The sequence below is a fragment of the Nonomuraea sp. NPDC049684 genome (assembly GCF_044465345.1).
Lineage (GTDB): Bacteria > Actinomycetota > Actinomycetes > Streptosporangiales > Streptosporangiaceae > Nonomuraea.
This window is the reverse complement of record NZ_JBITLO010000011.1, coordinates 112,250-168,698: the sequence shown is the minus strand read 5'-3', so window position 1 is coordinate 168,698 and position 56,449 is coordinate 112,250. Positions and strand designations below refer to the sequence as shown.

Here is a 56,449-nt window from a genome sequence, read left to right as displayed (position 1 = left end):
GTCGACGACTACTCGGCCGGCTACGCCCTGGAGAACCAGACCAAGCCCCTCTACGGCGGCTTCGACCCCGACGAGGGCATCATCGCCCACGAGCTGGCCCACCAGTGGTTCGGCGACAGCCTGACCATCAAGCGGTGGAAGGACCTGTGGCTCAACGAGGGCTTCGCGACGTACGCGGAGTGGCTGTGGTCGGAGCACCGGGGCAAGAAGACCGCCGACACCATCTTCAAGGACTTCTACAACCGCGGCGCCAAAGACCCGATGTGGTCCTACCCGCCGGGCCGGGCCAAGCCCGGCGACCTGTTCAACGAGTCGGTCTACACCCGCGGCGGCATGGCGCTGCACGCCCTGCGCAAGGCGGTCGGCGACCCGACGTTCTTCAAGCTGCTCAAGACCTGGACCGCCGATCACCGCTACGGCAACGTCACCACGCGGCAGTTCGTCGACCTGTCCGAACGGCTGTCCGGCAAGGACCTCGACCCGCTCTTCGACGCGTGGCTCTTCCAGCCGCGCCGCCCCACCCTCGCCTGACCTGCGCAGAAACGCTTTCCTTCGGCCGGGCCAAGTACAGGTGTAAGGGCGAACGACGAAGGGAGCGAGGCCAGTGCGCCTCAACGAGGACCCGGCGGCCTTCGAGGCCTTCTACCGCCGCCATGTCGACGTCGTCATGCGGTTCGTGGTCCGGCGGGTGAGCGATCCTCACCTGGCCGCCGACCTGACCGCCGACGTCTTCCTGGCGGCCCTCGACTCGGCCCACACCTACGTGCCGGGCCGGGGCAGCCAGACCGCGTGGTTGTACGGCGTGGCCCGCAACGTGGTGTCGGCCCAGCTCCGCAGGTCGGCCCGGGAAGCGCGGGCGGCCGGCCGGATCGCGGGGCGGCGGCTGATGGACGACGACGACCTCGTCCGGATGGAGGAGCGGATCGACGCCGAGCGCGGCATGCGCGGCGCCCTGGAGGCCATGGCGGGCCTGCCGGAGGGCGAACGCGCGGTGCTGGAGCTCGTGGCGATCGACCAGCTCACCGTCTCCGAGGCGGCCGCCGCCCTCGGCATCAGGCAGGTGACCGCGCGGGTCCGCCTGCATCGGGCCAGACGCGCCCTGGAGAACGTCGCTTCGCCGTCGGCCATGTACGTGGAGGGACAGGCATGAACACTTTCGAGGAGCGGTTGCTGGGCGCGCTCAAGGCGGAGATGGCGGCCGGGACGCAGCCCGTCCCGGCTCCGGTCGTCCGGCGGCCCCGGCGCAGGGTCGTGGGGCTCGCCGCGGCGGCCGCCAGCGTCGCCGTGGTCGCCACCGTGACGGCCACCGGCCTGTTCGGCGGTGGGCCCGCTTACGCGGTGACCGGGACGGCCGACGGCGGGGTGGCGGTGGAGATCAACGCCTTCCGGGACCCCGGCGGGCTGGCGGACGAGCTGGCGGCGGCGGGGGTCAAGGCGGTGGTGGACTATCTGCCGTACGGCCAGACCTGCAAGCAGCCGCGAGGGCGGAACGGGGGCGGCGAGGGGCGCTTCGAGGCGAGCATCGGCAGGAGCGGCGGCGGGATCTCCTTCCGGATCGCCAAGGGCCAGGTCCCGGCGGGGCAGACCCTGGTGCTGGCGGTCACCCTGGACAGGAGCGGGCCCGAGGCTCCGCCGGTGTCCACCTCGCTGCAGGTCGTCCAAGGGGAGGTGGGCCGGTGCGAACCGGTCGCGATGCCCGTCCCGCCGGCGGGCGACCACAACGACGACCGTTCCGGCCCCCGTACGGACACGGGCGACGACGCGGGCTCGGGCGTGCACACCCAGGAGGGCTGACCTCCTAGAGCCCGGCCAGGAACACCGGGCGGGCCGCGGGCCTGCGCACCCTCATCCCGCACCCGCCCGGCACCCCTCCCACAGGAGCCACGTCGCGAACGTCACCCGTGGGGCTCAGGGGCGGGTGGGGGGCCAGTAGGCGTCGCCGGCCAGGAGGAGTGCGGCGGCGCCTACCAGGCCGGCCTCCTGTCCCAGAGCGGCGGGGACGACCTTGAGGCGGCGGGCGAAGCCCATGCGGGCGTGGTCTCGCAGCGCCTCCTCCAAGGGGCCGAACAGGGGCTCGCCGGCCTGCGACAGGCCGCCGCCGATCGTCACCAGGTCCAGGTCGCACAGGTGGGTGGCGGAGGCGATCGCGATCCCGAGCGCCCGTCCGGCTCGCCGCATCGCCAGCAGGGCCACGGGGTCGCCGGCGAGCGCGTCGGCCGCCAGCGCCCGCCCGGTGACCGCCCGATCCTCCTGGTACGCCTCGGGTCCCATCCCCGCCGCCCCACCGGCGCCCATCGCCCCTTCACGCCCCTGCCCCGCAAGCGGCCCCTGCTCACGGCCCTGTCCGGCGCCCTCCGCACCTCCGCGGCCCTGTCCCGGAAATGGCGCGCCATCGCGGGGGTCAAGGGGGGAGGAGGGGCCGGGGGCGTTGAGCTGCTTGGCGCTGTGGATGGCAGAGGCGGTGGGGCTGGCGGAGGCGGAGGAGCTGGGGGTGGCGCTGCGGGCCAAGGGAACGCCGGGGCTGAAGGTGGCGCCAGGCCCCGCGGTGGTGGAGGGGTTGTCGGGGGCGGAGGGGCTGAGGGGGGTGGTGGGGTGGCTGTTCGGGGTGGGGGTCCAGCCTTGGGATTGGGCCCAGGTGGTCAAGGCGGGGCCGCGGGCGACTGCTTCCAGGCAGCCGTGGCCGCCGCAGCCGCAGCGGGGGCCGCCGTCCGGTTCGACGACGACGTGCCCGATGTGGCCGGCGTTGCCCGTGCCGCCGTTGACCAGGCGTCCGCCCAGGATCAGGCCGCCGCCGACGCCGGTGGAGACCACCATGCCCAGCATGTCGGCGCTTCCCCGGCCGGCGCCCTGCCAGTGTTCGGCGATGGCCAGGCAGATGGCGTCGTTGTGGAGGCGTACCGGTAAACCGGGGAACCGGCCGGCCAGCCGGGCGCGCAGCGGGAAGCCGCGCCAGCCGGGGATGTTGAGCGGCGAGACCTCGCCGTCGGGCCAGGTCATCGGCCCGCCGCAGCCCACGCCCACCCCTTCGGCGCGGTCCGACAGGGGGTCGATGAGGGTGGTGAGGGTGTGCCACAGCGTCTCGGCGTCGGCGTTCTGGGGGGTGGCGGCGCGCCGGGAGGTGATCACGGTGCCATCAGGGGCCACCAGCCCGGCGGCCATCTTGGTGCCGCCGACGTCGATCGCCAGGATCACGACAGCTCCGGCTCCGCGGCGCTGGAGAAGACCAGCACGGACGCCGTGAGCCCGTGCACGTGGTTGTGGCCGCCGACCGGCCCGACCTCGCCCGCGGCGAAGAAGCCCGCGACGCCGATCGGTCCCAGCGTGTCGCGCAGGGCGACCGGGTCGTGGTCGGCGGTGCCGAACATCGCCGAGCCGCGGCCGTTGCACGAGAACAGCAGCGCGCCGTCCACCTTGCCGAGCTCCTCGCGGTGGGCGTCGAGCAGGTCGTACAGGTCCTCGTCGGCGGTGGCCGCGTCCCTGACCTGGAAGCGCACGGTACGGCCGATCTCCACGATGTCGCCGATGGCCACGGCCTCGCGTTCGGGGTCGATGCCGATGACGCCTCTGATGAGGAAGTCGCCGCGTTCGTGACGTTCGGCGTACTCGTCCATGGCCACGCCGATCTGCAGGCCGGCGGCTACCAGTTCGCGGTCGTCCTCGTCCAGCTCGCTGACGATGTCCTCCAGCCTCGCCAGCGCGGGCTGACCGGCCAGTTCGAGCAGCAGGTTCTCCTCCGAGGCCGTGACCACCATGCTGGGCCCGATCGGGCGGCAGCCCTGGCTGACCACCGTACTGATCTTGATCGGCCCGCTGAGCAGGACGCCGATCGCGCCCTCGGTGTAGATCTTGCCGTCCGCGAACAGCCGTACGGATCCCCTGCCCTGCAGCCCGTTGGCCAGGCCGCCGATCAGCGGCAGGTCGCCGAGCACGTCGACCGAGCGCTCCACGAACGCGTCGGTCGGAAAGGTGTACGGGTCGGCCAGCAGGATCGCCACGTGGTCGTCGCCGGTGCGCTCGGGCAGCCCGACGACCACGAACCGGTCCTCGGCCGCCAGCGTCTCCAGGGCGAACGTGGTGAGCCTGGCCCCCTCCAGGGTGGCCGCCCACGCGCTCACCGCGGGCGTCAGCTCGACCCCCTGCCCGTCGCCGATCACACCGGTGGCGCTGCATCCGATCACGTGCGCCTCGGGCGCCAGCTTCATCGCGGCCTGGCCGGCTCTGGCGACGTCCTCGGGGTCCTCGCCACAGATGAAGAAGCAGACCAGGTCGGCTTGGCCGCTGAGCCTCGACAGTGCCTGACCGACGGCGCTCTCCGCGGCCTCCACCAGGTCGGAACCCACGGCGAGGCCGTCGGCGAAGCGGCTTGTCATCAAGGCCACGCGTCTCGCCTCCCTCGACATGTGCATGTTCCCTAGGGCCGATTCTCCCCACTAAAGGGACAAGCACGCGTACGAACCGTCACGCAATAGGTCAAGATCCGAAATCTCCGCCAGATGCGAAACTCTCTGCCGCATTTCTCGCGGGGGACGTAGTCTCGATCCCGTGCATCAGCCACGTATTCTCCGCGAGTTGCGGGAGAGCGGCCACGTTCATCGCAGCGTCAAGGCCGAGGTCCGGGAAAACCTGCTGGCCAGGCTGCGGGCCGGCGAGCCCCGGTTCCCCGGCATAGTGGGCTTCGACGACTCCGTCCTGCCACACCTGGAGCGGGCGCTGCTCGCCGGGCACGACCTGGTCCTGCTCGGTGAGCGAGGGCAGGGCAAGACGCGGCTCATCCGCACGATCACCGGCCTGCTCGACGAGTGGACCCCGGTGGTCGAGGGCTGCGAGATCAACGACCATCCGTACGCCCCCGCCTGCACGCGCTGCAAGACCATGGCGCGCGAGCTGGGCGACGAGCTGCCGGTGGCGTGGAAGCACCGCGACGAGCGTTACGGCGAGAAGCTCGCCACTCCCGACACCTCCGTCGGCGACCTCATCGGCGACGTCGACCCCATCAAGATCGCAGAGGGGCGCACCCTCGGCGACCCCGAGACCGTCCACTACGGCCTGGTCCCCCGCACCAACCGCGGCGTGTTCTCCGTCAACGAGCTGCCCGACCTGGCCGAGCGCATCCAGGTCTCGCTGCTCAACGTGCTGGAGGAGCGCGACATCCAGGTGCGCGGCTACAACCTGCGCCTGCCCCTCGACATCCTGCTCATCGCCAGCGCCAACCCCGAGGACTACACCAACAGGGGCCGCATCATCACGCCGCTGAAGGACCGCTTCGGCGCCGAGATCCGCACCCACTACCCGCTCACGGTCGAGGACGAGCTCACCCTCATCCGCCAGGAGTCGGTGCCCGACATCGGGGCCGACGTGCCGGAGCACCTGATCGAGGTGATCGCCAGGTTCACCCGGCTGGTCCGCGAGTCCACGGCCGTCGACGCCCGTTCCGGCGTGTCGGCGCGCTTCTCGATCGCCGCCGCCGAGACCGCCGCGGCCTCCGCCGTGCGCAGGTCGGCGATCAAGGGCGAGGACCAGGCCGTCACGCGCGTCTGCGACCTGGCCTGCGTCGTCCACAGCCTGCGCGGCAAGGTGGAGTTCGAGGTCAGCGAGGAGGGCAGGGAGACCGAGATCCTGGCCCACCTGCTGCGCCGGGCCACGGCCGAGACGTTCAGGAGCAGGCTGGGCGGCATGGACCTGTCCCCGGTGACCGACAAGTTCGCCGAGGGCAACCAGGTGGAGTCCGGCGACATGGTGGCCGCGGCCGAGCTGCTGCACCGGATCGGGCCGGTCAGCGGCCTGGCCAAGATCATGTCCAGGCTCGGCATGGGCGCCGGCGAGGAGTCCCCCGGGCACGCCGCGGCGGCCCTGGAGTTCGCGCTGGAAGGTCTCTACCTCATGCGGCGGCTGTCAAGGGAAGACCTCGACGGGGTCACCATCTACAGGACGTGAACAAACGGGCGGTTTCCCGCGTCGTAGTGTTTGGTTGATCACGACTCCGGGGGGAACCGCCCATGCGCCTGCTCATCCATGCCACCGCCGTCGGCCTCGTCCTGGGCGGCCTCGCGCTTCCCGCGCAGGCGGCCCCCGCCACGGCGGCCGCCAAGACCGCCTACGGCTACGCCTGGGCCGACGGCAAGGGCAGCCTGCGGATCGTGCCCATGAAGCCCGCCAAGGTGCGGCGCGGCGGCAACGTGCTCTACAAGCTGACCCCGGTCCCGGGGGCCACAGAGCTCAAGCTCGACTACACCCGCGCCGCCTACAGCCGGGTGACGACGGCCTGCGACCTGAAGGAGACCGAGGGCCGGGTGGCGCTGGACCGCGACGGCCTGGGCCGTACGCCGTGCAAGCCCGCCCAGCTCACCGTCGGGCTCCGGGACGGCGCGGTCCCGCTGCGGGTCGAGTACGAGGGCGGCAAGGCAGTGAAGGCCCAGGAGTTCCTGCTGAACGCCTGGCCGGAGCCGGTCACCGCGCGCGGCTCGATCAAGCGCATCGACGACGCGACGGTCCTGTTCAGCACCGGCGGCAAGCAGCTCAAGCTGGGCTACACGTACCTGACGTCCTTCTACCGGGCCACCGCCCGCTGCGGCGACCGCTGGGTGTCCGGGAAGCCGGCCGGCGTCGACAAGCGCGGGCTCGGCACGCTGCCCTGCGAGTCGGCCGATCTGGCCAAGGCGCTCAAGGGGGCCGGGCGCGCGGTCCAGGTGCAGGTGAGTTATACGCCCGACGCGAACAGCGCGGTCGAGGTGTGGGAAGTGGCCAGGCGTCCGTAGACGGGCGGGGGCGGGTTGGGGTTAGCGTGGAAGCGTGATGGCCTTCCGCTACGGCGAATACCACGACGGCCCCGACCCCCTGGCCCCTCCTTACGACGTACGCGCGGCCCTCGACGAGATGGGCGACGCGATCTTGTCCGGTTCGACGCCGGTCCACGCGCTGCGCGACCTGCTCAAGCGCGGGCTGCCCGGCAGCCAGGACCGGCGGGGGCTCGACGACATGCTCAAGGAGGTCCGCAGGCGGCGCAGGGACCTGCGCGAGCGCGGGCGGCTCGACGGCACCCTCGAACGCGCGCGGGCGTTGCTGGACAAGGCGATCGGGCAGGAGCGGGCCGAGCTGTTCCCCGACCCGTCCGACGACGCGCGGCTGCGCGAGGCCGGGCTCGACGGGCTGCCCGAGGACACCGCGAGCGCCATCCAGGAGCTGAGCACGTACGAGTGGCGCTCGGCGGCGGCCCGCCAGACCTTCGAGGAGCTGCGCGACCTGCTGCGGCGCGAGGTGCTCGACAGCCAGTTCAGAGGGCTGCGCGACGCGCTGGCCAACCCCGACCCCGAGGCCATGGCCCGCGTCCGGCAGATGATGTCCGACCTGAACGACATGCTCGACAGGGACAGCCGGGGCGAGCACCTCCAAGAAGACTTTGACGCCTTTATGGCGAAATATGGCGATTTGTTCCCAGAAACGCCCCGGAACCTTGAGGAGCTCGTCGACATCCTGGCCCGGCGGGCCGCCGCCACCCAGCGCATGCTGGCCTCGATGACCCCCCGCCAGCGCGAGGAGCTGTCCAGCCTCATCAACCAGACGCTCGACCAGGCCGGCCTGTCCGACCAGATGCGCCGCCTCGGCGAGGCCCTGCACGCCCGCCGTCCCGACCTGGCCTGGAACGCCCCCGAGCGCCTGACCGGCGAGGAGCCCCTGGCCATGGGCGACGCCGTCACCGCCCTGGAGGAGCTGGCCGACCTCACCCAGCTGGAGACCGCCCTGCGCCAGGACTACCCGGGCGCGCGCCTCGACGACATCGACGAGGCGGCCGTGCGCCGTGCCCTGGGCCGGGCGGCGGTCGACGACCTGGAGGCGCTCAAGCGCATCGAACGCGAGCTGGAGGAGCAGGGCTACCTGCTGCGCCGCCGCGGCAAGCTGGAGCTGACCCCGAAGGCGGTCCGGCGGCTCGGCGAGACCGCGCTGCGGCGCGTCTTCTCCTCCCTCGACGCGGGCCGGCGCGGCGACCACGACCAGCACGACGCGGGCTCGGCCGGCGAGCTGACCGGCTCCACCCGGCCGTGGCGCTTCGGCGACGAGCAGCCGATCGACGTCGTCCGCACGCTGGTCAACGGCGTGCGCAGCGGCGGCGTGGCGACCGCTCCTCGGGACGGGCGGGCCCGGGTGCGCCTGTCCGTCGACGACTTCGAGGTCTCCGAGACCGAACGCCGCAGCGCGGCGGCGGTGTGCCTGCTGGTCGACCTGTCGTACTCGATGGCCCTGCGCGGCACGTGGGCCGCGGCCAAGCAGACGGCGCTGGCCCTCCAGGCGCTGGTGGCCTCCAAGTTCCCGCAGGACGCCGTGCAGATCATCGGCTTCTCCAACTACGCCCGGGTGCTGCAGCCCGACGAGCTGGCCGGCCTCGACTGGGACATGGTCCAGGGCACCAACCTCCACCACGCCCTCCTGATCGCCGGCCGCCACCTCGACCGCCACCCCGACTTCGAGCCGGTGGTGCTGGTTGTCACCGACGGCGAGCCGACCGCCCACCTCATGCGCAACGGCAGGTCGGCCTTCGAGTGGCCGCCGTCGCACGAGACGCTGGAGCTGACGCTGGCCGAGGTGGACAAGATGACGCGGCGACGGGCGACGATCAACGTCTTCATGCTGGCGGCCGACGACCGGCTGAAGGAGTTCGTGGACGAGGTGGCCCGCAGGAACGGCGGCCGGGTGTTCTCACCGAGCGCCGACCGGCTCGGCGAATACGTCGTCAGCGACTTCCTCCGCCTCCGCCGCTCCCGCTGACCGAAGGCAGCGACATCGCTCGGCGGCGTTCCTCCGGCGTCCGGCGCCACCGGCCGGCGCCGGACGCTCACCCCGCCGTACGGCTGAACGCCCGGTGAGGACGGGCGGCCGTCGTCTCGATGCCGTCTCCTCGGCCAGGTGCTCGGCCAGTTCGTCCAGCGTCGCGCCGCAGCGGACGTCGGACAGCACGCTCCCACGGGGTACCGGGCCCTGCGAACGGCCACCCAGCCTCCGGTCACGTCATCGATGTGCCAGCCGGGAGGGGCCGCCCTCACCGACTGCGCGCTCACGGTCCCCGGTGGCCCGGGGTTCGGTGCGTCGTCATGTCGTGGCACGTGACCGAAGCTACGGACGTCGCCGGCGGGAAAGTCACACGCTGTCTGCGACTTCTCCAGTGCTGTGACCGCATAGGTTCACCGGGTTGCTGTTGCTGTGAAGTGCTCGATGACGCGGATGTGTCGGTGTGTCTCAGCGGTAGCAGGCCAGGCCGTCCGCGAGTTCTTCTTCGTCGCCGTCGCGGATTGCGTAGAGGGCTTGCTGCAGGGCGAATGTGCCGCGGATCGCGGCGATGCGGGTAAGGAGTCGGTGATTTGACCACCTGCCCAGGGCGAGCACTCGCTCCAGGAGCTCAGGACCGTAGCTGGCGCCGATGGCTGCGAGGTCCTCGGCCGGGTCGCTGAGTGTGACATCGTCCCAGTCGATCACTCCGGAGAGGTGCGGCAGGCCATGCGCCCACTCCCAGAGGACGTTTTCGGCACCGAGGTCGCCATGCACCACTGCTCGGGTGAGGTGGGGAAGGCTGTCGAGTGCTGTGAGTTCCCGTTCGGCCCGCAGGCGTCCGCTGTCGGACATGAGCGGGAACAGCTCCGCGCGCACGTTCTCCGCGAGCCGCCGCCACTGGCCTTCTGGGGCCTGAGGGAGAATTGATCGTACGGTCTCGTCGGTGCCGGCACGGGCCAGGCCGGACAGCAGCGTGGCGTACTGCGCCGCCACGGTGTCGACCACGTGGGCATCGTTGAGGGCGTCGGTCTCCAGCGGTTCTCCAGGAATGCGGCTGAGTACCAGGAACGGTGGCTCGTCGGTGCCGTGGGAGCCGCCCTGGAGCAGCGGCTCAGGTGTGCGGAAGCCGAGATCGAGGCTGGCGAGTGCGTGGAGTGCGGCCGCCCGCTGGGGCAGCCGGGCGGCCGCTGCCCGGGTGCGGGGCAGGCACACGACGCGCTCTGTGCCGATGACCACGATGTGGAATTGCCCCTGACGTACTGCAAGGTCGTCCGGTTTGTCGTCGGGCAGCAGACGGCTCAGCAGAGCGCGATGCGTCGTACGGATGCTCATGGGTGTGACCTGTGGATTCTTCGATGGGTCGGAGGCGATGTGCACGACTCGACCTGGGAGATCAGGCTCTTGGAGCAGGGCACGAGCAGGGCCAGGCCGTCACCGGCGGAGCCCATGGGAGTCCCCTTCCCGAGGCCGGCTGCTGCCTTCTCGGCTCAGGGTAAGAGGTGGCCGTTCGGGAGAGGGCCGGTTCGGCAGGACGATGTCCAGGAAGCGGGAGAAGGCCGCACTGTGCGGAGTCGCGACATCTCGTACCCGACGGGGCCCCGGGGCGGCAGCCCCCGGCGACGGGGAGCTCTGCTCCCCCGGGAAAACAGAGGCGGAGGCCCTTCGGGCGGAAGCCCCTTGCTTGAGGGCTTGTCAGGCTTCGATCAGGCGGGCGTAGAAGTCGAGGGCCACGTCGAACCCGTCGCGGCAGTTGCGGTGCGACCGGTAACACGGCCGCCAGGCCGAGCTGGCCCCCACTCCAGCCCGCGCGTCCACCAGCGCCGACGGCACGCGCTCCGGCCGGGGCAGCAGCCCGTGGCCCAGGTAGCGGACGCCGGTCAGCTCGGTGTGCGCGCCCGGCCCGCCGGAGACGAAGCGGCCGAGCCGCCAGCCGCTCTCCTCGTCCCACACCAGCGCGTGGCCGTCGGTCAGCTTGACGGTGGCGTGCCGCGGATCGCAGGGACCCTCCCACCAGTCGGCCACCTCGGCTCCGAGCAGGTCGACGACGCGCTCCACATAGCCCGCCGGCTGCTGCAGCCACTCGTCGGTGTACGGCTCGACATGCCTGATGGCCACGGACGGCACCCCCTTGTGCCCTGAAGGTAAGAAAAAAGCGACGGTGACCAACCATACCCGTGGCGAACTTATTCCGTTGCACGTCCGTCTAGTCATTACGGACGATATTTACGTCGGACACGGGGAAGGAGGAGAGCCCATGATTGCCACGATCCTGCTGATCACCCTGATGGCCGTAGCGGTGGCGGCCACGGAGCTCATCATGCGTTGCTCCTCGCAGGTTAAAGAGAGTGTCGAGCCGCCGACCGAGATCGTCGGGGACTAGTCTCAGGCGCATGTCCCTGCTTCTCTGGCTGCACATCGGCTTCGCCATCTTCACGATCGGCCCGCTGACCGCCGCGACGATGGCGGCTCCGCGGGCCATCCGCAACAACAACGTGCCCGTCCTGCGGAACATCCAGCGCACCACGAGGATCTACAGCCTGGCCAGCCTTGGTGTGCTGGTGTTCGGCGTGGCCCTGGGCGTCGTCGTCGGGAACGGCGTGCTCGGCCTGTGGTACATGACGGCGTCGATGACGCTGTTCATCGTGGCGATCGTGTTGCTGGTCATCATCGACCGCGACCTGCGCACCGCCCTCCGCGCGCTCGAGAGCGAGAACGCGGAGGACGACGCGAAGGTGCAGACCGGCCGGGTCGCCGCGATCAGCGGCCTGCTGGCCGTGATCTGGCTGGTGATCCTCTTCCTGATGGTCGTCCCGACGCCTTAGCCGAGGGCCTGGGTGAGGTCGGCGAGCAGGTCGTCGACCGTCTCGATGCCGACCGACAGGCGCACCAGGTCGCTCGGCACCTCCAGGGGCGAGCCCGCCGCGGAGGCGTGCGTCATCCGGCCCGGGTGCTCGATGAGCGACTCGACACCGCCCAGCGACTCGCCGAGCGTGAACAGCTTGGCCCGGTTGCACACCTCCACGGCCTCGGCCTCGCCGCCCGCGACGCGGAAGGACACCATGCCGCCGAAGCGCCGCATCTGCTTGGCCGCGATCTCGTGGCCGGAGTGCTCGGCCAGGCCCGGGTAGAGCACCTGGGTCACGCGCGGGTGCGCGAGCAGCAGGTCGACGACGCGTTCGGCGTTGTCGCAGTGGCGGTCCATGCGCACGCCGAGGGTCTTGAGCCCGCGCAGCGTCAGCCAGGCGTCGAACGGGCCGGCCACCGCGCCCATCGCGTTCTGGTGGTAGGTCAGCTCGTCGCCGAGGCCCTTGTCCCGGGCGATCAGCGCGCCGCCGACCACGTCGGAGTGGCCGCCGACGTACTTGGTGGTGGAGTGGACGACCACGTCGGCCCCGAGCGCCAGGGGCTGCTGCAGGTACGGCGAGGCGAAGGTGTTGTCCACGACCAGCAGCGCGCCGTTCTCGTGGGCCAGCTGCGCCAGGGCGGCGATGTCGGCGATGCCGAGCAGCGGGTTGGTGGGCGTCTCGACCCACACGATCTTCGTCTTCTGCGTCATGGCCGACGCCACCGCGTCGAGGTCGTGCAGCGGGACGGGGTCGTAGTGCAGGCCCCAGCGCTCGTTCACCTTGGCGAACAGCCGGTACGTGCCCCCGTACGCGTCGTTGGGGATGATCACGTGATCCTGCGGCCGGCACACCGTGCGCAGCAGGGTGTCCTCGGCGGCCAGGCCCGAGGCGAACGCCAGCCCGCGCGCGCCGCCCTCCACGGCGGCCAGCGCCTCTTCCAGCGCCGTCCGCGTGGGGTTGGCCGAGCGGCTGTACTCATATCCCGAACGCAGGCCGCCCACGCCGTCCTGCTTGTAGGTGGACGTGGCGTAGATCGGCGGCACGACCGCGCCGGTCAGCGGGTCGGGCTCCTGACCTGCGTGGATCGCCAGGGTCTCAAAACCGTTGGTCATAGGCCCCACGTTAACGGAAAGCGGCCCGCGATCCGTTCCCCAGCGGATCGCGGGCCGGTGGCGGGGCCCGTCCCCCGACGGCTCCCGCCCGGACCCGCGCGGCCATGCCCGCGCGGGCCACGTTCTCGAAGGCTCAGGCCGCCCGGGGCTCGCGGGCCGCCGCGGCCGGGGCGGCCGGGGCGCTGAGCCGTACGACCTCCACGTCGATGTGGCGGCCGCTGGCGCCCTCCGCGTCCTCACCGTTGATGCGCGAGAGCAGCGCGGGGTCGGCCAGCGCGAGCAGTGCCGTGACGACCAGTCCCAACCCCAGCAGAACGAACCCGATGACAACCATGTCCTGTCCCCCTTCCGACGTGTTCCAGCATCGCCGAGGGGCCGTCGCCGCCGCCTCCGCTGAAGGGCTGGTCCGGCGGCGACCGGGTCGGCCGATCGGTTGATACGAGTTGTCCGACTTCCGGCCTACTCTCGTGGCGTGGGGGATTCGAAAGGCATCGTGTACTGGGTCCGGCGGCTGAGCGAGATCGCGATGCTCGGCTGGCTCGGCATGATGCTGCTGCTCGACCTGGCCATCGCCGTCAGCACCGGGGGGCTGCAGTGGTTCGTGCCGTTCTGCGGCGCGGCTGGGATCGCGGCGGTCCTCCTGCGCCGCCGCCACCGGCCTGAGGGCTTCTGCGCGCTGCTGGGGCTGTCCTTCGCCGTGTCGGTGGTCATCGGGTCGGTCGACTCGCTGGGCGCGCCCGGCATGGCCGAGACGGGGTCGCTGCTGATCCTCCTCATCGGCGTGCTGCGGCACGTGGAGCCGGTACGTCGGGCGGCGCTGCTGTCGCTGGTGGGGCTGGCCGTGCTGATGGCCGAGTCGGCCAGGCGCGACTACCCCACGGCGGGGCTGGCGTTCGCGTTCCTGCTGTTCGCCGGGTGGTCGATGGCCGCGGGCATCGGCGGCTACCTGCGCTTCCAACAGGAGCGCCGGACCGAGGCGGTGCACTCCGTACGCCGGGCCGAGCGTCTCGAACTGGCCAGGGAGCTGCACGACCTGGTCGCCCACCACATCACCGGCATCGTCGTCCAGGCCCAGGCCGCGCGTACGGTCGCCGAGAACAAGCCCGAGGCCGTGCTGCCCGCGCTCGACGCCATCGCCTCGGCCGGGTCGGAGGCGCTGACCTCGATGCGGCGCATGGTCACCGTCCTGCGCACCGAGGACGAGGCCGACCGCAGGCCCGGCACGACGCTGGCCGACCTGCGGCTGCTGACCGAGCGGTTCTCGGTCGAGGGGCCGAAGGTGGTCTTCGAGATCGGGTCGGGCATCGACGACCGGACGCTGCCGCCCGAGGTGATGACGACGCTGCACCGGGTCCTGCTGGAATCGCTCACCAACGTGCGCAAGCACGCCACCCGGGCCGCGTGGGTGGAGGCCGATCTGCGGCGGTACGAGCGGGTGGTCGTGCTGCGGGTGCGGAACTTCGGCTCGGTCGCCTCAGACCCGCGGGTGTCCCGGCTGGGCGGCGGGTTCGGGCTGGTCGGCATGGCCGAGCGGGTGGAGGCGCTGGGCGGCAGGCTCTACGCGGGCCCGTCCCCCGAGGGCCCCTGGGAAGTGATCGCCGAGTTCCCGCTGCCCTGAGGCGAAGGACCGGGCGAACTCCGGCTCGCCAAGGGCGGCGCGCAGGCGGGCGGTGATCCGGTCCACGTCATGGCGTTCGCCCGCGGGAAGGGGCGCGCCGACTTCCCGCCGGAGCGCCGCGGCCCGTCCCAGCTCGCGCGCCGCCTCCGCCAGGTGCTCGCCGCCCGCGATCGACAGCGCGCCCGCCAGCCCCTCCAGGGCCAGCGCGACGGCCCGCGGGTCGCCCGTCGCGCGGGCGTTCGCGTAGCCCTCGCGCTGGCGCGCCAGCGCCGTCCCCGCGTCGCCGCGCTGCTCGGCCAGGAACCCCCACTCGGCCATGACGAACGCCGTGCCGGGCGTCCCCCGCACCTGCCGCAGCCAGTCGAGCGCGGACAGCAGGTACGACTCCGCCTCCTCGTACCGCCCCTGCCTGCGGGCGCTCATGGCCAGGCCGAGCAGCGCGTTCTCCTCCGCCGACCGGTACGACTGCGCCACCGCCAGCCGCCTGGCCCGCCCGTGGTAGTCGTCGGACCGCTCGTAGTCGCCCGTGAGCAGCGCGAGCCGGCCGAGCGCGGCCAGCTTGAACGACACGTCGAACCCCAGCCCCTCGGCCAGCCGCAGCGCCTCGTGCCGCAGCCGGGCCGCCCGCTCGTAGTCGCCGCGGATCTCGGCCAGCCGGTCGAGCACGTCCATGGCCTCGACCTGTCCCCATTCGTCCCCCAGCTCGCGGAAGAGGGCCAGGCCGCGCTCGCCGTCGCGTTCCATCGCCGCGAGGTCGCCGCGGCCCACCGCGAGCTTGGCCCGCAGGCACAGCGCCGCCGCCACCCCCCACCGGTCCCCCAGCTCCTCGTACGCCGCCAGCGCCCGGCCCACCGCGTCCCGGTGCGCCGCGTGGTCGCCGTACGCCCAGCGGACGTAGCTGAGGAACCAGTCGGCCAGCGCGGCTCCCGCCCGGTCGAGGGCGGCCCGGCGTACCGGCGGGGTGGGCTCGCCGAGCAGCAGCCCGATGCCGGCCAGCCACACCGAGGCCAGGGCGGCGGCGCCGTCCTGGCCGCCCGCCGCCAGCGCCGCCTCGATCGACCGGCGGGCCTCGCGCAGCCTGCCGCGCAGGATCCAGTACCAGGCGAGCGCGTTGGCCAGGCGCAGCGGCTCCGGCCCGGACAGGGCCAGCCGCAGGTTGGCGCTCTCGGCGTCCAGCCGGTCCAGCCATTCGTGCTGGCGCGGGCCGCGCAGCTCGGCGCGGGCGGCCAGGTCGGTGTAGTAGCGGGCGTGCCGCTCCCGCAGCAGGTCGTGCTCGCCGGCCTCGCGCAGCCGTTCGAGGCAGTAGGCGGTCACCGACTCCAGCAGCCGGTAGCGGGTTTCCAGGGGGCCGCGCGCCACGGCGACCAGCGACCGGTCCACGAGCCTGGCCAGCACGTCGAGCACGTCCACGCCGGGCTCGGCGCAGACCGCCTCGGCGGCCTCCAGGGTGCAGCCGTCGGCGTGCGCGGCCAGCCGCCGCAGCACCGCGCGTTCCTCGGCGGACAGCAGCTCCCAGCTCCAGTCGATGGTGGCCCGCAGCGTGCGCTGCCGGGCCGGGGCGTCCCGCATCCCGGCGCTGAGCAGCCTGAACCGGTCGTCCAGGCGGGCGGCCAGCTCCTGTACGCCGAGCGCCCGCACCCGCCTCGCCGCCAGCTCCAGGGCCAGCGGGATGCCGTCGAGCCGCCGGCAGATGACGGCCACGGTGGGGCCGGGCTCGACGTCCGCGCGGGCCGCGAAGAGCCGTACGGCGTCGGCCTCGGCCAGCGGGTGGACGACGCGGACCCGTTCGCCGGTGACGCCCAGCGGCTCCTGGCTGGTGGCCAGCACGCGCAGGCCGGGCGCGGCCCGCAGGAGTGCCGAGACGAGCCCGGCGACCTGCTCGACCAGGTGCTCGCAGTTGTCCAGGACCAGCAGCGCGTTCCTGCCCGCCAGCACCCCGGCCAGCCTGGACGCCAGCGGCACGGAGTCGTCGTCGCGCACGCCCAGCACCGCCGCCACCGCCTCGGCCACGTCGGCGTCCCCGGCCCCGGCCAGCTCCACCAGCCACACCCCGTCGGCGAACCCGCCCTGCCGCGGCTCGGCGGCCTCGCCGAAGGCCAGGCGGCGGGCGGCGGCGAGGGCGAGCCGGGTCTTGCCCACGCCGCCCGGCCCGGTCAGGGTCACCAGCCGCGAGTCCGCCAGCAGGGCGGCGACCTCGGCGAGGTCGGCGTCCCGGCCGACCAGCGGGGTGAGCGGCGCGGGCAGGTTGGTCGGCGGCCCGGGGTCGGCGGCGGGCGGCGGGGCGGCCAGCGAGGGGTCGTGGCGCAGGATGGCCCGGTGCAGGGCGGCCAGCTCGGGCGAGGGGTCGAGCCCCAGCTCCTCGGCCAGCCTGGCGCGCAGCTCCTCGTAGCCGGCCAGCGCCTCGCTCTGCCGGCCGCCCCGGTACAGGGCCTTCATGTGCGAGGCGCGCAGCCGTTCGCGCAGGGGGTGCCGGGCGACCAGGTCGGCGAGGTCGACGTCGTGGCCGAGCGCGAGGCGCACCTCGGCCTGCTCCTCCAGGGCCGACAGCCGCAGCTCGGTCAGCAGGGTGATCTCGGGACGGGCGAACCCCTCGTCGGCGAAGTCGGCGTAGGCCGCGCCCCGCCACAGGGCGAGCGCCTGGTCGAGCTCGCGGGCGCGCTCACGCGGGGCGGCGCCGCGTCGGCCCACGAGCGCGCGGAACCGGACGGCGTCGCAGTCGTGGGCGGCCAGCCGGTAGCCGGCCGGGCCGTGGACGACCATGGCCGGGTCGCCGAGCGCGCGGCGGAGCTGGGAGACGCGGGCCTGGAGGGTGCCGAGCGGGTTGCGGCCGGGCCGGTCGCCCCACAGGTCGTCGATCAGCCGGTCGGCGGAGACCGGGCCGCCGCCGGCCGCCAGCAGGGCGGCGAGGAGCGCGCGCACCTTGGGCTCGGCGACGTGGATCTCCTCGCCGCCGTCCGTCCGGACGGTCAGCGGGCCGAGCACCCCGAATCGCACCATGCAGAGACTAACCCGTAGCCGGTCATAAGGATTTCCGTAGGGCGGTGCCGCAGGCTCCCTGTCATGACTCAGGTGACAGTTGCAGGACTCGGCCCGATGGGGTCGAAGATGGCCGAGACGTTCCTCGGCGCGGGTTTCGACGTGGCCGTGTGGAACCGTACGGCCGGCAAGACCGAACCGCTGGTCGCCCGGGGAGCCCGGCGCGCGGCCTCGGCCGCGGACGGCGACCTGCTGGTGTTCAGCCAGATCGGCTACCAGGCGATGTACGACAGCCTCGGCGAGGCCGGGCTCGACGGGAAGGTGCTGGTCAACCTCAGCTCGGGCACCCCGGAGGAGCTGCGCGCCGCGGCACAGTGGGTGGCCGGACGGGGCGGCACGCTCATCACCGCCGGGATCATGGTCCCGCCCCCGGGCATCGGGCAGCCGGGCTCGTACGCCTTCTACAGCGGCCCCAAGGACGTGCTCGACCGGCACACGGCGACGCTCAGCGCCCTCGGCGACGTCATCCACGTCGGCGCGGACGAGGGCCTGGCGATGATGTATTACCAGTCGCTGCTGCTGATCTTCTGGTCGAGCCTGACCAGCCAGATGCACGCCATGGCGATGCTGAGCACGGCCGGGGTCTCCCCGCTGGAGTTCCTGCCGTACGTGCGGGAGACCTTCACCCAGCTCGGCGGCGACGGCGTGATGGGGTTCGCGAGGATCCTGGCCGAGGAGTTCGCCGCCGGGACCTACCCCGGCGAGCTGAACTCGCTGCACATGCAGGCCGTGGGCCTCGGCCACGTCGTGCACGCGCTGGCCGAGGCCGGTGTGGAGACCACGGTGCCGAACGCGCTGAAGGAGCTGTTCGAGCGCGCCGACGCCGAGGGACGCGGGCACGAGGGCCTCGGCACCGTGATCGAATCGATAAGGAAGCCCTGATCAGTGGTTGGCGAGGAAGGCGAGCAGGTCCTGCCGGGTCAGCAGCCCGGCGGGCTTGCCGTCCTCCAGGACGACGGCCGCGTCGGCCTTCTCCAGCGCCTCGACCGCGCGCGCGACGGGTTCACCGCTGCCGATCGTGGGTAGCGGCGCCGACATGTGGTCGGAGATCGGGTCGTCGGAGGCGAGCCTGCCGTGGTAGAGGGCCTCCAGGAGGTCGCGCTCGACGATGGAGCCGACCACTTCGGCCGCCATGACCGGCGGCTCCTCCTTCATGACCGGGAGCTGGGACACCGAGTACTCGCGCATGATCGAGATGGCCGTGCCGACCGACTCGTGCGGGTGGGCGTGCACGAACTCCGGCAGGCCCGGCCCCTTGCGTGCCAGCACGTCGCCGACCAGGCCCTCGTCCGAGCTGGTGGTCAGGAAGCCGTAGTCGGCCATCCAGTCGTCGTTGAAGATCTTCGACAGGTAGCCGCGGCCGCCGTCGGGCAGCAGCACGACCACCACGTCGTCGGGGCCCGCCTTGGCCGCCACCTGCAGCGCCGCCACCACGGCCATGCCGCACGAGCCGCCGACCAGCAGCCCCTCCTCGCGGGCCAGGCGGCGGGTCATGTTGAAGGAGTCCTTGTCGGACACCGCGATGATCTCGTCGCAGATGCCGGTGTCGTAGGTGGCCGGCCAGATGTCCTCGCCCACGCCCTCGACCAGGTAGGGACGGCCGGAGCCGCCAGAGTAAACCGAGCCCTCGGGGTCGGCCCCGATGATCTTCACCCGGCCGTCGGAGACCTCCCTGAGGTAGCGGCCGGTGCCGCTGATCGTGCCGCCGGTGCCGATGCCCGCCACGAAGTGCGTGATGCGGCCGTCGGTCTGCTCCCACAGCTCGGGACCGGTCGAGTGGTAGTGGGAGTCGGGGTTGTTGACGTTGGAGTACTGGTCGGGCTTCCAGGCGTTGGGGATCTCACGGGCCAGCCGGTCGGAGACCGAGTAGTAGGACTCCGGGTGGTCGGGCGAGACGGCGGTGGGGCAGACCACGACCTCGGCCCCGTACGCGCGCAGCACCGCGATCTTGTCCTGGGCCACCTTGTCGGGCACCACGAACAGGCACCGGTAGCCCTTCTGCTGGGCCACGATGGCCAGGCCCACTCCGGTGTTGCCGGACGTCGGCTCGACGATGACGCCGCCCGGCCGCAGCGCGCCCGAGGCCTCGGCGGCCTCGATCATGCGCAGCGCGATGCGGTCCTTGACCGAGCCGCCCGGATTGAAATATTCGACCTTGGCCAGCACCTGGGCGGAGATCCCCGCCGTGACCTTGTGCAGGCGGACGAGCGGAGTGTTCCCCATGAGATCGACCAGGGAATCGTAAACGCGCACCGAGGTGTTCACCTTCTTTGCCGAAGCTTGATCAGCTTGCCCGAGGCCGAGATCCAGTGGGGGTGGCAGGCCCTCGGCTAGTTTTCAAGCAAACGCTACCGCCGAGTTCGACCGGGAGGACACTACGTGGTCTGGGCAGCAGGCATGGCACGCGCGGCCAGGCGGATCGCGATGGCGGCGGCGCTCGGAGGTGGCGGGCTCACGGCTCTGGGAGCCACGGCGTACGGCCTGCTGATCGCCGAGGGACTGCTCGCACGTAAGGCCATCGGCCGCCCTCACGGTCTGGACGGACCGCCCTCCGACGGCGTCTACGGCGATTTCCGCGGCAAACCCCTCAAGATGGCCATGCTCGGCGATTCGACCTCGGTGGGCCTCGGCATGACCGATCCCAGCCACACCCCCGCCGTCCTGCTGGCCAACGGCGTGGCGGCGGTGGCCGAGCGGCCGGTGCACCTGCTCGTCGCGGGCAAGTCGGGCGCTCCCTCCGCCGAGCTGCCCGAGCAGGTGGACGCCGCCCTCGCCATGCGCCCGGACGTGGCGGTCATCTTCGTGGGGGCCAACGACATCATCACCCAGACGCCGCCCGCCGTGGCGGTGCGCCATCTGGCCAAGGCGGTGCGGCGGCTGCGCGAGGCGGGCGTCGAGGTGGTCGTCGGCACCTGCCCCGACCTGGGCACGGTGCGGCCCATCGCCCAGCCGCTGCGCTGGGTCACCCGGCGGTGGAGCCGTCAGCTCGCGGCGGCCCAGACCGTCGCCGTGGTCGACGCGGGCGGCCGTACGGTGGCGTTCGCCGACGTCCTGGGGCCGGAATTCGATACAAATCCGACAGAAATGTTCGGACCGGATCGTTTCCATCCATCTGACCGAGGTTACGCGCAGGCCGCTTACGCGGTGCTACCGTCGGTGTGCGCTGCGTTGGGGCTGTGGCCTGAGCCGCGGCCCGCGCGGGGCGAAGGACTGCAACCGATCTACCTTGCGGCGGCAACGGCCGCGGAGGAGTCCGGCACCGAGGTCACCGCGACCCGGGTCGACGGGCGGGCGACGGGGCTCCACGGCAAGTGGGCCACGCTGTTCCGCCGGCGGCTCGGCGAGACGCCTACCGACGCGTGAGCGCGCCCGGCGGGCGACTCGACGATCCCACCGACGCGTGATCCCCGCGCGCCGGGGGTTCGACGACGCCTGACCCGGTCACCCTCCGAGCCTTAGCCGTCACTCCTCGTCCTCTTTTGGAGTGAATTGCCTGTGCTCCGGCCCCTCATGAAACCTTCCCTGGCCCTCGCGGGGACCCTCGCCCTGACCGCCTGCTCCGGCAGCGACGCCGCCACGGCGAACTTCCCCTCCTGGCAGAACACCCAGGTCAACGCGGTCAGCCGGATCGTGTCCGCGGCCGGTGTGGTCACCACCACCTCCATGAAGCCCGACGGCACGCTGGAGACCGTGGCGCTCGGTCTCGAAGACGGCCGGCGCCTGTGGGCGTACCCGGCCACCATGGCGGGCCGCCTGCCCGGCATGGGCGTCTCCGCCCCCGCGGTCGTGGAGACGGCCAAGGGCCAGGGCGTGGTCGTGGCCCTCGACCCGGCGAAGAAGGGCCGCTGGAACGCCACCCTCATCGCCCGCGACGCCCGCTCCGGGGCGCAGAAGTGGGCCAGGCCCATGCACTCCACGTTCGGGCCCCAGCGCTGCGGCCCCTACCTGTGCGTGTCCGAGCACACCGCCCTGACCCACGCCCGGATGGTCGTGCTCGACCCGGCGACCGGCCGGGTGATGTGGCGGCTGCCCGGCATCTCCGAGGTCGAGTGGTCCGACCCGGAACGGGTCCTGCTGCTGCGCCTGGCCGCCAACCCCATGATCGAGTCCTACGACGTCAAGACCGGCAAGCTGCAGTGGCAGCAGCCGATCGAGCAGGCGCTCGGGCCCGGCATCGACCTGTCGGGCGGGTGGGCGTTCGGCTCGACCGGCGACAACCTGGTCGGCTACGTCGCCCCCTACACCAACCCCCAGACGAAGAAGGTCTCCACCTTCGGGCTGTTCTCCATCAGGATCAGCGACGGCACGGTCAACTGGATGCGTCCCTCGGTCGTGCGCGTCTATCCCAGCGGCAGCCCCGGCTACGCGCCCGTCGTCCGCCCGGTCGACCGCCAGGGCGCCTACGGCGGCTTCGCCAGGCTCGACTCCGAGACCGGCCGGGTGGTCGGCCAGATCACCGCCTCCGACGTCCCCGGCTCGGGCTGGTGGCTGGCCTTCCCCGACCGCATGGACAAACTGGGCTTCCTCAAGCACGACGCCAAGGGCAGCGCCTTCGACCTGGCCTCGGGCAAGCCCGCGCAGGTGGGCGAGGAGCGGGGCTGGTCCTTCTGCGTCACCGACCCCAAGCCGCTGCCGCTGCGCGGCCAGGCCCCCGGCTTCTACTCCACGGCCGCCATCTGCGAGTACGACCTGGGCACCGGCACCCGCGTCTCCCCCATGAACGCGCCGCCGCCCTGGTTCACCGGCAGCCAGGACGGCTGGCGCCTGTGGCGCGACGAGAAGGGCGCCGTGCACGCCGTCAACGACCACACCGCCACCGCCCCCGGCATGTACGGCTGACGCGGGCCCCCGGGGCGCTTGCGAGGAGGACTGGAATATAGTTCTAATATCAGCGCCGGACACAAGGAGGGGCCATGCCCGAGGCAGTCATCGTCGCAACCGCGCGTTCCCCGATCGGACGAGCCTTCAAGGGGTCGCTCAAGGACATCCGTCCCGACGATCTGACCGTACAGATGATCCAGGCGGCGCTGGCCAAGGTGCCCCAGCTCGACCCGACCACGATCGACGACATCATGCTCGGCTGTGGCCTGCCGGGCGGTGAGCAGGGCTTCAACATGGCCCGGGTGGTGGCGGTGCTGCTCGGGCTCGACACCGTGCCGGGCACGACGGTCACGCGCTACTGCTCCTCCTCGCTGCAGACCACGCGGATGGCCTTCCACGCGATCAAGGCGGGCGAGGGCGACGTGTTCGTCTCGGCCGGCGTCGAGACCGTCTCCCGCTTCGCCAAGGGCAACTCCGACTCGCTGCCCGACACCCACAACCCGCTCTTCCTCGACGCGACGGCCCGCACCAAGCAGTTCGCCGAGGGCGGCCACACCTGGCACGACCCCCGCCAGGACGGCGCCGTCCCCGACATCTACATCGCCATGGGGCAGACCGCCGAGAACCTGGCCCAGCTCAAGGGCGTCAGCCGCCGCGAGCAGGACGAGTTCGGCGTGCGCTCCCAGAACCTGGCCGAGAAGGCGCTGGCCGACGGGTTCTGGCAGAAGGACATCACCCCCGTCACGCTCCCCGACGGCACCGTGGTCAGCAAGGACGACGGCCCCCGGGCCGGCACCACGTACGAGGGGGTGGCCGGGCTCAAGCCGGTCTTCCGCCCCGACGGCACGGTCACCGCGGGCAACTGCTGCCCGCTCAACGACGGCGCGGCGGCCCTGGTCATCATGAGCGACGTCAAGGCGGCCGAGCTGGGCATCACGCCGCTGGCCCGGATCGTCAGCACCGGCGTCAGCGGGCTCTCGCCCGAGATCATGGGCCTCGGGCCGGTGGAGGCCTCCAAGCAGGCGCTGTCCCGGGCCGGGATGGCGATCGAGGACATCGACCTCGTGGAGATCAACGAGGCGTTCGCGGCGCAGGTGATCCCGTCGTACCAGGATCTCGGGATCGAGCTCGACCGGCTCAACGTCAACGGCGGCGCCATCGCCGTCGGGCACCCGTTCGGCATGACCGGGGCGCGCATCACCTCGACACTGATCAACAGCCTGCGCCACCACGACAAGAGCCTCGGCCTTGAGACGATGTGCGTGGGCGGCGGCCAGGGCATGGCGATGGTGCTGGAGCGCCTGTCCTAGATCGTGCTCGGCGGCCCCGCACCCGGCCTTCCCGGCCGTGCGGGGCCGTTCGCGTCCCGGGGGTCAGCCCCGGCGGTCGGGGCCGGCCTGGAGCGGGGTGACGCGGACGATGACGCGCCGGTCCCTGACCATGGCCTCGCGGTAGTCGTCCCAGTCGGGGTGTTCGCCGGAGATGTCCCGGTAGTAGGCGACGAGCTGGTCCATCGCCTCCGGCAGGGAGACGATCTCGGCCGTGCCGTCGACCTGGAGCCACTCGCCGTAGAAGCCATCGGCCAGCACGCAGAGCGAGACGCGCGGATCCCGGCGGATGTTGTGCACCTTCATCGCCGTCTCGCGGGTGCTGATGACGATGTGCCCGCCGGCCACGCCCGCCAGCACCGGCGACATCTGCGGGTGCCCTCCGCGACGGCTGGTGAGCAGGACTGCGTGGTGGTTGGTCTCGATGAAGCCGAGCGCCTTGTCCAGATCCATGTGTTCATGATGCCGCGCCCGTACCAGGAGCACGGGCGCGGGGATGGGGAAGGGCTCTACATCAAGCCCATTCGGGTACGGCGGTGCCGCTCGTGCTCCAGCACGATCGCGGCGGCGTAGCCGTGGGTCAGCCCGTGCTCGTCGGCGAGCCAGTTGGCCCGTTCGTCGCACCTCAGGAAGGATGGGCCGTTGTCGATGGCTTGGAACCACTCGGGGAGTTCGCGTCCCGTTATCGTGGGGACCCTTGCGATGAGCTTCGTCTGCGTCTCCGGTGAGTGGTTCAAGGACATGGGCACCTCCGCGGATTAAGGTCCTTTGCTCGACACTGCAACACCGCGCTGCGAATGGCAACCCCCCGGCCAGGCATCATTCTGTGACGGCAGGTAGATTTCCGGTCGCACAAAGAGAGGGCCCCGCCGGTTACGGCGAGGCCCCCAGGAGATGAACGATCAGTCGTCGCCGGTGAAATAGCTGATGAGGCGGAGCACCTCAAGGTAGATCCAGACCAGGCTCAGCATGAGACCGAACGCGCACTGCCAGGCGAACTTCTCCGGAACGCCCTGACGCACGCCCTGCTCGATCGAGTCGAAGTCGAGGAGCAGGAAGAAGCAGCCGATCAGGATCATGACGATGCTGAAGACGTAGCCGAGCGGGCTGTCGGTGCGCAGGCCGAGCCCGACGCCGTTGAAGATGCCGACGAGCAGGTTGACCAGCACCAGCCCGACCACCGCGATGGCGGCCGCCATGCCGTATTTGACCAGCTTGGGCGTGACGCGGACGACCCGCAGCGAGTAGACGGTCAGCACCGCGCCGAAGGCGAAGGCCGTGCCGAGCACCGCCTGGAAGACGATGCCGCTGATGGCGCCCTCGAACAGCTGGCTGATCTTGCCGAGGAAGACGCCCTCGAACACCGCGTAGCCCAGGATGAGCGCCGGGTTGGTGCTCTGGGTGAACGAGGCGATCAGGCCGAGGATGAGGGCCACGACGGCGGCGCCGACGGCCACCATCGGGGGGACGTCGAGCACCCACGTCGCGGCGGCGGCCACGACGAGCGCTCCGAGGGTGAGGAAGCCCCGGACGACGACGTCGTCGAGGGTCATCGCCCGGTAGGCGGGCGGGGCCGGGGGTGCGTACGACGGGGCGTCGTACATGTTCCGCAGGGTGTCGGGTGACGGGGCCGGGCCGGCCCAACCCGCGCGCTGCTGGCGCGCCCTGCCGAATACGGGGTTCTTGCTCTCCATCGCTGCCTCCTGTGGCGCCGAGCCTACGGGGCCTGGCGGCACCTAGGTCAACTCACGCTCAGATCGAAGTTCGTCGGGGGGACTTCGGCAGCGAGGACAACGAACGTGACCTCGCACGAGTTCCCGGCCCCCGGACGGCCGTCCGAGGGCAGGCGGCCGGGCGGCGAGTAACTGCTCCGCCACCAATGGAAACTGGGTTCTGTTGGGTTTCGTGATGAAAACGGAATCTTCCTGATGCCTTCCCACACCGGGTCTTCCCGGCAAACGACTGGAAGCATTGTGTGACGGGTTGACAGCAGTAGTGAACCACCGGATGCGACAAGACGCTTCACTCGGAGAAAACCCCAGGTCGGGGACACTTAAGAATGGTGCCCCCGGCGGGATTCGAACCCGCACTACAACCCTTTTAAGGGGTTTGCCTCTGCCATTGGGCTACGGGGGCGCCGCAATCATACGAAACGGACCATGCTTCCGAGGAGCACAACTTCGCATCAGGCGTCACAACTGTGAAGTCTGCGGTGAAGTGATAGCGCCCCTGGCACTCTGTCCAAGAAGAGTAGACCGTCCAGATGGTCCAGTTGGTGCTGAATGCAGCGGGCTTCGAAGGCGTCCGCCTCGACGATGACCGGCTCCCCAGTGCCCGGCAAATGCCCATGTACGGTGATTCGCGTCGCCCGGCGCACGTCCGCCGTGAGCCCCGCGATGGACGCGCACCCCTCGCGCCCGCCGTCCCAGTGGGAGGCGCTCGTGAGCCGAGGGTTGACCAGGACGAGCTCCCCGGCCCACGACCGGGCCCGAGGGTGGGCCCAGGCGTTGAAGGCGATCAGCCGCCACCTCAGGCCGATCTGCGGGGCGGCGAGCCCGGTCATGGCCGTCTCGCCGCGCAAGGTGGCGAGGAGGTCGGCCGCGGCCCGCACGGTCTCGGGGGCCGCCGGATCGACCGGCTCGGCCCTGGCCGACAGCGCCGGGTGCGGCGCGCCGAGCACCTGGCGCGGGGTGCCTCTGGCGCCCGTCACAGCAGGTCCGGCTCGACGGGACGGAAGGTGATCTCCGAGTCGAGCCCGGCGCCGACCGCCGCCAGCCGGCGCATGAGGGCGGCGACGTCGACGTCCTTGGGCAGCTCGACGTCGGCGATGAGCACGTAGAGGCGGCCGGTGAGCCGGGTGCTCATGCCGGTGATGTTGCCGCCGTCGGCGGCCAGCACGGCGCTGACGGCCGAGATGATGCCCGGCCGGTCGGGGCCGTGCACGGTCAGGACGTAGCCGAGGCCGCCGCCGTCGCCGCAGAAGTGCCGCCGCGCCTCGATCGCCGAGGCGGAGACCACCAGCTCGGGCGCGGTGAGCCGCTTGGTCAGCTCGGCCGGGTCGAGGTCGCCGGAGACCAGCAGCATCATCGCCACGTACCCGCCGAGCAGCGTCATGGTCGAGTCCTGGATGTTCGCGCCGCAGTCGGCCAGCGAACCGGTGACGGCGGCGATCACGCCGGGCCGGTCCACGCCGAGCACGGTCACCGCTGAGAGCCCCACCCGTGGTACCCCTTCCGCATTTCGTCCAGGGGTGCCGAAAACGCCCCGGCGATGCTCGCCGGGGCGCTGCCGTACCTGGGCTAGCGGCGGGTCGTCGCCACCGCGGCCCTGAACCCGTCGCGCGGATGCTCCATCTCACCCAGCGAGATGGTCTCTCGCTTGAAGAACAGGGCCAGGGTCCAGTCGACGACGACTCGGACCTTGCGGTTCAGCGTCGGCACCCGCGACAGATGGTAGGTGCGGTGCATGAACCACGCAGGGAAACCGCGCAGCTTCACGCCATAGACATTGGCGACGCCCTGATGCAGGCCCAATCCGGCGACCGATCCGACGTACTTGTGCCGATAATCGACCAGTTGCTCCCCACGCAGATGCCGGACGATGTTGTCGGCCAGCACCTTGGCCTGGCGCACGGCGTGCTGGGCGTTGGGGGCGCAGTACTGGCCCGGGTTCGTCACGTCGGGCACCCCGGCCGCGTCGCCGGCGGCGAAGGCGTCGCGGGTGCCGGCGACGGTCAGGGCGGCGGTGGTCTTGATCCGGCCCCGCTCGTCCAGGGGCAGGTCGCTGTCGTTGACGACCGGGCTCGGCTTGACGCCCGCCGTCCACACCAGGGTCTCGGCGTCGAACTCGGTGCCGTCGCTGAGCACGACGTGACCGCCCTCGCACGACTCCAGCCTGGTGTCCAGCTTGACCTCGATGCCGCGCTCGCGCAGCTGCTCCAGCGTCCACTTGCCCATCTCGGGGCCGACCTCGGGCAGCACCCGGTTCGTGGCCTCGACGAGGACCCAGCGCAGGTCGGCGGGGGTGATGTTGCGGTAGTAGCGGGTGGAGTCCTTGGCCATGTCCTCCAGCTCGGCCAGCGCCTCCACGCCCGCGAAGCCGGCCCCGACCACGACGAACGTGAGCGCCCTGCGCCGCACCTCGGGATCGACGGTCGACTCGGCCACGTCGAGCAGGTGCAGCACGCGGTTGCGCAGCGCGATGGCCTCGCCGACGGTCTTGAACCCGATGCCGATGTCGGTCAGCCCGGGGATCGGCAGCGTGCGCGAGATCGACCCGGCGGCCATCACGATCACGTCGTAGGCCACCTGGCGCGGCTCGCCCTCGGCGGGCTGGAAGGTGACGACGCGCTCGGCGTGGTCGACCTTGGTGACCGTGCCGTTGAGGATGCGCACCTTAGGGAGGATCCGGCGCAGCGGGGCCACCATGTGCCGGGGCGAGAGGTTGCCCGCCGCCGCCTCCGGCAGGAACGGCTGGTAAGTCATGTAGGACTGGGGGTCGATGATCGTGATGCGCGCCTCGCCGCCGCGCAGCTCGCGGTGGAGCTTGCGCTGCAGCCTGAGCGCGGTGTACAGGCCGACGTACCCGCCGCCGACGATCAAGATGTGCTTGTTCATCCTGAGGCCCCATCCCTCGTGGAATGCTTGTGAAAGCATTCACAAGCTTACGTCGGGCCCTTCCCGAGAGTCCAACCCGGGGATGGTGGGACGCGTCACACCGCCAGTGACCTGGCCCGGAGGAAGACGTCGTCCAGCATCTGGGCGGTGACGCGGCCGGTGAAGGTGTTCTGCTGGCTGGGGTGGTAGCAGCCGATCAGGGTGACGGGGGCGGCGTCGTGCCGGACCTCGACCTCGACGCCGTGGCCGAACTTGGGGCGGGTGCGCGGCAGGTCGTAGCCGGCGTCCTTGAGCGCGGGCCACATGGCCTGCCAGGCGAACCCGCCGAGCGCCACCACCGCCCGCACGCTGCCGGCCACCATCGCCACCTCGCGCGCCATCCACGGGAAGCAGGCGGCCTTCTCCTCCGGCGTGGGCTTGTTGGCCGGAGGCGCGCAGCGCACCGACGCCACCACCCTGGTGTCGATGAGCTCCTGGCCGTCGCCGGCGTACGTGCTGGTCTCCTTGGCCGCCAGGCCGCAGCGGTGGAGCGAGGCGAACAGCCAGTCGCCGCTGCGGTCGCCGGTGAAGATGCGGCCCGTCCTGTTGCCCCCATGGGCCGCCGGCGCCAGGCCGACCAGCAGCACCTTCGGCCGCTCGGCCCCCCACCCGGGGACGGGACGGCCCCAGTACGTCTCGTCCGCGAACGCGCGCCGCCGCACGCGCGCGACCTCCTCGCGCCACTCCACCAGGCGCGGGCAGGCGCGGCAGACGGACTGCGCGGCCGTGAGCTCCGCGAGGGTGCCGGTGGTGGAGGCGAGGCGGCGCACGTCCGCGGGGTCGTGGGCCACCGGGGTGTCAGGGGTGGCGGGGTCGCCGGGCCAGCCGGTGCCGGGTGGTACGAAGCTCATGACACCGATGGTGCCCGATCACTTCGTCCTCCCGGGCACGGGCGCGGTGGCTGTGGCCGTCGCTGTGGCGGTCGGGGCGGGCGTCGCCGAGGGGGCGAGGGGCGCCGTGGAGGCCGTCGGGCAGGCGGCGGGCGTGGCCGTGGGCATGCCGCTGTCGGCCATCATCTCCTGCTGCTGGACCAGCGGCAGCGGGTAGCGGTTGAGCACCGGCTCGCCGCACGACCGGTCGACCGCGTAGCCGTGGCTCTCGGGGTCGACCGTGATCGGCTTGCCGTCCTGGTCGTAGAGGTAGACGTCGGTCAGCGGGCTGCCGTCCTTGGCGTACGGCTTGATGTTGTAGACGTCGAGGCCGTCTCCGACCAGCATCACGTCGGCCGGCGCCGCCATCGCGACCTGCTGGTCGTCGCGGTCGGAGGCCGCCGCCATGCCGGCGAGCAGCGCCAGCGCCGCCAGCACGTTGACGCCCGTGGCCAGCAGCGCGGCGAAGCGCCCGCCGCGGGCCCGGCCGAACCACACCGAGACCCACACGGCCACCGCCACGAGCGCCCACTCCGCCAGGTTCCCCGGGACGACGCCGCCGCCCGCCGTGATCGCCAGCAGCAGCATGGCCAGCAGGTAGCCGCGCAGCACCCACCAGCCGGGCCGCAGCTCGGGCAGGAAGGCCACCAGGCTCCGGTACGGCTTGTGCCGCAGCAGCCCGGCATGCGCCCGCGCCGCCCACACGCGCGGCCGCGGACGGCGGCTCCGGCCGCTCTGGGGACGCCCTCCGTAGGCCGCCACCAGCTCCTCCGCGTACGCGGCGGGCGGCCCGAGCCGATCCTCCAGCGGCAGGTCGGACTCGGCCGCGATCTCGGCCAGATGGTCGTCGAGGTCCTCGATCAGCTCCTCGCGGTCGGGGTGACCGGCCAGGGCGTCGCGGACGGCCTGCGCGTACTGTTCCGGCGTGGTCATGCGTGGCCCTCCTTGAGCAGGGAATCCATGGTGGCCGCGAACGTCGTCCACCGCTTGGCGGAGGTGGCGTACAGGGTGCGGCCGACCTCGTTGAGCCCGTAGTACTTGCGGTGGGGGCCCTCGTCGGAGGCCACGACGTAGGAGTTGAGCGCGCCGGCCTTGAACAGGCGGCGCAGCGTGCCGTAGACGGAGGCGTCGCCCACCTCTTCCAGGCCCGCCTCCCTGAGCCGGCGCACGACGTCGTAGCCGTAGCCGTCGCGCTCGGCGAGCACGGCCAGGACGGCCAGATCGAGCACGCCCTTGAGCAACTGGCTGCTATCCACGCGAAGCAGAGTACTGTGCAATGCACAGTAGTAGCAACAAGAGAACCGGGCGGCTCCCCTGAGGGTGCCGCCCGGTCACATGATCAGCTTAGGCGTCGGCCTTGGGGCAGGTCGCCGAGTAGTTGGCGACGCCCGACGAGGCGGCGTTCGGGCTGACGACGACGAGCTCGATGGTGCCCTTCGTCTCCTTGCTGTCGTGCGTGCCACCGACGCCCCAGGTCACGGCGAGGTCGCCGTTGACCTGACGCTCAAGGACGTTGACGTCCTTGACGCCGTTGACCACCCAGTAGTACTTGACGGTGGTCGGGCCGGTGCTGTGCAGGGTGGCCGAGAAGTCCACGCCGGGACCACGGTTGTCCTTGCACATGTCGTTGCGGGTGCCGGAGACCGACACGGCCGACACGGACGCGGTGGGCTTGGGAGCCTCGCACGCCGCGTACGACTGCGTGATCGAGTCGCTGTTGTTCGGCCCGGTGACCGTCAGGGTGATCTTGCCACCCTTGGCCGCCTCGCCGGTCAGCGCCCGCTCGGGGAGCTCGACGGTCTTGGAGCCGCTGCCCGTGAACAGGCTCTCGCCCTTGAGCACGGACTCGCCGTTGACCGCCCAGGTGTACTGGACGCGCGCGGCGCCGGTCGCGTTGATCGCGGCGTGCGCGCCGACCTTGCACCCGTTGTGGTTGGTGGCCGTCACCAGGTCGGTGGCCGACACCTTCGCAGCGGGAGCGGGGGTCGAGTCCTTGCACCACACCTTGTAGTAGGCGCGGTTGGACAGCGCGTCGTCGGGGCCGACGATCTCCAGCTGCGCCCAGCCACGCTGGCTGTGACGCGGGGAGATGCCGAAGCCGACCTTGCGCTTGTTCCAGACCTTGACCTTGCCGTGGTCGACGACCTCGCCGTTCAGGATCCAGCGGTAGCGGACCCAGCTCGGGTGGTTGACGCTGATCAGACCGGTGAAGTCGATCTTGTCACCCGGGGTGCAGGGGCCCTCGTAGGACGACGGGCTGGCCCAGGCGCGAGCCGAGACCGACACGTCCTTGTCCGTACGGACGCCGCCGAGGTCGACACACGAGACCGAGAAGTAGCCCTTCTTGGACGTGACCTTCTTCGGACCGAGGACCTGGACGGCCTCCCAGCCCTTGACGTCACCCTTGAAGGTCACCGACTCCTTGACGGTGACCGACTTGGTGCCGTGGCCCTTGAGCTTGACAACCTGGACCTTGCCCTTGGACCCGTCACCGTGGAGCCAGCGGTAGGCGAGCTCGGTCTTGCCCTTGACCGGGACCTTGATCTTGGCCGAGAAGTTGACCTTGACCGGGCAGGAACCCTGGTAGTCCTGGTCGGCGGCCTTCGGTGCGGTGACCGAGACCTTGGAGGACTTGGCCGCGGTGGCCGTGCCGGCCTTGCCGGCCGCGGCCGAGGTCGCCGCCTGAGCGGGGCTGGCGACCAGGCCCGCTGCCATGGCGGCCAGCACGGCGGCGGAGGCGCCGAACGCCGCCGCCTTACGTGCCAACCCAACAGACATCATGTGAGAGTGCTCCATTCCGTGAGGGAAAAGACGCGCTCGGGAACGGTCGCCACGCCGGCACCTTCCGTGCACAGCAATATGGCAAAGCCCCCGTTTTGCGCCTTTACCTAATCACAATAGTGATTGCACGCTCAACACGGGTCTTAGATCGGAAATGTCCGGATTTGGCTATCTCAGCGGGCGAGGGACCAGGCGATTCCGTCCAAGATGTCGTGTTCGCTGACGACGACCTGCGCAAACGCGAAACGGCGCACGATCCGGTCAAGAATTAGCGCACCGGCGCCAATCACGTCAACACGCCCAGGATGCATCACCGGAACCTGCGCGCGCTCACCATGGGTCATCGCGAGCAGCCGCCGCGTCACCTCGTGGACCTCTTCGGCGGTGATCCTGGAGTGGTGGATGCGCTCGGAGTCGTAGGCCGGCAGGTCGAGCGCGATGCCCGCGATCGTGGTCACCGAGCCCGCCAGGCCGACCAGCGTGTGCGCCCGCTCGACGGGCACCGCCTCCTCGACCCGGTCGAGAGCCGCCTCGATGTCGGCGACGACGGCCTCCAGCGCCGGGGCCGGCGGCGGGTCGCCGGCGTCCTTCAGGTGGCGTTCGGTCAGCCGGACGCAGCCGATGTCCACCGACAGCGCGGCCTCGGCGTGCTCGGAGCCGACCACGAACTCCGTGGAACCGCCGCCGATGTCCACCACCAGGTAGGGCGGCAGCGGGCCCTGCGGCATCTCCGTCTCCGGCGAAATGCGCAGCAGGCCCCTGGTCGCCCCCGTGAACGACAGCTCGGCCTCCTCCGCCCCCGTCGCGACCTCGGGCGGCACGCCGAAGATCTCGCGGACGCCGTCGGCGAACTCCTGCCGGTTGCCCGCGTCGCGGGTCGCGCTCGTGGCCACCACCCTGGTCGCGACCGCGCCGTGCCGGTCGATCAGCTCCCGGTAGGCACGCATCGCCTTGAACGTGCGCTCCAGCGCATCGGGCGCCAGCATGCCGGTGCGGTCGACCCCCTGCCCCAGACGGACGATCTCCATCCGCCGCTCGACGTCGTGCAGCGTGTCGTCGCGGACGTCGGCGATGAGCAGGCGCACCGAGTTGGTGCCGCAGTCGATGGCGGCTACACGCATGGTCCGTCACTCCACCAGTCGGGGAGCGCGTCGAGCGCCTCCCTGCCGAACGGGTTGCTCCCCGGCACCGCCAGCTCGTGCGCCACCAGGGCGTGCAGGCACTTCACCCGCAGCGGCATGCCGCCGGTGCTCTGCATGTCGCGGGGCAGCGGCTCCATGCCCTCGTCGTGGGCCGCCTTGTCGCGCCTGGCGACGTAGTCGTCGTGCGCGGCCTGGTAGGCGGCCGCCAGGTCGGGGTCGCTCGCCAGCCTGGCCTGCATCTCGCGCATCAGGCCGGAGCCTTCGAGCGTGCCGATGGCCGAGGCGGCCTTGGGGCAGGTCAGGTAGTACAGGGTCGGGAACGGCGACCCGTCGGGCAGCCGCGGCGCGGTCTCCACCACGTCGGGATTTCCGCACGGGCAGCGGTGGGCCACCCCGCGCAGCCCTCTGGGCGGCCGGCCGAGCTGCCGCTGGACCGCCTCGACGTCGTCACTTTCCACTGCTGCTCTCCACCGCTCTGCGGCCCGTGCCCTTGTCGGCGGCCTCCACCGACTCCCACAGCGTCTGGTACCACGGCGGCACCTCGACGGGCTGCTTCACGGCCGTCTGCTCCTTGCCCTGCTCGGGCTCCATCACCACATAGCACTTCTCGCCGGGGCCGCAGAAGTGCAGCCGCTCCTTGGCGGTGCGTTTGATCCAGTTGGGATCGTCGCTCTGCCGGTCGCGGGCCAGCAGCGTCTGCCGCTCGGCCTCGACCCTGGCCTTCTCCGCCTGCAGCTCGGCGATGCTGCGGCGCAGGCTGATGTACTCGCGCACAGGGTAGGCCAGGCTCATCGCGATCGCGCACACCACGACCGCGAGGATGGCGGCCCGCCCGGTCAGCTGCGGCCTCTTCGCCAATGCTGCACACCCCCTTCGACGTACGGCCCGCGGCCGTCAGACCTTCCCAGGCCGCGGACCGTCAGTCGAAACTAGCGCCGGAACCGCGGAAAAGCCGCGCGACCCGCGTAGCGGGCGGCGTCGTCGAGAAGCTCCTCGATGCGCAGCAACTGGTTGTACTTGGCCACGCGGTCGGACCGCGCCGGGGCGCCGGTCTTGATCTGGCCGCAGTTGACCGCCACCGCCAGGTCGGCGATCGTCGTGTCCTCGGTCTCGCCGGAACGGTGGCTCATCATGCACCGGTAGCCGTTGCGGTGGGCCAGGTCGACGGCGTCGAGGGTCTCCGACAGCGTGCCGATCTGGTTGACCTTGACCAGCAGGGCGTTGGCGGTGCCCTCGTTGATGCCGCGCTCCAGCCGCTCGGGGTTGGTGACGAACAGGTCGTCGCCGACGAGCTGCACCTTGTCGCCGAGCGCCTCGGTGATGGCCTTCCAGCCCTCCCAGTCCTCCTCGTCGAGGGGGTCCTCGATGGAGACGAGCGGGTAGTTGGCGACCAGGTCTTCGTAGAAGGCGATGAGCTCCCGCGCCGAGACGCCCTTGCCGTCGATCGTGTAGACGCCGTCCTTGTGGAACTCGGAGGCGGCCACGTCGAGGGCCAGCGCCACGTCTTCGCCCGGCACGTAGCCGGCCCGCTCGATCGCGACCAGGATCAGGTCGAGGGCGTCGCGGTTGGAGGGCAGGTTGGGGGCGAAGCCGCCCTCGTCGCCCAGGCCCGTGGCGTAGCCCTTCTCCTTCAGCACGCCCTTGAGCGCGTGGTAGACCTCGGTGCCCATGCGCACGGCCTCGCGGAACGACTCCGCCCCGATCGGCGCGATCATGAACTCCTGGATGTCGACGTTGGTGTCGGCGTGCGCGCCGCCGTTGAGGATGTTCATCATCGGCACGGGCAGCACGTGGGCGTTGGGGCCGCCGACGTAGCGGAACAGCGGCAGGTCGGCGCTGTCGGCCGCGGCCTTGGCGACGGCGAGCGAGACGCCCAGGATGGCGTTGGCGCCGAGCTTGGCCTTGTTCGGCGTGCGGTCGAGGTCGATCATGATCTGGTCGATGATGCGCTGGTCCTCGGCCTCGACCCCGTTGATCTCCTCGAAGATCTCGTCGGTCACGGCGAGCACGGCCTTCTCCACGCCCTTGCCGCCGTAGCGCTTGCCGCCGTCACGCAGCTCGACCGCCTCGAACTGGCCGGTGGACGCCCCGCTCGGCACGGCGGCGCGGCCGCTGCTGCCGTCGTCGAGCACGACCTCGACCTCGACCGTGGGGTTGCCCCGGGAGTCGAGGATCTCGCGAGCGTAAACGACCTCGATGGTAGCCACGGGTTGCGCTCCTAAATCGAAAGGCAATATGCCATCAGAGCCTATCGGTACCCCGGGCCACCGGTACGGCACGGTCCGACTGCCGGACGCCGGGAGGGGTCAGCCGGTCGGGGACAGGCTCCAGGCCTGGAGGCGGCCGCCCGTCGCGACGACCAGCAGTCCGTCGCCCGCCGCCAGGGCGGTGACCTTCCTGCCCGGCGCGAGCCCGCCCAGCCGCTCGCCGCGGTCGGCGTTCCACACGGTGACCCCGTCGCCGCCGCCGGCGATCATCCGGCGCCCGCCCGCGGACGTGACGCCGGCGCCCGCCGCGCCCGTGCTGAAGCCGCGCACGTAGGCGCCGCTGGCCAGGTCGTACACGGCGGTCGAGCGGCCCGTGGTGACGGCGGCGCGGCCGTCGCCGAGCGCGGCGACCGAGCGCACCTCGCCCTTGCCCTCGCCGAGCAGCCCGCCGGCCGCGCCCACCAGGCCCCGGCCGGTGCCGACGAGGGCCTTGCCGCCGGCCTCGTCCCAGGCCAGGGCGGTGACCGGGCCGGCGGCCTGCCTGGCGCCGGCGACGACGCGGTTGGAGGCCAGGTCGAGCGTCACGACCCGGCCGTCCCGGCAGCCGATCAGCACCGCGGGCTGCTTGCGCCACTGGCCGGGCGCCAGGCGGGCCTCCGACGGGCACACCGCGTGCCACGTGTCGGGTCGGGCGTCGCCGATGCGCCAGCGCCGCACGGCTCCGTCCGTGCCCGTCCAGACCGCCGTCTGCCGGCCGCCCACCGGGACCAGCAGCAGCGAGCGCACCGGCGTGGGGCCGGCGTTCGCCAGCCGGTCGAGCGGCTCGCCGGTACGCGGGTCCCACACCTCGATCGAGTTGCCCGCCCGCTCGGCGTAGACGACGACGGGCGCGCCCTTGTGGTGCCCGATGGCCATCGCCCCCACCCTGGCCCCCGGCTCCGGCCCGAACTCGGGGCCGAGCTCGACGCCGAACGCCCCCGCCTGGCCGCCGTCCTGGCCGCCGGAGGGCAGGCCGGCGTTCCGCCACAGCGCCCCGGCCACCACCCCGACGGCGACCAGCACGCCGACCCCGGCGGCGGCCCACCCCCGCCGCGTCACCGGACGCACGCCGGACGACGCCGCCCGCACCTCACCCGCGCCGGACCGCCCCCGCCCGCTGACGTCCTCGCTGACGCGCCCGCGAACGTGCCCGCGAACGCGCTCGCGGTCGTGCCCGCGGACATGACCGCGGACATGACCGCGGTCGTGCCCGCGCGGCGCCGTGCGGCCCAGCAGCCGCGCCAGCACGTCGTCGGCCGACGGCCGCGCCCCCGCCTCCTTGGCCAGGCACGCCGCGAGCACAGCGCGCAGCGGCTCGGGCACCTCGCGCAGGTCCGGCTCGGCGTGCAGGATCCGGTTCATCACCGCCGGGATCGAGTCCCGGCCGAACAGCGGCTCCCCCGTGGCGGCGAACCCGACGGTGGCCGCCCAGCTGAAGACGTCGGAGGCGGCCGTCGCGCCCTCCCCCGCGATCTGCTCGGGCGACATGTACCCCGGCGTCCCGACGACGCTGCTCGCCGTGGTGGAGACGTCCAGGTCCTTGGCGATGCCGAAGTCGATCACGCGGGGGCCGTCCTGGCCCATCAGCACGTTGCTCGGCTTGAAGTCGCGGTGCACGATGCCCGCGCCGTGGATGGCGGTCAGGGCGGTGATCGTGCCGACCGCCAGCCGGTCGAGCTCGCCGCCGGTCAGCGGGCCGCCGTCGAGGACCAGGTCGTGCAGGGACGGCCCGTCGATGAACTCGCTGACGATGTACGGCCGCCCCTCGGCCAGCCCGCTGCCGTAGATCCGCGCCGTGCGCGCGCCCGCCACCTTGGCGGCGGTCGTGCTCTCCCGCAGGAAGCGGCGGGTGGCCCGCTCGTCGCCCAGCAGGCGCGGATGCAGCACCTTGACGGCCGCGTGGCCGCCGCCCGCGTCACGGCCGAGGAACACCGACCCCTGGCCGCCATCGCCCAGCCGGCCGAGCAGGCGGTAGCCCGCCACCTCCCGCGGCTCCCCCGAGCGCAGCGGTCTCAGCTCCACCACCAGTCCCCCTCGGCTCGCCGGTTCAAGCCCCCGAGGATCCTGGCATTGGGTGACTTCTTCCGACAACCAAGGCGGTCAGGCGTTGGACTCCCACGCGCGTACGCGGTCGCGGTAGGCGCGGGCCGCGGCGCGCAGCTCGGCCTCGGGGTCCAGCCCGGCCTCCTGGGCCCGGCGTACGAGGTCGAACAGCTCGCGGGCCACCCCCTGGCCGATCGCGGCCGCCAGCGCCTCGGGCGCACCGGCCCGCTCGGCCCTGCGCAGCAGCTGGGCGGCCAGCGCGAGCGCGGGCTGGCCCATGGGGACGCCGTCGAGCACCGACGGCTCGCCGCCCTTGGCCGCCCGCTCGGCCGCCTTGATCGCCTCCCAGTTGTCGTTGACCTCGTCCGCGCTCTCGGCCCGCACCGATCCGAACACGTGCGGGTGCCGCCGGACGAGCTTCTCGACGATCCCCGCGGCGACGTCGTCCATGTCGAACGTCTCGGCCACGCGGGCGTGGAAGACCACCTGGAGCAGCAGGTCGCCGAGCTCCTCGCGGAGCGCCGGGTAGTCGCCCTGCTCGATCGTCTCCAGGACCTCGTACGACTCCTCCAGCAGGTACGGCACCAGCGACTCGTGCGTCTGCTTGCGGTCCCACGGGCATTCGGTGCGCAGCCGGTCCATCACCGCGACCAGGTCGAGCACCCGCGAGCCGGGCAGGTCGTACGAACCGGGCACGACCTCGATGAGCGGCGGCTCGTCGAGCGCGATGGCCGCGCGCCCGATCGCGCGCATGAAGTCCTCGTCGTCACCGGCGAGCCAGACCACCCGCTCGCGCACCGCCCGCCTGGACAGCGCGACCGCGTCGGGCACGACGACCTCCGCCTCGATCCCGGCGGCGGCCAGATAGGGGAGCTGCGGGTGACCGGCGGAGCCGGTCAGCACGGGACCCGAGCGCAGCGCCTGCCAGGCCTGGTCGCTCAGCAGGCCCGGCGCGACCCTGGGCGAGGTGGTGACGACGATCAGCGGCATCGGGCTAGCCCTGCTGCGGCTGCGCCTGCTGGGAGGACTTGCCGAACCGGCCCGGATCGACGAAGCCCTGCTGGCTGAACTCGCCGTAACGGGGGCTGTAGACCGGCTTGATGCTCGTCAGCTCCTTGACGAACTTCTCCTGCGCGGCCTGGTCCTGGGCGCCGCCGAGCTGGTTGCGCACCTTGACCGCGCCCAGCTCCGCGCGCAGGTAGCCACGCGCGTCGGCCGGGCTGACCCCCCTGGCGATCAGGTTGATCTCGGGCGACTGGTACTGGCCCGGGTCCTTGAGCGCGTTGTCGATCTCGCTCTCGCTGACCTGCACGTTGTGCTTGGCCGCGAGCTGCCTGAACGCGCTCTCGTTCGCCATCCGGTAGAGCACGAACTGGGTGACGGGCACCCCGAGCTGCTCGGCCGAGACGTTGGCGCGCTTGAGTGCGGCCTCGTACTCCTGAACGTTCCTGGTCAGGTCGCGGGCCGAGATGCGCTCGCTCCCGACCACGGCCGCTGCTCCGGCCTCCATGGGCGAAGAGCAGGCGGTCAGCGCGGCGAGTCCTACCGCGCCGGCGGCCACAGCCACTCGAATCGACTTCACATGCGTCCCTTTCCGAACAAAAACCGCGCTTAGCTTACCCGCGCGGGCTCAAGAAACATCGCCTCGACCAGGTCGCCGCACCATTTGAGCAGATCCAGGTCGCGCAACGGCTGCCCGCCCAGGGGCTTGGTCTTGGGCACCGGCACCAGCAACGTCTCGGCCGCCTGCTTGTAGACCGCCTTCTTGTACAGCCGGTCGAGCCTGACCTGCTGCGACTCCCGCAGCCGCGCCGGGCCGAACTTGATGTTCTGCCCCTGCAGCGTGACGTCGGTGAGCCCGGCCGAGCGCGCCATGATCCGGAAGCGGGCCACCTCCAGCAGGTTCTCGACCTCCACCGGCGGCTTGCCGTAGCGGTCGGTGAGCTCGTCGCGGACCTCGTCGATGTGGATCGGCGCGGTGATGGCCGCGATGCGCTTGTACGCCTCCAGCCGCAGCCGCTCGGAGGTGACGTAGTCGTGCGGGATGTGGGCGTTGATGGGCAGCTCGACCTTGACGTCCTGCTGCTCCTCCTGGACCTCGGCCCCGGACAGCTTGGCCTTCTGCTCCTGCACGGCCTCGGCCATCAGGCGCACGTAGAGGTCGAAGCCGACGCCCGCGATGAAGCCCGACTGCTCGGCGCCGAGCACGTTGCCCGCGCCGCGGATCTCCAGGTCCTTCATCGCGACGTACATGCCCGCGCCCATCTCGGTGTGCTGGGAGATGGTGGCCAGGCGCTCGTGCGCGGTCTCCGTCAGCGGCTTCTCCGGCGGGTAGAGGAAGTACGCGTAACCGCGTTCCCTGCCTCGCCCGACCCGGCCCCTGAGCTGGTGGAGCTGGGACAGGCCGTAGTTGTCGGCCCGGTCGACGATGAGCGTGTTGGCGTTGGGCACGTCGAGGCCGGACTCGACGATCGTGGTGGAGACGAGCAGGTCGTACTCGCGTTCCCAGAAGCCGACCATGATCTTTTCGAGCTGGTGCTCGTTCATCTGGCCGTGGGCGACCGCGATGCGCGCCTCGGGGACCAGCTCGCGCAGCCGCGCCGCCACCCGGTTGATCGAGGCCACCCGGTTGTGCACGAAGAAGATCTGGCCGTCGCGCATCAGCTCGCGCCGGATCGCCGCCCCGATCTGCTTCTCCTCGTACGGCCCCACGAACGTGAGGATCGGGTGCCGCTCCTCCGGCGGCGTGAGGATCGTGGACATCTCGCGGATGCCGGTCAGGCCCATCTCCAGCGTGCGCGGGATCGGCGTGGCCGACATGGCCAGCACGTCGACCTGCGTGCGCAGATGCTTCATGGCCTCCTTGTGCTCGACGCCGAACCGCTGCTCCTCGTCGATGATGATCAGCCCGAGGTCCTTGAACCTGACCTCCGGGCTGAGCAGCCGATGGGTGCCGATGACGACGTCGACCGCGCCCGACCGCAGCCCCTCCATCGTGCCCTTGACCTCGCCGTCGGTCTGGAAGCGCGAGATCGGCCTGATCGCGATGGGGAAGCTGGAGAAGCGCTCGGCGAAGGTGGACATGTGCTGCTGCACCAGCAGCGTGGTCGGCACCAGCACGGCCACCTGCTTGCCATCCTGGACGGCCTTGAACGCCGCCCGCACCGCGATCTCGGTCTTGCCGTAGCCGACGTCGCCGCAGATCAGCCGGTCCATCGGGACGCCGCGCTCCATGTCGCGCTTGACCTCGTCGATAGCTTCGAGCTGGTCGCCGGTCTCGGCGTAGGGGAAGGCGTCCTCCATCTCGCGCTGCCACGGCGTGTCGGCGCCGAAGGCGTGGCCCGGCGAGGCCATGCGGGCCGAGTAGAGCCTGATCAGCTCGCCGGCGATCTCCTTGACCGCCTTCTTGGCCCTGGACTTGGCCTTGGCCCAGTCGGCGCCGCCCATGCGGTTGAGCGTGGGCGCCTCGCCGCCGACGTAGCGGGTGACCTCGTCGAGCTGGTCGGTGGGCACGTAGAGGCGGTCGCCCTTGGCGTACTCGATGACCAGGTACTCGCGGGTCGCGCCCTGGACCGTGCGCTGGACCATCTCGACGTAGCGGCCGACGCCGTGCTGCTCGTGCACGACGTGGTCGCCGACCTTGAGCTGGAGCGGGTCGACCATGTTGCGGCGGCGCGAGGGCAGCCGGCGCATGTCCTTGGTGGACGCCTTCTGGCCCACCAGGTCGAGGTGGGTGAGCACGGCCAGGCGCGGCGTGATGAACCCGTGCTCGATCAGGCCGGTCGAGACGTGCACGACCTTGGGCTCGGGCGCCTTGTCCAGGTAACGCTGCAACCTCGCGGGCACGTCGACGCCCTTGAGCAGCTCGACCATGCGCTCGGCCGGCCCGTGGCCCTCGCTGAGCAGCACGACCGCCTTGTCCTCGGCCAGCCAGCCCTTGATGTCGGCCAGCGCCTTGGCGGTGTCGCCGCGGTAGGCCTCGGAGTCCTGGGCGTCGAGCTCGACGCCGTTGCCGAACGGCGCCATCGTCCACCACGGCTGGCCCAGCGCGTCGGCGTGGTCGCGGATCTCCTCCAGCGTGCGGAAGGCCGCCGCGCCCAGGTCGATCGGCGCCTCGCCGCCGGCCGCCGCGTTGATCCAGGACGCCTCCAGGAACTCCTGCGAGGTGCGTACGAGCTCTTCGGCCCGGCCCCTGATGCGCTCGGGGTCGCACACGAACACCGCCGACCTGGCCGGCAGGTGGTCGAGCAGCAGGTCCATCTCCCCCGCCAGCACCGGCGCGAACGCCTCCATGCCCTCGACCGGGATGCCGTCGGCGAGCTGGTCGAGCACCTCGGCCAGCGCCGGATGCTCCTGCGCCAGCTCCCGCGCCCGCTCCCTGACCTCGCCGGTCAGCAGCAGCTCGCGGCACGGCGGCGCGAACAGGCCGTCCTCGGCCGCCTCCAGCGAGCGCTGGTCGGCCACCTTGAACCAGCGGATCTCCTCGACCGTGTCGCCCCAGAACTCCAGCCGCAGCGGATGCTCCTCGGTGGGCGGGAACACATCGAGCAGCCCGCCGCGCACGGCCACCTCGCCGCGCTTCTCCACCATGTCGACCCGGTGGTAACCGTTGGTGACCAGGCGCTCGACCACCTCGTCGAGGTCGGCGTCGTCGCCCGCCCTCAGCCTGATCGGCTCCAGGTCGCCGAGCCCCTTGACGATCGGCTGGAGCAGCGCCCTGACCGGGGCGACCACCACGCCGAGCGGCCCGGCGGCGGTGTCGCCCTTGACCGGGTGCGCCAGCCTCCGCAGCACGGCCAGGCGCTGGCCCACGGTGTCGCTGCGCGGCGAGAGCCGCTCGTGCGGCAGCGTCTCCCAGGCCGGGAACACCGCGACCGAGCTCGGCTCAAGAAGGCTCGTCAGCGCCGCCGCCAGGTCCTCGGCCTCCCGGCCGGTGGCGGTGATCGCCAGCACGGTGCGCTGATCGTGCGCGGCCAGCGCGGCCACGCCGAACGGCCGCAACGCCGACGGCGCGATCAGTGAGACGTCGCCGCCCTCTTCGAGCGCGGCGGTCAGCTTCGGGTCGGCCCCGGCCCCCAGGGCCACAAGGTCAAGCAATCCGGAAAGACTCATCAGATACGCCCACAGCCCCACGACGGCAACACAACTACCCCCGGCCGGGTCAGGTCGCGGGGGTCTCCACCCAGCCTACTCGGGGTGCGGCACCCGGTAACCGGGGACCGACGGCCAGCGTACGGTGAGCACCACCGACTCCGTCTCGGCGACCCACGAGTGGTCCACGCCCTTGCCCCAGACCACGTAGTCGCCGGGCTCGCTCAGCAGCACGTCGCGGCCCGGCAGCGCCACCCGGAACCGGCCGCTGATCAGGACGAGCAGGGCGGTGCGCTCCTCGCCCCTGACCCACTGGGCGCGCTCGTCGCCCGCCGGGTGCACGCCCCACTTGATCTCGACGTCTTCACTGTGTCTTGGGTCGCCGAGGGGTTTGAAGTGACCGAGCAGCCAGCCCCGGTCACCGGCCGCGTCGATATTGGCGTTCCCCACGTAAACCTGCCCGTTCACGGGGCAGGACGCTAGCAGGGAAGTGCCTAACCGAGACGGCTCGATTGATTACTGTAGGTGACATGTCTGAGGTGCGATCAGTCGCCCAGCGAGGCGACCTCTTCGGTCAACGGATCCGCGAGCACTGGGCCGGGCGGTTCAGCCGGCGGCTCGACATACTCGTCGCGGGGTGCGCCCACGACGAGCCGCTCGACGTGGAGCCGCTGGAGGCCAGGGCCACGGGCGCCGACGAGGACCACCCGGTCATCAGAGACGTCGTGGAGGAGCGCGCCGACCTGGTGGCCTGGTCGCTCGGCGACCTGCGCTGCGTGCCGCTCCAGCACCGCGCCTACGACGTCATCCACCTGTCGTTCCTGCTCGAACGCGTCCAGCACGCCGAGCTGGTGTTCGACCGCCTGCTCCAGTCGCTGCGCCCGGGCGGCCTGGTGCTGCTGCGCATGCGCGACAGGAAGTCGGCCTACGGGCTGCTCGACCGTCTCACGCCGTCGTGGCTGCGCCGGGCGTTGTGGCGCACGCTGGTCACCCCCGGCACGCCGGGCCCGCTGCCCGTCGTCTACGAGCCGCTGGCCTCCAGCGACGGCATGCACGCCTTCTGTCTCAGCCGCGGCCTGATGATCACCGACGACGAGCGCCGGATCAGCGGCCCGGCCCGCGCCGGCCGGCTCGGCGCCGCCGCCGTCGCGCTGGTCGACCGGTTGAGCGGCGGGCGTTACCCCGCCTCCCACGACGAGATCACGATGGTGATCAGGAAGCCCCAGCATCACTTCGCCCGGCTGCTCTAGCGACAGGACGGTCCGAGCGACTAGACTCCTTTCCTACCAATTCAATCGGAATAGTTGGGATGTCGGAACCGTGGAGTGGACCCCGGACGCGCACGAGCTGGCCGACCTTGAGCTGCTGCTGTCCGGGGCGTTCGAGCCGCTGACCGGCTTCCTCGGCCACGACGACCTGCACGCCGTGCAGGAACGCGGCACCCTCGCCGACGGCACCCCCTGGCCCGCGCCGGTCACCCTCCACCTGCCCGCCGAGGTCTCGCCCGGCGACGAGGTGCGGCTGCTCGACCCCGAGGGCCTGCCGCTGGCCGTCCTCACCGTGACCGCGCACGAGGCCGACGGCCTGACCTCGGGCCCGCTCAAGGCGCTCGGCGCGCCCGAGCACGGCCCGTTCGCCCGGCTGCGCCGCACGCCCGCGCAGGTCAGGGCCGAGCTCGGCGGCCGGCCCGCGCTGGCCGTCACGATGCGCGGGCCGCTCGACGACCTCACCGAGATCGCCGCCACCGCCAAGGAGCTCGACGCGGTGATCGTGCTGCTCCCCCTCTCGTACGGCGAGGCGGGCCCCGGCGTCGTCCGCGCCGCGCTGCGCGCCAAGGAGCACCTGCCGGAGGGCACGCTCGTGGTCCCGGTCCCCCTCGCGCCGCGCGCGGAGCCGGAGATCGACCTCGAACTGCGCGAGCACGTCGCCACCGCCTACGGCGCCACCGAGCACTACGCGGGCCCCGAGCCCGTCACGCTCCCCGGCCCGCCCCACCGCCGCGGCCTGGTCGTCTTCTTCACCGGCCTGTCCGGCTCGGGCAAGTCCACCATCGCCCGCGGCCTGCGCGACGCCCTGCTGGAGCTCGGCACCCGCACCGTCACCTACCTCGACGGCGACGTCGTGCGCCACCTGCTGTCCAAGGGCCTGACCTTCTCCAAGGCCGACCGCGACCTGAACATCCGGCGCATCGGCTTCGTCGCGGCCGAGGCCGCCCGCCACGGCGGCCTGGCGATCTGCGCCCCCATCGCCCCCTACGCCGCCACCCGCGAGGAGGTGCGCGAGACGGTCGAGTCCGTCGGGGCCGACTTCCTGCTCGTGCACGTCGCCACGCCGCTGGCCGAGTGCGAGCGGCGCGACCGCAAGGGCCTGTACGCCAAGGCCCGCGCCGGCCTGATCCCCGAGTTCACCGGCGTCTCCGACCCCTACGAGGAGCCGGACGACGCCGATCTGGTGATCGACACCACGCACATCTCGATCGAGGCGGCCGTCTCCCAGGTCCTGGGGGCGCTGCAGTCCGGAGGGTGGGTACGTTGATCGATTTCGCGCTGGTCGCCGGGTCCTTCGTCGTCGCCATCGTGGTCGGCCTGACCGGCATGGGCGGCGGGGCCCTGATGACCCCGATGATGATGTTGTTCTTCAACGTCCCGCCGCTGGCCGCGGTCTCCAGCGACCTGGTGGCCTCGGCCGTCATGAAACCGGTCGGCGGCGTCGTCCACCTGCGGCGGGGCACGGTCAACCTGCGGCTGGTCGGCTGGTTGTGCGCCGGGTCGGTGCCGGCCGCGTTCTGCGGGGTGTTCCTGGCCCGCGCGTTCGCGGTGACGGACGCGGTCAAGTACGCGCTGGGCGTGGCGCTGCTGCTGGCCGTCGTCGGCATGGCGGTCAAGGGCTGGCTCGGCGCGCGGGGCGGCTCGTCGAGCCCGCACGAGATCGTCGTGCGCCCAATTCCGACCCTACTGGTCGGTATGGTAGGCGGGCTCGTGGTCGGCGTCTCGTCCGTGGGATCGGGGTCGCTGATCATCGTGGCCCTGCTCGTGCTCTATCCGGCGCTCAAGGCCAACCAGCTCGTCGGCACCGACCTGGTGCAGGCCGTGCCCCTGGTCGCCGCGGCCGCGCTCGGCCACCTGATGTTCGGCGACTTCAAGCTGGAGCTCACGCTCTCGCTGCTGATCGGCTCGATCCCCGGCGTCTACCTCGGCGCGCGGATCTCCTCACGCGCCCCGGGCGGCCTGATCCGAGCCCTGCTGGCAATCGTCCTGCTCGCCTCCGCCCTCAAACTCCTGGACGTCAACAACACCCTCACCGTCACCCTCCTCGCCCTCGCCTCGGCCGTCACCGTCGCCGCCTGGAGACTGCGAGGGAGCGCCGTCGCCTGGAGGAGCGGCGGGAGCGCAGCGACCAGAGCGGGGGAAGGCGCCGGCATCAGGCGACCGAGCCGCCTCACGCAGTGAGGCAATCAAACCCGCGAGGGAGCGCCGTCGCCTGGAGGAGCGGCGGGAGCGCAGCGACCAGAGCGGGGGAAGGCGCCGGCGTGAGGCGACCGAGCCCGCCGAGCGGAGTGAGGCCATGAACTCAGAAGCGCCGTCGCCAGGAGGAGCGGCGGGAGCGCAGCGACCAGAGCGGGGGAAGGCGCCGGCATCAGGCGACCGAGCCGCCTCACGCAGTGAGGCCGTGAACACTTCTAAGGTCGTGGTACGCGGGTCGAGCGGAAGTAGCGGTCGCGGGCGAGCTGGGTGAAGGCGCGGGCCGCGCCCGGATCGGAGTCGAAGCTCGTGTTGCCGCGCGGCGCCTGCGGCGAGTCGAAGTACAGCAACGCCTTGATCTGCGGATACCGCTTGATCTGTCTCAGCACCGACTCGAAGAAGCGCCGTTTGAAGGCCCGGTCGGCCGGCCGCTCGAACACCCCCCACTCGGCCACCATGACCGGCTTGCCGGGGAAGCGCGCCTGCATCCACCGGTAGAACCCCGGCCAGCGCCCGTACTCCTTGCGGGTCTTGTTCACCAGCCCGTCGAAGTCGTGCACCCGGTCGTCGGCGTACGGGTCCATGGCCACCCAGTCGACCACGTCGTCACCGGGGTAGAGATCCTCGAACCAGGGCTTGGCCGCCCAGTTGGGCGCCCCCATGTACGTCATCACCGTCACGGCGTTCTTCACCCCGCGCTCGCGCAGCCGGAGCACGACGTGCCGGAACATCGCCGCGTAGTCGCCGGCCTGCATGCCCGACCCCGAGCGGGCGTCCACGTCGTTCTCCGGCTCGTGGTGGAGGGTGAGGAAGAAGCGTTCGGGGAAGGTGCGCCTGAGGTGGTCGGCCAGGCGGTCGATCCGCCGGTCGAGGGCGCCGTCGGCGATGTCGGCCCAGGTGCGGTCGAGCGACGGCTTCCAGTTGATCATGAGCAGCCGCGGACGGGCCGGGTCGCGGGCCAGGCCGATCTCCTGCTGGGTGGGGAACAGCTCGCTGCCGCGATGGTAGACGTGCAGCACGTCGGCGGCGGCGCCCATGCGCGACTCGGCCCCGCGCAGCGCCTCGGCCACGGGAGCGCCGGTGAAGACCTCGGGCGCCACGCCCCACCAGGCGCCGCAGGAGGGGATGAGCCTGGCGGTGACCGCGCAGGAGGGCGCGCCGGCCAGCTCGGCCGTGCTGGTGTCGACCCGGGCGGGCGTGCCCTCGGCCGTCGAGCAGGCGGCCAGGAGGGCGAGCACCGCGCAGGTGATTGCGGTTTTCGTCGCGAAAGTCGCGAAGTGACACTTCATCGCGAAAGACGCGAAATGAGAAAAGCCCCGAAGCTGCAACGCCTTCCAACCCCCTTGTCGACGGACCCCCGCCTATCAAACCTGAACCTTGCCATGCCATTCCTCGAACTTCAGCCAGTGTGCTCGTCTGCCCAGCTCACGACACCCGACCTGCCACCCGCATTTTGCGGAAATATCCATTCAAAAAGGGGCATCTTCGCGGCCGTACCGGAAAAAATCTTCAGTATTCGACTTGGGTAATATCCGTCCGGCCTATAGTGGGCGCACGCTGCGCCGAGTGACGCAGCGTCGCCCATCCGCGACAGCGCGCATCCCCTCCAGGAGACCGTCCCCATGAGCCCGTCGCCGGACCTCCAGGCGCGCCGCCCGGGCGCCGACCTGGACGAGCACCTCTCCCTGCTGCGCAGGCGGTGGCTGCTGCTCGTCGGCTGCGTCGTGGTCGGCGGCACCGCCGGGCTCGCCCTGCTGCGGGCCACCCCGCCGGCCTACACCGCGATCACCCAGGTCCTGGTCACCCCCGTCGACGGTCAGGACCAGGGCAACCAGGTGAGCAACCGGCAGCGCGAGCCGCTCAACCTCGACACCGAGGCCCAGATCGCCCAGTCGGCGGTCGTCTCGGCGCGGGTCGCCCAGGCCCTGCGGATCACCGCGCCGCAGCCGGTCGAGGTCTCCGTCCCGCCCAACTCGGCCGTGTTGTGGGTCTCGGTGACCGACGCCGATCCCGTGGCCGCCGCCGCGCAGTCCCGGGCCTACGCCGACGCCTACCTGGCCAACAGGCGCGAGAGCGCGAAGGCCGCGATGGCCGAGCGGCAGCAGGCGGTGCTGGCCAAGCTCAAGCAGGTCGACGCCGCCCTCGACGCGGCCATCAAAGAGGTCGGCCGCCTGCCCAAGGGCAGCGCCGAGCACGCCATCGCCACCCAGCGCCAGAGCGTGCTCAACCGGCAGGCCGCCAGCCTGACGCTCAAGTACGACGCCCTGCGCACGGTCGCGGTGACCCCCGGCTCGGTCATCAGCGAGGCGCTGCCGCCGACCCGGCCGAGCTCCCCCAGCCTGCCGCTCTACCTGGGCACCGGCCTGATGGCCGGCCTGCTGCTCGGCGCGGCGGCGGCCTACGCCCGCGACCGGCTCGACACCCGGCTGCGCACGGCCGCCGACGTCGAGCGGCTGACCGGGCTGCCCGTGCTGACCGACCTGTCCGCCTCCCGCGAGCACGGCGTGCTGCACGAGCTGGCCTGCGCCGTGGTCGCGGCCTGCCCCGGCAAGCGGCTGCTGGTCCGGTCGCTGCCCGCCGACCTCTACGCCTCCTCGCTGGCCGAGCCGTTGGCCATCAGCGCGCCGCTGTCGGTGCTCGACGGCTCCGACGTCCGCGACCTGGCGCGGGCCGACGCCGCCCTGCTGCTGGTCGGGCTGGGCCGGGTCACCTCGCCGGAGGTGACGGCGGCCGCCCGCCATCTGGAGCGGCACGACGTGCCGGTCGTGGGCGTGGTGACGGCGACCGACGCGGTGCCGGAGTTCGTCCCGCTGCTGGAGCCGCGTACCCACACCTCGCTCGGCAAGCTCGTCGCCACCGGCGAGCTGGAGGTGAGCCTGGCTGCCGAGACCACGCCCATGCAGTCGTTCCACCACCGGCAGCGCAAGCAGACGTGACAGGACCAGCCTGGCCGATCGCGGCGCTCCTGCTCGGCTACCCGATCTGGTGGGCGCTGGGGTTCGGCGGCCTGTCGGTGATCGTCCTGGCCGTGCCGATGGCGGTGATCCTGTGGCGGCGCCGGCCGGTCCGGGTCCCCCACGGGTTCGGCCTGTGGCTGCTGCTGCTGGCCAGCTACCTGCTGAGCGCGATGATGCTGGACGAGCTGCCGCCCGGCACGTACGGCGACTTCAGCCCCGGCCGCCTGGTCGGCTGGGCCATGCGCCTGGCCCTGTACGTGTCCGTCCTGGTCATGGTGCTCTACCTGGGCAACCTGACCGAGCGCGAGCTGCCGCAGCTGCGCCTGGTGCGCTGGCTCGGCGTGCTGTTCCTGACGACGGTCGCCGGCGGCCTGCTCGGCGTCCTGGTCCCGCACTTCGCCTTCACCTCGCCGGTCGAGCTGCTGCTGCCCGGCTGGATCAGCGAGAACTCCTTCGTCCAGAACCTCATCCATCCCACGGCCGCCCAGACCCAGAAGGTGCTCGGCTACTCCTCCCCCAGGCCGGAGGCGCCCTTCGAGTGGGCCAACGCGTGGGGCAGCAACGCCTCGGTGCTGCTGATCTGGTTCGTCGTCGGCTGGTGGACGTACGGCGGGCGGTGGCGCCGGGTGCTGGCGGTGCTGGTGATCGCCCTGGCCGCGATCCCGGTCGTGTACTCGCTCAACCGCGGCCTGTGGATCGGGCTCGGGCTGGCCGTGGCGTACCTGATCGTGCGGGTGGCGGGCCGGACCAGGGTCGTGCTGTGCGGGGCGGTGGCGGCCGGGCTGGTGGCGTTCGCGCTCAGCCCGCTGGCCTCGGTGTTCGCCCAGCGGCTGGACAGACCGCACTCCAACGACGTCCGGGCCTTCACGATGACCGCCACGGTCGCCGCGGCCCGCCACTCGCCGGTCATCGGCTACGGCAACACCCGCAACTCGCTCGGCAACCACCGCTCGATCACCACGGGCAAGACCCAGTGGTGCGCGGCGTGCGGGCACCCGCCGCTCGGCAGCGACGGGCAGCTCTGGCTGCTGCTGATCACCCAGGGCTTCACCGGGGCCGCACTCTACGTGGCCTTCTTCCTCGGCGCCATCCGCCGCCACTGGGCCGACCGCTCCCCGATCGGGCTGGCCGGGGTGCTGGTGATGGGCCTCGTGCTGCTCTACATGTTCGTCTACGACGGCCTGGTGACGCCGCTGAGCCTCTATCTCATCTCGTTCGCCCTGCTGTGGAGAAACGCATGAAGGACGCCGCCGCGCGGCTCGGATACCTCCGCGAGACCGTGCGCCTGCTGTACCCGGGGCCAGGGTCGCCGCGGCCGTACTCGGTGCTGCCGCACCGGGTGCTGCCCCGCCGGCTGGCCCCGCGGCGCTGGTGGCACGTCGGGGGCGCGGTCACCGTGCCGCTGGAGGGGTCCGTGGCGGCCTATCTGGGCGAGGTCTTCGACGCGCCCGTGGAGACCGTGCTGCACGTGCGTCCGGCGTTGCGGCCCAACCGCAAGCCCGTCCTGGAGGCCCGTGCCGGGGGGCGGCTGCTGGCGTACGTGAAGGTCGGCGACAGCCCGCTCGCCCGCGAGCTGGTCGGCCGCGAGGCGGCCGCGCTGCGCGCGCTGGCCGCGACGCCGCTGAAGACCGTCGTCGTGCCCGACGTGCTGCACCACGGCGAGTGGCGCGGCCTGCCCGTGCTGGCGCTCTCACCGCTGCCCGTACGGCGCGGCCGGGTGCCCCCGGCCCTGCTGAACGCCGCCATCATGGAGATCGCCACCACCGGCGGCCCGGTGCCGGCCTGGCACGGCGACCTGTCCCCGTGGAACATCTGCCCCTCCGCCGACGGCCGGCTGCTCGTCTGGGACTGGGAGCGGTACGAGACCGGCGTCCCCTACGGCCTCGACGCCGCGCACCACCTCTTCCAGCGGGCGCTGCGCAGGATGGACCCGCCCACGGCGGCCCGCGCCTGCGTGGCCAGGGCGCCCCGCGAGCTGGCCCCGCTCGGCCTGTCGTCGGCCGAGGCCAGGCGGACGGCGCTGCACTACCTCATCGTGCTGGCCGACCGGCACGCCGCCGACGGCCACTGCCCGCTCGGGCCGCCAGAGACCTGGCTCAACCCGGCCGTCGACCACGAGGAGCTGCTGCCATGAGGACGCTGAAGCGGCCGGTGCTGTCCTTCTCGCGGCTGGCGGGCCGGTTCACGTCGGGCGCGCGGGTGCTGCCGTCGTTCCTGATCGTGGGGGCGCAGCGGTGCGGCACGACCTCGCTCTACCGGGCGCTGGCCCAGCACCCGCTGCTGCTCAAGCCCGTCCTGCACAAGGGGGTCCACTACTTCGACGTCGGCTACCACCGGCCGATGACCTGGTACCAGGCGCACTTCCCGCTGCGCGCGGGCGCGGCGCTGCTGGCCCACCGGTACGGCGGCCGCACCCAGGCGTTCGAGTCGTCCCCCTACTACCTGTTCCATCCGCTGGCCGGTGAGCGGATCGCCGCCGACCTGCCCGGAGTCAAGCTGATCGTCCTGGTCCGCGACCCGGTCGAGCGGGCCTGTTCGGCCCACGCCCACGAGCTGGCCAGGGGCTTCGAGTCCGAGTCCCACCTCGAATCCGCCCTTGAGCTGGAGGCCGGACGGCTGGCCGGGGCCGAGGAGAGCCTGCGCGTGTCGCCGTTCGCCGAGCACCACTCCCACCGCCACCACGCCTACCTGGCCCGCGGCCGGTACGCCGACCAGCTCGACCGCCTCGAACCGCTCTTCGGCCGCGACCGGATCCTGGTGCTCGACAGCCACCGGTTCTTCGCCGAGCCGGAGACCGCCTACGACCGCGTGCTGGAGTTCCTGACGGTGCCGCACCTGGGCTATCCGGCGTTCGAGCGGCACAACGGCCGGCCGCTGCCCCGGCCCGTGCCCAAGGTGCTGGAGCAGGCGCTCAGGGACCATTTCGAGCCCTACGACGCGCGGCTGACGCGCTGGCTGGGCGGTGAGCCGTCGTGGCGCCGGTGATGGTCCGGCGCGGGATCGCCGGGCTGACCGGGGCCGGGGTGAGCGCGCTGGCGCAGTTCCTGGTGGCCGTGGTGGTGACCAGGGCGTTCAGCCCGGCGCAGGCGGGCGCGTTCTTCAGCGTGACGGCCCTGGCCCTGATGGCGGCCGGCATCGCCAAGCTGGACGCCGGCAACGGGCTGGTCTACTTCATCGCGCGGGCCAGGACGTACGGCTATCGCGGTATCTCCGGCTATTTCCGGGCGGCCATGCTGCCGTGCGCGCTGGCCGCCTGCGCGGCCGGGGTGCTGCTGGAGCCGCGCATCGGGCTGCTGGCCTGGGCCCTGCCGGTCATCGTGCTCGGCGACATCGCGCTGGCCGCCACCCGGGGGTTCGGCTCGATGCGGCCCACCGTGCTGCTGGACGGCGTGCTGCTGCCCGCCGCGCAGCTCGTGCTCGTCACCTGGGCGGCTCTCGCGCACGCGCCGCAGTGGCTGCCGGCGGCCTGGGCGCTGCCCTTCCTGCCGCTGCTCGTCCTGGCCCTCGCCGGCCTGCGCGGACGGGCGCCGCGCACGCCGTACCTGCCGGGGACCGGGCGTGACCTGTGGCGCTACACCGCGCCGCGGTCCGCCGCCGGCGCCATCCAGGCGGTGTTCCAGCGGCTGGACATCGTGGTCGTCGCCCTGCTCGCCGGGCCGGCCCAGGCCGCCGTCTACACGGCCGCCACCCGGTTCCGGGTCGTCGGGCAGCTCGCCAACCAGGGGCTGGCGCAGGCCGTGCAGGAGCGGCTGGTCCGGGCGCTCGCCGACGGGGAGCTCGGCCGCGCGCGCGAGCTGTACCAGGCCACCACGATCTGGCTGGTGCTGCTGACCTGGCCGGTGTGGCTGGGCTACGCCGTCCTCGCGCCGTGGCTGCTGCGCGTCTTCGGCCCCGCGTACGGCGCCGCCGCCCCCATCGCCCTCGTCCTGGCCGGGACCATGCTGGTGGCCTCCGCCTGCGGCATGGTCGACGTCGTCCTGACCGCCGCCGGCCACACCCTGGCCAGCCTGCTCAACCTGCTGGCCGCGGTCGGCTGCACGATCGCGCTCGACCTGGCCCTGATCCCCTCCCAGGGGGCGTTCGGCGCGGTCGTCGGCTGGTCGGGCGGGGTGATCGTGAAGAACCTGCTTCCGCTGTGGCAGCTCCACCACCGCTACGGCCTGCACCCGTTCGGCCGCCACACCCTGCCCGCCCTGCGCCCGCGCACCTGGGCGGCGGCCGCGTGAACGCGCCCGTCCTGGTCACCGGCCTGCCGAGGAGCGGCACGAGCTGGGCCGGCAAGATGCTCACCGCCGGGGGCGGCCTGGTCTACGTCAACGAGCCGCTCAACCCGCAGCACCCGCCCGGCCGCTGCCCCGGCGTGCTGCGGGCCGAGGTCGCCCACCGGTTCCAGTACATCTGCGACGACAACGCCGACGGCTTCCTGCCCGCCTTCCGCGACACGGTCGCCCTGCGCTACCACTGGCTCGCCGAGCTGCGCGCCAACCGCTCCCCCTACGACCTGGCCCGCCTGGCGCGCTACGGCACCGCGTTCGCGTTCGGCCGCCTGGCCGGGCGCCGGGCGCTGCTCGACGACCCGTTCGCGGTGTTGTCGGCGGGCTGGTTCGCCCGGCGGCTGGGGTGCGCGGTCATCGTCCTCGTCCGCGATCCGGTGTCGTTCGTGGCGAGCTGGCGCCGTCTCGGGTGGCGGTTCGACGTCGGCGACCTGCTCGGCCAGCCGCTGCTCGTCCGCGACCATCCCGGCCTGCTGAACCTGCACCCGCTGCTCGGCTCCGCCGACGACCTGGCCACGATCGCCGCCCTGTGGCGGGCCGCGCGGTCGGTGGTGGCCGCCACGCCCGGCGTCCTGGTCGCCTCGTACGAGTCGCTGGCCGGGGATCCGGTCGCCGGTTTCCGGCGTCTCTACGCCCATGCGGGCCTGCCGTGGTCACCGTCCGCCGAACGGCGGGTCGTCCGGGCCTGCACCACGCCGTCCCGCCGGTCGGCGGCCTTCGCCTGGTCTGGGCTGTCCCGTACGGCCTTCCGTCCGATGGACTCCCGTCAGGCGCTGGCCGCGGCGGCCCGGGGGCTCACTCCGGCGGAGGCGGCCCGGGTCCGGGCCCTCACCGCCTGAGCCTGGTCAGCAGGCAGCCGGCGAGCAGGCGTACCGCGAAGGGGAGGTCGTCCACGAGGTAGCGCCGCGCCAGCCGTCCTGGCTCGCTCATCAGCCGGAACGCCCACTCCAGCCCGGCCCGCCGCATCCAGCGCGGCGCCCGCTGGACCGTGCCGGCGGCGAAGGCGATGGCCGCCCCGCAGCCGACGAACCACGCCTGCGGCAGCTCCTCGCGCAGCTCGGCGATGAGCAGGTCCTGCCGGGGGAAGCCCAGCCCGACGAACACCAGGCGGGGCCGCGCCGCGACCACCCGGCGCCGCACCCGCTCCCTCCCCTCCGCCGTGTCGTCGAAGTGGTACGGCGGCGCGTGCACCCCCGCCACCTTCAGCCCGGGACGGCAGCTCCTGAGCTCGCCCGCGGCCAGCTCGGCCACCCCGGGCGGCCCGCCCAGCAGGTACACCGGCCAGTCGCGGGCCGCGGCCACCTCGCTGAGCGACCAGATCAGGTCGGCGCCGGTGACCCGTTCGGGCAGCGGGGTGCCGAGCAGCCTGGCCGCCCACACCAGCGGCATGCCGTCGGCCACCACGATCTCGGCCGAGCCCACGAGCTCCTGGAGGGCGGGGTCGCGGGCGACGGCCCGGCAGATGTCGACGTTGGGCGTCACGATGCGGCCGCCCCGTCCGGCCGCGGCCTCGGCCGCCACCCAGCGCACCACGTCGGCCTCGGTGACGGCGTCCAGGCCGACGCCGCCGACCCGGACGCGCTCCCCCGCACGCCCCCGACGCCCGGCCTGGGCGACCCCGCGACCCGCCGGCCGCTCGGACGGGAGGGTGCGGGCAGCCCCCGGCCCGGCCGCGCGGGCCCGCGCGGACTCGGCGGCACGGCCGCGGGCGGTCGCGGGGTCGGCAGCGGAGTTCGAGGTGGACGGGCGCTGGACGGGGACGGCCGGGACGCGGGTCCTGGGCGGGGTCATATGCCGTGCCCCCGTCCGTGCAGCAGCCCGAGCACGGTCGCGGCCGGGACGATCCCCGCCGCGACGGCCAGCGCGATCGGCGCCCGCGGCTCACCCGGCCGCGCCCCGAACGCGCGCACCGCCCACCGGACCGCGGCGCGCCGCCGCCCGAGCGCCGCGTACGCGAAGGCGAGCTGGCCGTAGACCCGGGCCGCGCCGCGCCGGTCGGCGGCCAGCTCGGGATGGCGGTCGAGCATCCAGTCGAGCCCGGCGATCCGGTCCGCCCAGCGGGCCGCGTAGTAGGACGAACCACCCCACCGCACCCGGACGAGCGGCCGGTCGACATGCGTGATCGGCCGCCGCCGGGACGCGCGCAGGGCCAGGTCCCAGTCCTCGTTCTGGCCCCCGGGGGCGCTCTCGTCGGCCCACAGGGCCCCGCGCCGGAACAGGAACGTCGAGGAGTGCACCATCACCATGCGCGACCGCAGGAGGTCGGCCGTGGTCACCGTGTCGGCGCCGGCGAGCCTGGCCACCCGGCGCCGGCCGTGCTCGACCTCGATGGCGCAGCTCGCGAACTCGCCGCCGGTGGCCGCCAGCGCCCGCGTCTGGGCGGCGAGCTTGCCCGGCAGCCACAGGTCGTCGTCGTCGCAGAAGGCGACGAGATCGGTGTCGAGGGCCGCGATGCCGGTGTTGCGCGCCCCCGGCAGCCCCGGGGTACGCCGGTTGGCCAGGACGGGCACGCCAAGCTCCGGCCCCACGCGCCCGCGCCCGCCGTCGTGGACCACGACCACGGCCAGCCGCCCCGGATGGTCCTGGGCCAGCACCGCCGCCACGGCCTCGCGCAGCATCCCGGGCCGGTCGCCGCGGGTCGGGATCACCACCCCCACGGACGGCGGCGCGCTCACGCGGCGGCCTCCCGGTAGCCGTACCGGACGCGCAGAGGCCAGGTGAGCGCGGCGACCAGCCGCCGGTCGCGGACGGGCAGCCCCGAACGCCACGAGTCGTCGCACCGCAGCCGGATCCCCCCGACCTGGAACCGCATCGGATTGCCGGACGCGGTGTGCGCGGGCCCGAGCCGCGCCGTCGTGCCCTCCAGGAACGGCAGGCCGGGAACGTCGAGCCCGAGGAAGCCGGCCAGCGCGGTCAGCGTGGGCTCCGGAGCGGCGACCAGGTCTTCGTAGCGCACCCGGGTCACCAGGGCCCCCTGGCGGGCGAGGAGCTCAAGCCCGGCGTTCTGGGCCGTCCAGTGGAGGGACGTGCGCAGCGGCCCCCAGCGGGTCATGGGACGCCCGTCCTCGGGCCGCTCGACGGTCCTGCGCCAGGAGTGGGCCACCGCCCGCGGATCCCGGACGACGTGCACGACGCGTACGTCCATGCCGGCCGCGACCAGGCAGTGGGCGAGGGAGGCGTGCTTGCTGGAGTCGATCACGACGGGCGCGCCGGTCGCCTCGTAGACCCTCCGGTACGCCCGCGCGTACTCGGCCAGGTCGGGATGCGCGATGCGCCCCATGCGGTGGGTGCGATCGACCCGCTGCCGCAGCGTGAGCACCCGCTCGGCCAGCGACGGCCGCCATCCGCCGAACGCCGCCCGGCCCACCTGCCGCCAGAAGTCGCAGGCGGCGAAGGCGGCGCCGCAGCC

51 protein-coding genes, 1 tRNA gene and 2 pseudogenes (2 of these 54 cut by a window edge) are annotated in these 56,449 nt (G+C 72.3%); 22 read left to right on the top strand and 32 right to left on the bottom strand.

From position 1 onward, the window contains the following. From ACIBST_RS31155 to ACIBST_RS31145, 3 genes are all read left to right on the top strand, one after another. Window positions 1–531, top strand: partial view of a M1 family metallopeptidase gene (locus tag ACIBST_RS31155; RefSeq protein ID WP_397176845.1) — the 3' portion only. Its footprint begins 876 nt before the window's first position; the window shows 531 of its 1,407 coding nt (coding positions 877–1,407); its start codon lies beyond the left edge, outside the window; the stop codon is at window positions 529–531. Between the two features lie 73 nt (window positions 532–604). Continuing rightward, complete coding sequence (locus ACIBST_RS31150; protein WP_397176844.1) at window positions 605–1,150, top strand: RNA polymerase sigma factor; 546 nt, start codon at window positions 605–607, stop codon at window positions 1,148–1,150. Further along, window positions 1,147–1,794: a hypothetical protein gene (locus ACIBST_RS31145; RefSeq protein ID WP_397176842.1), complete on the top strand. Its 648-nt coding sequence runs from the start codon at window positions 1,147–1,149 to the stop codon at window positions 1,792–1,794. The genes ACIBST_RS31150 and ACIBST_RS31145 overlap by 4 nt, the downstream gene beginning before the upstream one ends. Before the next feature lie 114 nt (window positions 1,795–1,908). Here ACIBST_RS31145 and ACIBST_RS31140 read toward each other — a convergent pair whose 3' ends face one another. Both ACIBST_RS31140 and ACIBST_RS31135 read right to left on the bottom strand, forming a co-directional pair. Continuing rightward, a complete protein-coding gene (locus tag ACIBST_RS31140) occupies window positions 1,909–3,192 on the bottom strand; it encodes an ROK family protein (RefSeq protein ID WP_397176841.1) in 1,284 nt (427 codons plus the stop codon). Then, window positions 3,189–4,370 (bottom strand): FIST N-terminal domain-containing protein, encoded by a 1,182-nt coding sequence (locus tag ACIBST_RS31135; protein ID WP_352353142.1) that lies wholly within the window; start codon window positions 4,368–4,370, stop codon window positions 3,189–3,191. Before ACIBST_RS31135 ends, ACIBST_RS31140 begins: the two co-directional genes overlap by 4 nt. A 172-nt stretch (window positions 4,371–4,542) precedes the next feature. On the opposite strand from ACIBST_RS31135, the gene ACIBST_RS31130 reads away from it, so the two are divergent. From ACIBST_RS31130 to ACIBST_RS31120, 3 genes are all read left to right on the top strand, one after another. Further along, the gene (locus ACIBST_RS31130; RefSeq protein WP_397176839.1) at window positions 4,543–5,934 is read left to right on the top strand and encodes a sigma 54-interacting transcriptional regulator; all 1,392 of its coding nucleotides are present in this window, start codon (window positions 4,543–4,545) and stop codon (window positions 5,932–5,934) included. 62 nt (window positions 5,935–5,996) lie between these two features. Further along, window positions 5,997–6,755 (top strand): hypothetical protein, encoded by a 759-nt coding sequence (locus tag ACIBST_RS31125; RefSeq protein ID WP_397176837.1) that lies wholly within the window; start codon window positions 5,997–5,999, stop codon window positions 6,753–6,755. A gap of 37 nt (window positions 6,756–6,792) precedes the next feature. Next, entirely contained in the window at window positions 6,793–8,760 is a 1,968-nt protein-coding gene (locus tag ACIBST_RS31120) for a VWA domain-containing protein (protein ID WP_397177144.1), read from the top strand. Window positions 8,761–9,228: 468 nt separating this feature from the next. Here ACIBST_RS31120 and vph read toward each other — a convergent pair whose 3' ends face one another. Together vph and ACIBST_RS31110 are read right to left on the bottom strand one after the other, a co-directional pair. After that, window positions 9,229–10,092 (bottom strand): viomycin phosphotransferase, encoded by an 864-nt coding sequence (gene vph / locus ACIBST_RS31115; RefSeq protein ID WP_397176835.1) that lies wholly within the window; start codon window positions 10,090–10,092, stop codon window positions 9,229–9,231. 360 nt (window positions 10,093–10,452) lie between these two features. After that, on the bottom strand, window positions 10,453–10,875 hold the full coding sequence (locus tag ACIBST_RS31110; protein WP_358294493.1) for a DUF6292 family protein: 423 nt from the start codon (window positions 10,873–10,875) through the stop codon (window positions 10,453–10,455). A 139-nt stretch (window positions 10,876–11,014) separates the two neighbouring features. Between ACIBST_RS31110 and ACIBST_RS31105 the strand changes: the two genes are divergently transcribed. Together ACIBST_RS31105 and ACIBST_RS31100 are read left to right on the top strand one after the other, a co-directional pair. Further along, window positions 11,015–11,140, top strand: coding sequence for a hypothetical protein (locus ACIBST_RS31105; RefSeq protein ID WP_352326121.1), 126 nt, complete (start codon window positions 11,015–11,017; stop codon window positions 11,138–11,140). A gap of 10 nt (window positions 11,141–11,150) precedes the next feature. Then, window positions 11,151–11,582, top strand: a complete 432-nt coding sequence (locus ACIBST_RS31100) for a DUF2269 family protein (RefSeq protein ID WP_397176833.1) — start codon at window positions 11,151–11,153, stop codon at window positions 11,580–11,582. Here the strand turns inward: ACIBST_RS31100 and ACIBST_RS31095 are convergent. Then, the gene (locus tag ACIBST_RS31095) at window positions 11,579–12,718 is read right to left on the bottom strand and encodes a cystathionine gamma-synthase (protein WP_397176831.1); all 1,140 of its coding nucleotides are present in this window, start codon (window positions 12,716–12,718) and stop codon (window positions 11,579–11,581) included. The genes ACIBST_RS31100 and ACIBST_RS31095 overlap by 4 nt on opposite strands. A gap of 133 nt (window positions 12,719–12,851) precedes the next feature. Continuing rightward, a complete protein-coding gene (locus ACIBST_RS31090) occupies window positions 12,852–13,052 on the bottom strand; it encodes a hypothetical protein (protein ID WP_397176829.1) in 201 nt (66 codons plus the stop codon). A 192-nt stretch (window positions 13,053–13,244) separates the two neighbouring features. On the opposite strand from ACIBST_RS31090, the pseudogene ACIBST_RS31085 reads away from it, so the two are divergent. Continuing rightward, window positions 13,245–13,907 (top strand): annotated as a pseudogene (locus tag ACIBST_RS31085) (sensor histidine kinase); the annotation flags it as partial. A 285-nt stretch (window positions 13,908–14,192) separates the two neighbouring features. Here the strand turns inward: ACIBST_RS31085 and ACIBST_RS31080 are convergent. Further along, entirely contained in the window at window positions 14,193–17,333 is a 3,141-nt protein-coding gene (locus ACIBST_RS31080) for a BTAD domain-containing putative transcriptional regulator (RefSeq protein WP_397176828.1), read from the bottom strand. A 72-nt stretch (window positions 17,334–17,405) separates the two neighbouring features. Here ACIBST_RS31080 and ACIBST_RS31075 point away from each other — a divergent pair, with 72 nt between their 5' ends. After that, a complete protein-coding gene (locus ACIBST_RS31075) occupies window positions 17,406–18,254 on the top strand; it encodes an NAD(P)-dependent oxidoreductase (RefSeq protein ID WP_397176826.1) in 849 nt (282 codons plus the stop codon). Here the strand turns inward: ACIBST_RS31075 and ACIBST_RS31070 are convergent, their stop codons facing one another. Beyond that, complete coding sequence (locus tag ACIBST_RS31070) at window positions 18,255–19,625, bottom strand: cystathionine beta-synthase (RefSeq protein ID WP_352323551.1); 1,371 nt, start codon at window positions 19,623–19,625, stop codon at window positions 18,255–18,257. 126 nt (window positions 19,626–19,751) lie between these two features. Between ACIBST_RS31070 and ACIBST_RS31065 the strand changes: the two genes are divergently transcribed. The 3 genes from ACIBST_RS31065 (at window position 19,752) to ACIBST_RS31055 (ending at window position 23,503) form a co-directional block, all read left to right on the top strand. Then, window positions 19,752–20,735, top strand: a complete 984-nt coding sequence (locus ACIBST_RS31065) for an SGNH/GDSL hydrolase family protein (RefSeq protein WP_397176824.1) — start codon at window positions 19,752–19,754, stop codon at window positions 20,733–20,735. Window positions 20,736–20,882: 147 nt separating this feature from the next. Continuing rightward, window positions 20,883–22,211 (top strand): PQQ-binding-like beta-propeller repeat protein, encoded by a 1,329-nt coding sequence (locus ACIBST_RS31060; RefSeq protein WP_397176822.1) that lies wholly within the window; start codon window positions 20,883–20,885, stop codon window positions 22,209–22,211. Between the two features lie 74 nt (window positions 22,212–22,285). Beyond that, window positions 22,286–23,503, top strand: a complete 1,218-nt coding sequence (locus ACIBST_RS31055; RefSeq protein WP_397176820.1) for an acetyl-CoA C-acetyltransferase — start codon at window positions 22,286–22,288, stop codon at window positions 23,501–23,503. Window positions 23,504–23,566: 63 nt separating this feature from the next. Here ACIBST_RS31055 and ACIBST_RS31050 read toward each other — a convergent pair whose 3' ends face one another. The 20 genes and pseudogenes from ACIBST_RS31050 to ACIBST_RS30955 all read right to left on the bottom strand — a co-directional run bounded on the left by ACIBST_RS31050 (window position 23,567) and on the right by ACIBST_RS30955 (window position 42,816). Beyond that, window positions 23,567–23,974: a PPOX class F420-dependent oxidoreductase gene (locus ACIBST_RS31050; RefSeq protein WP_397176818.1), complete on the bottom strand. Its 408-nt coding sequence runs from the start codon at window positions 23,972–23,974 to the stop codon at window positions 23,567–23,569. Between the two features lie 56 nt (window positions 23,975–24,030). Next, window positions 24,031–24,264, bottom strand: a complete 234-nt coding sequence (locus tag ACIBST_RS31045) for a DUF4287 domain-containing protein (protein ID WP_352323556.1) — start codon at window positions 24,262–24,264, stop codon at window positions 24,031–24,033. Between the two features lie 159 nt (window positions 24,265–24,423). Continuing rightward, window positions 24,424–25,215, bottom strand: coding sequence for a Bax inhibitor-1/YccA family protein (locus ACIBST_RS31040; protein ID WP_397176816.1), 792 nt, complete (start codon window positions 25,213–25,215; stop codon window positions 24,424–24,426). A gap of 366 nt (window positions 25,216–25,581) precedes the next feature. Next, window positions 25,582–25,657, bottom strand: a tRNA-Leu gene (locus ACIBST_RS31035). Window positions 25,658–25,706: 49 nt separating this feature from the next. Then, the gene (locus tag ACIBST_RS31030) at window positions 25,707–26,231 is read right to left on the bottom strand and encodes a peptide deformylase (protein ID WP_397176814.1); all 525 of its coding nucleotides are present in this window, start codon (window positions 26,229–26,231) and stop codon (window positions 25,707–25,709) included. After that, window positions 26,228–26,740, bottom strand: coding sequence for a glycine cleavage system protein R (locus tag ACIBST_RS31025; protein ID WP_397176812.1), 513 nt, complete (start codon window positions 26,738–26,740; stop codon window positions 26,228–26,230). Before ACIBST_RS31025 ends, ACIBST_RS31030 begins: the two co-directional genes overlap by 4 nt. Window positions 26,741–26,820: 80 nt before the next feature. Then, window positions 26,821–28,137, bottom strand: a complete 1,317-nt coding sequence (locus tag ACIBST_RS31020) for an NAD(P)/FAD-dependent oxidoreductase (protein ID WP_364337717.1) — start codon at window positions 28,135–28,137, stop codon at window positions 26,821–26,823. A gap of 95 nt (window positions 28,138–28,232) precedes the next feature. After that, window positions 28,233–29,027: a uracil-DNA glycosylase gene (locus ACIBST_RS31015; protein ID WP_397176810.1), complete on the bottom strand. Its 795-nt coding sequence runs from the start codon at window positions 29,025–29,027 to the stop codon at window positions 28,233–28,235. Between the two features lie 18 nt (window positions 29,028–29,045). Continuing rightward, the gene (locus ACIBST_RS31010; protein WP_397176808.1) at window positions 29,046–29,978 is read right to left on the bottom strand and encodes a hypothetical protein; all 933 of its coding nucleotides are present in this window, start codon (window positions 29,976–29,978) and stop codon (window positions 29,046–29,048) included. Then, window positions 29,975–30,301 carry a PadR family transcriptional regulator gene (locus ACIBST_RS31005; protein ID WP_397176807.1) on the bottom strand — a complete coding sequence of 109 codons (327 nt, stop codon included), beginning with the start codon at window positions 30,299–30,301 and terminating at the stop codon, window positions 29,975–29,977. Before ACIBST_RS31005 ends, ACIBST_RS31010 begins: the two co-directional genes overlap by 4 nt. A gap of 88 nt (window positions 30,302–30,389) precedes the next feature. Next, window positions 30,390–31,811 (bottom strand): hypothetical protein, encoded by a 1,422-nt coding sequence (locus ACIBST_RS31000; RefSeq protein ID WP_397176805.1) that lies wholly within the window; start codon window positions 31,809–31,811, stop codon window positions 30,390–30,392. A 188-nt stretch (window positions 31,812–31,999) separates the two neighbouring features. Continuing rightward, the gene (locus tag ACIBST_RS30995) at window positions 32,000–32,947 is read right to left on the bottom strand and encodes an exopolyphosphatase (RefSeq protein ID WP_397176803.1); all 948 of its coding nucleotides are present in this window, start codon (window positions 32,945–32,947) and stop codon (window positions 32,000–32,002) included. After that, a complete protein-coding gene (locus ACIBST_RS30990; RefSeq protein ID WP_352323567.1) occupies window positions 32,938–33,426 on the bottom strand; it encodes a DUF501 domain-containing protein in 489 nt (162 codons plus the stop codon). The genes ACIBST_RS30995 and ACIBST_RS30990 overlap by 10 nt, the downstream gene beginning before the upstream one ends. After that, the gene (locus tag ACIBST_RS30985; protein WP_352323568.1) at window positions 33,416–33,826 is read right to left on the bottom strand and encodes a septum formation initiator family protein; all 411 of its coding nucleotides are present in this window, start codon (window positions 33,824–33,826) and stop codon (window positions 33,416–33,418) included. The genes ACIBST_RS30990 and ACIBST_RS30985 overlap by 11 nt, the downstream gene beginning before the upstream one ends. 71 nt (window positions 33,827–33,897) lie before the next feature. Beyond that, entirely contained in the window at window positions 33,898–35,175 is a 1,278-nt protein-coding gene (gene eno / locus ACIBST_RS30980; protein WP_397176801.1) for a phosphopyruvate hydratase, read from the bottom strand. A gap of 99 nt (window positions 35,176–35,274) precedes the next feature. Next, window positions 35,275–37,239 (bottom strand): WD40 repeat domain-containing serine/threonine protein kinase, encoded by a 1,965-nt coding sequence (locus ACIBST_RS30975; RefSeq protein WP_397176799.1) that lies wholly within the window; start codon window positions 37,237–37,239, stop codon window positions 35,275–35,277. 75 nt (window positions 37,240–37,314) lie between these two features. After that, the gene (locus tag ACIBST_RS30970; protein WP_397176797.1) at window positions 37,315–38,247 is read right to left on the bottom strand and encodes a MazG family protein; all 933 of its coding nucleotides are present in this window, start codon (window positions 38,245–38,247) and stop codon (window positions 37,315–37,317) included. Window positions 38,248–38,251: 4 nt separating this feature from the next. After that, window positions 38,252–38,845 (bottom strand): annotated as a pseudogene (locus ACIBST_RS30965) (SurA N-terminal domain-containing protein); the annotation flags it as partial. Between the two features lie 23 nt (window positions 38,846–38,868). Continuing rightward, complete coding sequence (mfd, locus tag ACIBST_RS30960) at window positions 38,869–42,369, bottom strand: transcription-repair coupling factor (protein ID WP_397176795.1); 3,501 nt, start codon at window positions 42,367–42,369, stop codon at window positions 38,869–38,871. 75 nt (window positions 42,370–42,444) lie between these two features. Next, on the bottom strand, window positions 42,445–42,816 hold the full coding sequence (locus ACIBST_RS30955) for a signal peptidase I (protein WP_397176793.1): 372 nt from the start codon (window positions 42,814–42,816) through the stop codon (window positions 42,445–42,447). Between the two features lie 62 nt (window positions 42,817–42,878). On the opposite strand from ACIBST_RS30955, the gene ACIBST_RS30950 reads away from it, so the two are divergent. From ACIBST_RS30950 to ACIBST_RS30940, 3 genes are all read left to right on the top strand, one after another. Beyond that, window positions 42,879–43,598, top strand: coding sequence for a methyltransferase domain-containing protein (locus ACIBST_RS30950; protein WP_397176791.1), 720 nt, complete (start codon window positions 42,879–42,881; stop codon window positions 43,596–43,598). 70 nt (window positions 43,599–43,668) lie between these two features. Further along, window positions 43,669–44,883 (top strand): adenylyl-sulfate kinase, encoded by a 1,215-nt coding sequence (gene cysC / locus ACIBST_RS30945; RefSeq protein WP_397176789.1) that lies wholly within the window; start codon window positions 43,669–43,671, stop codon window positions 44,881–44,883. After that, window positions 44,880–45,797, top strand: a complete 918-nt coding sequence (locus ACIBST_RS30940; RefSeq protein ID WP_397176788.1) for a sulfite exporter TauE/SafE family protein — start codon at window positions 44,880–44,882, stop codon at window positions 45,795–45,797. Before cysC ends, ACIBST_RS30940 begins: the two co-directional genes overlap by 4 nt. A gap of 230 nt (window positions 45,798–46,027) precedes the next feature. Here the strand turns inward: ACIBST_RS30940 and ACIBST_RS30935 are convergent, their stop codons facing one another. Continuing rightward, complete coding sequence (locus ACIBST_RS30935; RefSeq protein WP_397176786.1) at window positions 46,028–47,047, bottom strand: glycoside hydrolase family 26 protein; 1,020 nt, start codon at window positions 47,045–47,047, stop codon at window positions 46,028–46,030. Between the two features lie 384 nt (window positions 47,048–47,431). On the opposite strand from ACIBST_RS30935, the gene ACIBST_RS30930 reads away from it, so the two are divergent. The 6 genes from ACIBST_RS30930 to ACIBST_RS30905 are packed head-to-tail and all read left to right on the top strand — an operon-like array spanning window position 47,432 to window position 53,879. Then, entirely contained in the window at window positions 47,432–48,745 is a 1,314-nt protein-coding gene (locus ACIBST_RS30930; RefSeq protein ID WP_397176784.1) for a Wzz/FepE/Etk N-terminal domain-containing protein, read from the top strand. Continuing rightward, complete coding sequence (locus tag ACIBST_RS30925) at window positions 48,742–50,007, top strand: O-antigen ligase family protein (RefSeq protein ID WP_397176782.1); 1,266 nt, start codon at window positions 48,742–48,744, stop codon at window positions 50,005–50,007. The genes ACIBST_RS30930 and ACIBST_RS30925 overlap by 4 nt, the downstream gene beginning before the upstream one ends. After that, entirely contained in the window at window positions 50,004–50,900 is an 897-nt protein-coding gene (locus ACIBST_RS30920; protein ID WP_397176781.1) for a hypothetical protein, read from the top strand. The genes ACIBST_RS30925 and ACIBST_RS30920 overlap by 4 nt, the downstream gene beginning before the upstream one ends. Beyond that, the gene (locus ACIBST_RS30915; RefSeq protein ID WP_397176780.1) at window positions 50,897–51,751 is read left to right on the top strand and encodes a sulfotransferase domain-containing protein; all 855 of its coding nucleotides are present in this window, start codon (window positions 50,897–50,899) and stop codon (window positions 51,749–51,751) included. Before ACIBST_RS30920 ends, ACIBST_RS30915 begins: the two co-directional genes overlap by 4 nt. Beyond that, window positions 51,739–52,992 carry a lipopolysaccharide biosynthesis protein gene (locus tag ACIBST_RS30910; protein ID WP_397176778.1) on the top strand — a complete coding sequence of 418 codons (1,254 nt, stop codon included), beginning with the start codon at window positions 51,739–51,741 and terminating at the stop codon, window positions 52,990–52,992. Before ACIBST_RS30915 ends, ACIBST_RS30910 begins: the two co-directional genes overlap by 13 nt. Further along, window positions 52,989–53,879 carry a sulfotransferase gene (locus tag ACIBST_RS30905; protein ID WP_397176777.1) on the top strand — a complete coding sequence of 297 codons (891 nt, stop codon included), beginning with the start codon at window positions 52,989–52,991 and terminating at the stop codon, window positions 53,877–53,879. The genes ACIBST_RS30910 and ACIBST_RS30905 overlap by 4 nt, the downstream gene beginning before the upstream one ends. Here the strand turns inward: ACIBST_RS30905 and ACIBST_RS30900 are convergent. The 3 genes in view from ACIBST_RS30900 to ACIBST_RS30890 are tightly spaced (each overlapping or abutting the next) and all read right to left on the bottom strand, a layout consistent with a single transcriptional unit that may run on beyond the window. Further along, the gene (locus ACIBST_RS30900) at window positions 53,869–54,831 is read right to left on the bottom strand and encodes a WecB/TagA/CpsF family glycosyltransferase (protein ID WP_397176775.1); all 963 of its coding nucleotides are present in this window, start codon (window positions 54,829–54,831) and stop codon (window positions 53,869–53,871) included. The two genes, ACIBST_RS30905 and ACIBST_RS30900, sit on opposite strands and share 11 nt — an antisense overlap. Continuing rightward, window positions 54,828–55,715, bottom strand: a complete 888-nt coding sequence (locus tag ACIBST_RS30895; RefSeq protein ID WP_397176773.1) for a glycosyltransferase family 2 protein — start codon at window positions 55,713–55,715, stop codon at window positions 54,828–54,830. Before ACIBST_RS30895 ends, ACIBST_RS30900 begins: the two co-directional genes overlap by 4 nt. Further along, on the bottom strand, window positions 55,712–56,449 hold the 3' portion of the coding sequence (locus ACIBST_RS30890) for a sulfotransferase (RefSeq protein ID WP_397176771.1). It continues 162 nt past the right edge of the window; 738 of the gene's 900 nt are visible here — the last part of the coding sequence; its start codon lies beyond the right edge, outside the window; it ends in the stop codon at window positions 55,712–55,714. The genes ACIBST_RS30895 and ACIBST_RS30890 overlap by 4 nt, the downstream gene beginning before the upstream one ends.

What these genes read in the sequence shown, in the direction of transcription:
- ACIBST_RS31145 (WP_397176842.1), top strand. Translation starts at nt 1,147, where the DNA reads ATGAACACTTTCGAGGAGCGGTTGCTGGGCGCGCTCAAGGCGGAGATG.
- ACIBST_RS31135 (WP_352353142.1), bottom strand. Translation starts at nt 4,370, where the DNA reads ATGACAAGCCGCTTCGCCGACGGCCTCGCCGTGGGTTCCGACCTGGTG.
- ACIBST_RS31125 (WP_397176837.1), top strand. Translation starts at nt 5,997, where the DNA reads ATGCGCCTGCTCATCCATGCCACCGCCGTCGGCCTCGTCCTGGGCGGC.
- ACIBST_RS31120 (WP_397177144.1), top strand. Translation starts at nt 6,793, where the DNA reads ATGGCCTTCCGCTACGGCGAATACCACGACGGCCCCGACCCCCTGGCC.
- vph (WP_397176835.1), bottom strand. Translation starts at nt 10,092, where the DNA reads ATGAGCATCCGTACGACGCATCGCGCTCTGCTGAGCCGTCTGCTGCCC.
- ACIBST_RS31105 (WP_352326121.1), top strand. Translation starts at nt 11,015, where the DNA reads ATGATTGCCACGATCCTGCTGATCACCCTGATGGCCGTAGCGGTGGCG.
- ACIBST_RS31100 (WP_397176833.1), top strand. Translation starts at nt 11,151, where the DNA reads ATGTCCCTGCTTCTCTGGCTGCACATCGGCTTCGCCATCTTCACGATC.
- ACIBST_RS31095 (WP_397176831.1), bottom strand. Translation starts at nt 12,718, where the DNA reads ATGACCAACGGTTTTGAGACCCTGGCGATCCACGCAGGTCAGGAGCCC.
- ACIBST_RS31090 (WP_397176829.1), bottom strand. Translation starts at nt 13,052, where the DNA reads ATGGTTGTCATCGGGTTCGTTCTGCTGGGGTTGGGACTGGTCGTCACG.
- ACIBST_RS31080 (WP_397176828.1), bottom strand. Translation starts at nt 17,333, where the DNA reads ATGGTGCGATTCGGGGTGCTCGGCCCGCTGACCGTCCGGACGGACGGC.
- ACIBST_RS31060 (WP_397176822.1), top strand. Translation starts at nt 20,883, where the DNA reads ATGAAACCTTCCCTGGCCCTCGCGGGGACCCTCGCCCTGACCGCCTGC.
- ACIBST_RS31055 (WP_397176820.1), top strand. Translation starts at nt 22,286, where the DNA reads ATGCCCGAGGCAGTCATCGTCGCAACCGCGCGTTCCCCGATCGGACGA.
- ACIBST_RS31050 (WP_397176818.1), bottom strand. Translation starts at nt 23,974, where the DNA reads ATGGATCTGGACAAGGCGCTCGGCTTCATCGAGACCAACCACCACGCA.
- ACIBST_RS31045 (WP_352323556.1), bottom strand. Translation starts at nt 24,264, where the DNA reads ATGTCCTTGAACCACTCACCGGAGACGCAGACGAAGCTCATCGCAAGG.
- ACIBST_RS31040 (WP_397176816.1), bottom strand. Translation starts at nt 25,215, where the DNA reads ATGGAGAGCAAGAACCCCGTATTCGGCAGGGCGCGCCAGCAGCGCGCG.
- ACIBST_RS31020 (WP_364337717.1), bottom strand. Translation starts at nt 28,137, where the DNA reads ATGAACAAGCACATCTTGATCGTCGGCGGCGGGTACGTCGGCCTGTAC.
- ACIBST_RS31015 (WP_397176810.1), bottom strand. Translation starts at nt 29,027, where the DNA reads ATGAGCTTCGTACCACCCGGCACCGGCTGGCCCGGCGACCCCGCCACC.
- ACIBST_RS31010 (WP_397176808.1), bottom strand. Translation starts at nt 29,978, where the DNA reads ATGACCACGCCGGAACAGTACGCGCAGGCCGTCCGCGACGCCCTGGCC.
- ACIBST_RS30995 (WP_397176803.1), bottom strand. Translation starts at nt 32,947, where the DNA reads ATGCGTGTAGCCGCCATCGACTGCGGCACCAACTCGGTGCGCCTGCTC.
- ACIBST_RS30970 (WP_397176797.1), bottom strand. Translation starts at nt 38,247, where the DNA reads ATGCCGCTGATCGTCGTCACCACCTCGCCCAGGGTCGCGCCGGGCCTG.
- mfd (WP_397176795.1), bottom strand. Translation starts at nt 42,369, where the DNA reads ATGAGTCTTTCCGGATTGCTTGACCTTGTGGCCCTGGGGGCCGGGGCC.
- ACIBST_RS30950 (WP_397176791.1), top strand. Translation starts at nt 42,879, where the DNA reads ATGTCTGAGGTGCGATCAGTCGCCCAGCGAGGCGACCTCTTCGGTCAA.
- ACIBST_RS30930 (WP_397176784.1), top strand. Translation starts at nt 47,432, where the DNA reads ATGAGCCCGTCGCCGGACCTCCAGGCGCGCCGCCCGGGCGCCGACCTG.
- ACIBST_RS30920 (WP_397176781.1), top strand. Translation starts at nt 50,004, where the DNA reads ATGAAGGACGCCGCCGCGCGGCTCGGATACCTCCGCGAGACCGTGCGC.
- ACIBST_RS30915 (WP_397176780.1), top strand. Translation starts at nt 50,897, where the DNA reads ATGAGGACGCTGAAGCGGCCGGTGCTGTCCTTCTCGCGGCTGGCGGGC.
- ACIBST_RS30900 (WP_397176775.1), bottom strand. Translation starts at nt 54,831, where the DNA reads ATGACCCCGCCCAGGACCCGCGTCCCGGCCGTCCCCGTCCAGCGCCCG.